The sequence below is a fragment of the Pseudomonas syringae genome, from assembly GCF_021605415.1.
Lineage (GTDB): Bacteria > Pseudomonadota > Gammaproteobacteria > Pseudomonadales > Pseudomonadaceae > Aquipseudomonas > Aquipseudomonas syringae_S.
In genome coordinates, this window is the sequence record NZ_WKEQ01000041.1 from 1 (window position 1) to 46,531 (window position 46,531).

At 58.8% G+C, this 46,531-nt stretch carries 51 protein-coding genes and 1 pseudogene; 14 read left to right on the forward strand and 38 right to left on the reverse strand.

Translation table 11 applies throughout. The annotated features are described in order from the left end of the window. Positions 1 to 217: 217 nt before the first annotated feature. Genes GIW69_RS22535 through GIW69_RS22555 form a run of 5 tightly spaced genes read right to left on the reverse strand, consistent with a single transcriptional unit; the run spans position 218 to position 4,126 of the window. Positions 218 to 853, reverse strand: a complete 636-nt coding sequence (locus tag GIW69_RS22535; protein WP_236484974.1) for an SCO family protein — start codon at positions 851 to 853, stop codon at positions 218 to 220. Further along, positions 850 to 1,749, reverse strand: a complete 900-nt coding sequence (cyoE, locus tag GIW69_RS22540; protein WP_236484975.1) for a heme o synthase — start codon at positions 1,747 to 1,749, stop codon at positions 850 to 852. The genes GIW69_RS22535 and cyoE overlap by 4 nt, the downstream gene beginning before the upstream one ends. Further along, positions 1,737 to 2,816: a COX15/CtaA family protein gene (locus GIW69_RS22545; RefSeq protein WP_236484976.1), complete on the reverse strand. Its 1,080-nt coding sequence runs from the start codon at positions 2,814 to 2,816 to the stop codon at positions 1,737 to 1,739. Before GIW69_RS22545 ends, cyoE begins: the two co-directional genes overlap by 13 nt. 10 nt (positions 2,817 to 2,826) lie before the next feature. Next, positions 2,827 to 3,420 (reverse strand): PA_0111/PP_0108 family redox-active disulfide protein, encoded by a 594-nt coding sequence (locus GIW69_RS22550; protein WP_236484977.1) that lies wholly within the window; start codon positions 3,418 to 3,420, stop codon positions 2,827 to 2,829. Then, positions 3,386 to 4,126: an SURF1 family protein gene (locus GIW69_RS22555; RefSeq protein WP_236484978.1), complete on the reverse strand. Its 741-nt coding sequence runs from the start codon at positions 4,124 to 4,126 to the stop codon at positions 3,386 to 3,388. The genes GIW69_RS22550 and GIW69_RS22555 overlap by 35 nt, the downstream gene beginning before the upstream one ends. Before the next feature lie 70 nt (positions 4,127 to 4,196). Between GIW69_RS22555 and GIW69_RS22560 the strand changes: the two genes are divergently transcribed. Next, positions 4,197 to 4,391, forward strand: coding sequence for a twin transmembrane helix small protein (locus GIW69_RS22560; RefSeq protein ID WP_236484979.1), 195 nt, complete (start codon positions 4,197 to 4,199; stop codon positions 4,389 to 4,391). 72 nt (positions 4,392 to 4,463) lie between these two features. Here the strand turns inward: GIW69_RS22560 and GIW69_RS22565 are convergent, their stop codons facing one another. From GIW69_RS22565 to coxB, 4 genes are all read right to left on the reverse strand, one after another. Then, positions 4,464 to 5,351 carry a cytochrome c oxidase subunit 3 gene (locus tag GIW69_RS22565; RefSeq protein ID WP_236484980.1) on the reverse strand — a complete coding sequence of 296 codons (888 nt, stop codon included), beginning with the start codon at positions 5,349 to 5,351 and terminating at the stop codon, positions 4,464 to 4,466. A gap of 25 nt (positions 5,352 to 5,376) precedes the next feature. Then, positions 5,377 to 5,928: a cytochrome c oxidase assembly protein gene (locus GIW69_RS22570; RefSeq protein ID WP_236484981.1), complete on the reverse strand. Its 552-nt coding sequence runs from the start codon at positions 5,926 to 5,928 to the stop codon at positions 5,377 to 5,379. Positions 5,929 to 6,057: 129 nt separating this feature from the next. Next, complete coding sequence (gene ctaD, locus GIW69_RS22575) at positions 6,058 to 7,644, reverse strand: cytochrome c oxidase subunit I (protein ID WP_236484982.1); 1,587 nt, start codon at positions 7,642 to 7,644, stop codon at positions 6,058 to 6,060. An 82-nt stretch (positions 7,645 to 7,726) separates the two neighbouring features. Beyond that, positions 7,727 to 8,854 carry a cytochrome c oxidase subunit II gene (coxB, locus tag GIW69_RS22580; RefSeq protein ID WP_236484983.1) on the reverse strand — a complete coding sequence of 376 codons (1,128 nt, stop codon included), beginning with the start codon at positions 8,852 to 8,854 and terminating at the stop codon, positions 7,727 to 7,729. A gap of 371 nt (positions 8,855 to 9,225) precedes the next feature. Between coxB and GIW69_RS22585 the strand changes: the two genes are divergently transcribed. Further along, positions 9,226 to 9,876, forward strand: a complete 651-nt coding sequence (locus GIW69_RS22585; protein WP_236484984.1) for a hypothetical protein — start codon at positions 9,226 to 9,228, stop codon at positions 9,874 to 9,876. Between the two features lie 72 nt (positions 9,877 to 9,948). Here the strand turns inward: GIW69_RS22585 and GIW69_RS22590 are convergent, their stop codons facing one another. The 11 genes and pseudogenes from GIW69_RS22590 to GIW69_RS22640 form a co-directional block, all read right to left on the reverse strand. Then, positions 9,949 to 11,475, reverse strand: a complete 1,527-nt coding sequence (locus GIW69_RS22590) for a SulP family inorganic anion transporter (protein ID WP_236484985.1) — start codon at positions 11,473 to 11,475, stop codon at positions 9,949 to 9,951. Between the two features lie 90 nt (positions 11,476 to 11,565). After that, on the reverse strand, positions 11,566 to 12,297 hold the full coding sequence (locus tag GIW69_RS22595; RefSeq protein WP_236484986.1) for a carbonic anhydrase: 732 nt from the start codon (positions 12,295 to 12,297) through the stop codon (positions 11,566 to 11,568). Between the two features lie 237 nt (positions 12,298 to 12,534). After that, positions 12,535 to 13,593 (reverse strand): PA0069 family radical SAM protein, encoded by a 1,059-nt coding sequence (locus GIW69_RS22600; protein WP_236484987.1) that lies wholly within the window; start codon positions 13,591 to 13,593, stop codon positions 12,535 to 12,537. 70 nt (positions 13,594 to 13,663) lie between these two features. Further along, positions 13,664 to 13,813, reverse strand: coding sequence for a pyocin S6 family toxin immunity protein (locus GIW69_RS22605; protein WP_236484988.1), 150 nt, complete (start codon positions 13,811 to 13,813; stop codon positions 13,664 to 13,666). A gap of 116 nt (positions 13,814 to 13,929) precedes the next feature. Further along, positions 13,930 to 14,229 (reverse strand): pyocin S6 family toxin immunity protein, encoded by a 300-nt coding sequence (locus GIW69_RS22610; protein ID WP_496570947.1) that lies wholly within the window; start codon positions 14,227 to 14,229, stop codon positions 13,930 to 13,932. Between the two features lie 71 nt (positions 14,230 to 14,300). Further along, positions 14,301 to 14,543 carry a pyocin S6 family toxin immunity protein gene (locus GIW69_RS22615; protein WP_236484989.1) on the reverse strand — a complete coding sequence of 81 codons (243 nt, stop codon included), beginning with the start codon at positions 14,541 to 14,543 and terminating at the stop codon, positions 14,301 to 14,303. A gap of 35 nt (positions 14,544 to 14,578) precedes the next feature. Then, complete coding sequence (locus tag GIW69_RS22620) at positions 14,579 to 14,767, reverse strand: pyocin S6 family toxin immunity protein (protein ID WP_236484990.1); 189 nt, start codon at positions 14,765 to 14,767, stop codon at positions 14,579 to 14,581. Positions 14,768 to 14,801: 34 nt separating this feature from the next. Next, positions 14,802 to 15,425 (reverse strand): annotated as a pseudogene (locus tag GIW69_RS22625) (colicin E3/pyocin S6 family cytotoxin); the annotation flags it as partial. A gap of 819 nt (positions 15,426 to 16,244) precedes the next feature. Next, positions 16,245 to 17,546 (reverse strand): cytochrome c, encoded by a 1,302-nt coding sequence (locus GIW69_RS22630; protein WP_236484991.1) that lies wholly within the window; start codon positions 17,544 to 17,546, stop codon positions 16,245 to 16,247. A 12-nt stretch (positions 17,547 to 17,558) separates the two neighbouring features. Beyond that, complete coding sequence (locus GIW69_RS22635; protein WP_236484992.1) at positions 17,559 to 19,343, reverse strand: GMC family oxidoreductase; 1,785 nt, start codon at positions 19,341 to 19,343, stop codon at positions 17,559 to 17,561. Between the two features lie 2 nt (positions 19,344 to 19,345). Further along, the gene (locus GIW69_RS22640) at positions 19,346 to 20,083 is read right to left on the reverse strand and encodes a gluconate 2-dehydrogenase subunit 3 family protein (RefSeq protein ID WP_236484993.1); all 738 of its coding nucleotides are present in this window, start codon (positions 20,081 to 20,083) and stop codon (positions 19,346 to 19,348) included. Between the two features lie 289 nt (positions 20,084 to 20,372). On the opposite strand from GIW69_RS22640, the gene GIW69_RS22645 reads away from it, so the two are divergent. Next, a complete protein-coding gene (locus tag GIW69_RS22645; RefSeq protein WP_496570948.1) occupies positions 20,373 to 21,017 on the forward strand; it encodes a dual specificity protein phosphatase family protein in 645 nt (214 codons plus the stop codon). A 138-nt stretch (positions 21,018 to 21,155) separates the two neighbouring features. Here GIW69_RS22645 and GIW69_RS22650 read toward each other — a convergent pair whose 3' ends face one another. Both GIW69_RS22650 and prlC read right to left on the reverse strand, forming a co-directional pair. After that, positions 21,156 to 21,446 carry a YheV family putative zinc ribbon protein gene (locus tag GIW69_RS22650; RefSeq protein ID WP_236484995.1) on the reverse strand — a complete coding sequence of 97 codons (291 nt, stop codon included), beginning with the start codon at positions 21,444 to 21,446 and terminating at the stop codon, positions 21,156 to 21,158. Beyond that, positions 21,443 to 23,494, reverse strand: a complete 2,052-nt coding sequence (prlC, locus tag GIW69_RS22655; RefSeq protein WP_236484996.1) for an oligopeptidase A — start codon at positions 23,492 to 23,494, stop codon at positions 21,443 to 21,445. Before prlC ends, GIW69_RS22650 begins: the two co-directional genes overlap by 4 nt. 89 nt (positions 23,495 to 23,583) lie before the next feature. Between prlC and GIW69_RS22660 the strand changes: the two genes are divergently transcribed. Together GIW69_RS22660 and GIW69_RS22665 are read left to right on the forward strand one after the other, a co-directional pair. Next, positions 23,584 to 24,129: a gamma carbonic anhydrase family protein gene (locus GIW69_RS22660; protein WP_236484997.1), complete on the forward strand. Its 546-nt coding sequence runs from the start codon at positions 23,584 to 23,586 to the stop codon at positions 24,127 to 24,129. A 28-nt stretch (positions 24,130 to 24,157) separates the two neighbouring features. Further along, positions 24,158 to 24,808, forward strand: a complete 651-nt coding sequence (locus GIW69_RS22665; protein ID WP_236484998.1) for an HAD family hydrolase — start codon at positions 24,158 to 24,160, stop codon at positions 24,806 to 24,808. Positions 24,809 to 24,906: 98 nt separating this feature from the next. Here the strand turns inward: GIW69_RS22665 and GIW69_RS22670 are convergent, their stop codons facing one another. Continuing rightward, positions 24,907 to 25,998 carry an aminopeptidase gene (locus GIW69_RS22670; protein WP_236484999.1) on the reverse strand — a complete coding sequence of 364 codons (1,092 nt, stop codon included), beginning with the start codon at positions 25,996 to 25,998 and terminating at the stop codon, positions 24,907 to 24,909. Positions 25,999 to 26,057: 59 nt separating this feature from the next. On the opposite strand from GIW69_RS22670, the gene GIW69_RS22675 reads away from it, so the two are divergent. Next, complete coding sequence (locus GIW69_RS22675; RefSeq protein ID WP_236485000.1) at positions 26,058 to 26,480, forward strand: PA0061/PA0062 family lipoprotein; 423 nt, start codon at positions 26,058 to 26,060, stop codon at positions 26,478 to 26,480. Between the two features lie 40 nt (positions 26,481 to 26,520). Continuing rightward, entirely contained in the window at positions 26,521 to 26,940 is a 420-nt protein-coding gene (locus GIW69_RS22680; protein ID WP_236485001.1) for a PA0061/PA0062 family lipoprotein, read from the forward strand. A 6-nt stretch (positions 26,941 to 26,946) separates the two neighbouring features. On the opposite strand, the gene GIW69_RS22685 is transcribed toward GIW69_RS22680, so the two are convergent. Both GIW69_RS22685 and GIW69_RS22690 read right to left on the reverse strand, forming a co-directional pair. Then, positions 26,947 to 27,186: a DUF1161 domain-containing protein gene (locus tag GIW69_RS22685; protein WP_236485002.1), complete on the reverse strand. Its 240-nt coding sequence runs from the start codon at positions 27,184 to 27,186 to the stop codon at positions 26,947 to 26,949. 58 nt (positions 27,187 to 27,244) lie between these two features. Then, complete coding sequence (locus GIW69_RS22690; protein ID WP_236485003.1) at positions 27,245 to 27,676, reverse strand: OsmC family protein; 432 nt, start codon at positions 27,674 to 27,676, stop codon at positions 27,245 to 27,247. 239 nt (positions 27,677 to 27,915) lie between these two features. Here GIW69_RS22690 and GIW69_RS22695 point away from each other — a divergent pair, with 239 nt between their 5' ends. Beyond that, positions 27,916 to 28,917, forward strand: coding sequence for an LLM class flavin-dependent oxidoreductase (locus tag GIW69_RS22695; protein ID WP_236485004.1), 1,002 nt, complete (start codon positions 27,916 to 27,918; stop codon positions 28,915 to 28,917). Between the two features lie 157 nt (positions 28,918 to 29,074). Here GIW69_RS22695 and GIW69_RS22700 read toward each other — a convergent pair whose 3' ends face one another. Together GIW69_RS22700 and GIW69_RS22705 are read right to left on the reverse strand one after the other, a co-directional pair. Further along, positions 29,075 to 29,299, reverse strand: a complete 225-nt coding sequence (locus tag GIW69_RS22700) for a DUF1161 domain-containing protein (protein ID WP_236485005.1) — start codon at positions 29,297 to 29,299, stop codon at positions 29,075 to 29,077. A gap of 127 nt (positions 29,300 to 29,426) precedes the next feature. Beyond that, complete coding sequence (locus GIW69_RS22705; RefSeq protein WP_236485006.1) at positions 29,427 to 29,642, reverse strand: dodecin; 216 nt, start codon at positions 29,640 to 29,642, stop codon at positions 29,427 to 29,429. A 158-nt stretch (positions 29,643 to 29,800) separates the two neighbouring features. Here GIW69_RS22705 and GIW69_RS22710 point away from each other — a divergent pair, with 158 nt between their 5' ends. Continuing rightward, positions 29,801 to 30,127 carry a DUF883 family protein gene (locus tag GIW69_RS22710; protein ID WP_236485007.1) on the forward strand — a complete coding sequence of 109 codons (327 nt, stop codon included), beginning with the start codon at positions 29,801 to 29,803 and terminating at the stop codon, positions 30,125 to 30,127. Here GIW69_RS22710 and GIW69_RS22715 read toward each other — a convergent pair. Continuing rightward, positions 30,100 to 31,017, reverse strand: coding sequence for a LysR family transcriptional regulator (locus tag GIW69_RS22715; RefSeq protein WP_236485008.1), 918 nt, complete (start codon positions 31,015 to 31,017; stop codon positions 30,100 to 30,102). The genes GIW69_RS22710 and GIW69_RS22715 overlap by 28 nt on opposite strands. Positions 31,018 to 31,130: 113 nt before the next feature. On the opposite strand from GIW69_RS22715, the gene trpB reads away from it, so the two are divergent. From trpB to GIW69_RS22730, 3 genes are all read left to right on the forward strand, one after another. Next, entirely contained in the window at positions 31,131 to 32,363 is a 1,233-nt protein-coding gene (gene trpB, locus GIW69_RS22720) for a tryptophan synthase subunit beta (RefSeq protein WP_236485009.1), read from the forward strand. Then, positions 32,363 to 33,175 carry a tryptophan synthase subunit alpha gene (gene trpA / locus GIW69_RS22725; RefSeq protein WP_236485010.1) on the forward strand — a complete coding sequence of 271 codons (813 nt, stop codon included), beginning with the start codon at positions 32,363 to 32,365 and terminating at the stop codon, positions 33,173 to 33,175. The genes trpB and trpA overlap by 1 nt, the downstream gene beginning before the upstream one ends. A gap of 122 nt (positions 33,176 to 33,297) precedes the next feature. After that, a complete protein-coding gene (locus GIW69_RS22730; protein WP_236485011.1) occupies positions 33,298 to 33,765 on the forward strand; it encodes an anti-virulence regulator CigR family protein in 468 nt (155 codons plus the stop codon). Positions 33,766 to 33,850: 85 nt separating this feature from the next. Here GIW69_RS22730 and GIW69_RS22735 read toward each other — a convergent pair whose 3' ends face one another. The 10 genes from GIW69_RS22735 to GIW69_RS22780 form a co-directional block, all read right to left on the reverse strand. Next, complete coding sequence (locus GIW69_RS22735; protein WP_236485012.1) at positions 33,851 to 35,812, reverse strand: DUF7844 domain-containing protein; 1,962 nt, start codon at positions 35,810 to 35,812, stop codon at positions 33,851 to 33,853. Further along, entirely contained in the window at positions 35,809 to 36,129 is a 321-nt protein-coding gene (locus GIW69_RS22740) for a DUF2388 domain-containing protein (RefSeq protein WP_236485013.1), read from the reverse strand. The genes GIW69_RS22735 and GIW69_RS22740 overlap by 4 nt, the downstream gene beginning before the upstream one ends. A 28-nt stretch (positions 36,130 to 36,157) precedes the next feature. Further along, entirely contained in the window at positions 36,158 to 36,466 is a 309-nt protein-coding gene (locus GIW69_RS22745; RefSeq protein ID WP_236485014.1) for a DUF2388 domain-containing protein, read from the reverse strand. Positions 36,467 to 36,574: 108 nt separating this feature from the next. Next, positions 36,575 to 36,892, reverse strand: a complete 318-nt coding sequence (locus GIW69_RS22750; RefSeq protein WP_236485015.1) for a DUF2388 domain-containing protein — start codon at positions 36,890 to 36,892, stop codon at positions 36,575 to 36,577. A 381-nt stretch (positions 36,893 to 37,273) separates the two neighbouring features. Continuing rightward, positions 37,274 to 37,489: a YjiS-like domain-containing protein gene (locus GIW69_RS22755; RefSeq protein WP_236485016.1), complete on the reverse strand. Its 216-nt coding sequence runs from the start codon at positions 37,487 to 37,489 to the stop codon at positions 37,274 to 37,276. A gap of 319 nt (positions 37,490 to 37,808) precedes the next feature. Continuing rightward, entirely contained in the window at positions 37,809 to 39,302 is a 1,494-nt protein-coding gene (gene scpC, locus GIW69_RS22760) for a succinyl-CoA:acetate CoA-transferase ScpC (protein ID WP_236485017.1), read from the reverse strand. A 215-nt stretch (positions 39,303 to 39,517) separates the two neighbouring features. Further along, a complete protein-coding gene (locus GIW69_RS22765) occupies positions 39,518 to 40,951 on the reverse strand; it encodes an NAD(P)(+) transhydrogenase (Re/Si-specific) subunit beta (protein WP_236485018.1) in 1,434 nt (477 codons plus the stop codon). Further along, the gene (locus GIW69_RS22770) at positions 40,951 to 41,271 is read right to left on the reverse strand and encodes an NAD(P) transhydrogenase subunit alpha part 2 (protein ID WP_003220416.1); all 321 of its coding nucleotides are present in this window, start codon (positions 41,269 to 41,271) and stop codon (positions 40,951 to 40,953) included. Before GIW69_RS22770 ends, GIW69_RS22765 begins: the two co-directional genes overlap by 1 nt. Before the next feature lie 15 nt (positions 41,272 to 41,286). Next, on the reverse strand, positions 41,287 to 42,408 hold the full coding sequence (locus tag GIW69_RS22775; RefSeq protein WP_236485019.1) for a Re/Si-specific NAD(P)(+) transhydrogenase subunit alpha: 1,122 nt from the start codon (positions 42,406 to 42,408) through the stop codon (positions 41,287 to 41,289). 433 nt (positions 42,409 to 42,841) lie between these two features. Beyond that, positions 42,842 to 43,741 (reverse strand): LysR family transcriptional regulator, encoded by a 900-nt coding sequence (locus GIW69_RS22780; RefSeq protein ID WP_236485020.1) that lies wholly within the window; start codon positions 43,739 to 43,741, stop codon positions 42,842 to 42,844. 158 nt (positions 43,742 to 43,899) lie between these two features. Between GIW69_RS22780 and GIW69_RS22785 the strand changes: the two genes are divergently transcribed. Together GIW69_RS22785 and GIW69_RS22790 are read left to right on the forward strand one after the other, a co-directional pair. Further along, on the forward strand, positions 43,900 to 45,081 hold the full coding sequence (locus GIW69_RS22785; protein ID WP_236485021.1) for an acyl-CoA dehydrogenase: 1,182 nt from the start codon (positions 43,900 to 43,902) through the stop codon (positions 45,079 to 45,081). 13 nt (positions 45,082 to 45,094) lie between these two features. Continuing rightward, a complete protein-coding gene (locus GIW69_RS22790; RefSeq protein WP_236485022.1) occupies positions 45,095 to 46,315 on the forward strand; it encodes a CaiB/BaiF CoA transferase family protein in 1,221 nt (406 codons plus the stop codon). Positions 46,316 to 46,531: the final 216 nt, after the last annotated feature.

The following is a 46,531-nucleotide window of genomic DNA, read 5'->3' on the forward strand; positions in this document are numbered from 1 at the left end:
GTCATCGGGAATGAGTTCGTCTAGCGAGAGTGGAAACAGCGCGCTCTGGGAGCGGTTTTCACCTTGGATATAGCGCATAAGAAAAATGCCCGTATCTTGCGATACGGGCATTTTCTTCAACCGGCCAACAGATTGCTAGGTTTTCACACAGTCTGATTCAATGCGCCCCTTTTTTTGCCTGAAATACAGTCACTCCTACAAGGGATCTGCAGTGGTTTTACTTTCGGTTCAACATCACCGGTAACTGCGCCACCAACTTGGCATTGTTCAACGGCGCCCGAATAAACCCGCGCTGCGTCCCGTCCGGTCCGATCACCGCGAGGTTGCCGCTGTGATCCACCGTGTAGTTCGGCTTGCTGGTGTCTGCCGGAATGAACGGAATGCTCACCGCATTGGCGACCTTTTGCAGTGCTTCAATCGATGGCGGCGTCAGGCCGATGAATTGCGGATCGAAATAGCCCAGGTACTGCTTGAGCTGCTTGGGGTTGTCGCGATTCGGGTCAACGCTGACGAGCACGATCTGCAACTTATCCACAGCCTCCTTCGGCAACTCGCTCTTGATCTGCCGCAGTTGGGCGAGGGTGGTCGGGCAGATGTCCGGGCAAAAGGTGTAGCCAAAAAACAGCAGGCTCCATTTGCCCTTGAGTTCGTTGATCGTGACCGGTTGGCCTTCCTGATTGGTCATCGTCACGTCCGGCAGATTGCGGCTCTGCGGCAGCAGGATGATGCCGGCATCGATCAACGCGGTCGGGTCGCCCTGGCCTTTGCCGGTCAGCACTTTGTTGACGGTCAGGCCGAGGATCAGCGCGACCACGGCGACGAGAATGAAGACGGTTTTCTGGGTTCGAGTCATAGGTTCAACAGTAAGTAGTGGTCTACGAGCAGGGCGATGAACAACAGGAACAAGTAAAAAATAGAGTACTTGAAGGTGTTGATCGCCGCGTGCGGCCGAGTGCCACGGTACAGCACGACGGCCCATTGCAGAAACCGCGCGCCCAGGCCGAGGGCGCAGATCAGGTAAAGCATGCCGCTCATGTGGATCACGTAGGGCAAAAGGCTCACCGCCAGAAGGACGAAGGTGTACAGCAGAATATGCACTTTGGTGTAGTGCTCGCCGTGGGTGACCGGCAGCATCGGAATGTCGGCCTTGGCGTATTCCTCTTTGCGATGGATCGCCAGCGCCCAGAAGTGTGGCGGCGTCCAGGCGAAAATAATCAGCACCAGCAACAGCGGTTCCGCGGTGACGTGCCCGGTCACCGCGACCCAACCGAGCAACGGCGGCGCGGCACCGGCCAGACCGCCAATGACGATGTTCTGCGGCGTCGCGCGCTTGAGGAAACCGGTGTAGATCACTGCATAACCGAGCAGCGACGCCAGGGTCAGCCACGCCGTCAGCGCATTAGTGAACGCCAGCAACATCGCCTGCCCAAGCAGCGCCAGCATCAAGGCAAAGGTCAGCGCGGCGGCGGGCGATACCCGGCCTTCCGCCAACGGCCGTTTATGCGTGCGCGCCATCACCGCATCGATGCGCCGATCCACCACATGATTGACCGCCGCCGCGCCGCCGGCACACAAGGCAATGCCCAGATTGCCGAACACCAGCACTGTCCACGGCACCCCGGCGCGGGTCGCCAGAAACATGCCGACCAATGAAGTGATGAGCATCAGCACCACGACTTTGGGCTTGGTCAGCTCAAGATAATCGCGCCAAAGCGCCTGTGCCGGACGCTCGCCGATCAGAATCGCCATGGCGTGTCTCCTTTTATTGTGATGGGCGCGGTGGTGTGTTTACGCGGGCTCAGGCGCCAACGCGCAATCATCGGTTGTTTGACCCGGACGAGGCGGGTGCGCGCGTGATAGTTGACCAGCACCATCGTCAGCAACAGCGCCGCGCCGCCGGCGTTATGTGCAACGGCCACCGGCAGCGGCAGGTGAAACAGCACGTTGCTGATGCCGAGGGCGATTTGCGCGGCGAGGGCAATCAGCACCAGACCGGCCAGCCGCGTCATGCCGACGACCTTCAGTTGCCAGGCCAAACCGAGCAGTACGACGGTGACCAGCAACGCGCCGATGCGATGGGTCAGGTGAATCGCCGTGCGCGCATCGCTGTCCAGTTGCCCGCCGAGGTAATTCGGGCCGATGTGTTGGGTCAGATGGAAGCCGTTGGCGAAATCGGCGGCGGGCAGCCATTCACCGTGGCAGGTCGGAAAATCGACGCAGGCCACCGCCGCGTAGTTGGAACTGACCCAGCCGCCCAAGGCGATCTGCCCGATCACCAGCAACAGGCCGGCGGTCGCCCAATACTGCAAACGGCGCGGGACGGTCAGCGCCGGCAGCACGCCGGACAAGCGCAGCGTCAGCAAAAACAACAGGCTCAGCGTGGCGAAACCGCCGAGTAGATGCCCGGTAACCACTTGCGGCCAGAGCTTGAGCGTCACCGTCCACATGCCAAACGCCGCTTGAGCGATCACCACCGCGAGCAGAAACAGCGGCAGTTTCAGCGGCTGATCGGGGTTACGGCGATTGACCCACGCCCGCCCGGCCAGCACCGAAATCAGCAAGCCCAGGGTGCCGGCAAAATAACGGTGGATCATCTCGTTCCAGCCCTTATGCGCCTCGACCGGCGTATCAGGAAAGTGCAGCTCGGCATGGGCCAGCTGGGCTTCGCTTTTCGGCACGCTGATAAACCCGTAGCAGCCTGGCCAGTCCGGGCAGCCGAGGCCGGCGTGGGTCAGGCGGGTGTAGGCGCCGAGCAGCACCACAATCAGTGCCAGCAGCGTGGCAAACAGCGCGAGGCGAAATCCAGGTTTGGCCATGACGATGCCCTTATCCGATGTTCGACAGTTTCAGCAGATGACGCAGGTCGTTGAGCAGATCCTTGCCTTTGACGTTCGGCTCGTAACGCAGCACCAGATTGCCGTGGGGATCAATGATCCACAGCTGCGGCGTGGTTTTCTCGCCGGCCACTTTGCCGAACGCGCCAACGTCCAGCGGATAGCGTTTGAGCTGCGGATACTCGCGGGTGAGCTTGGCTTGATAGTCGTCGTTCAGCGGTTGCGCGGCGGCGAGGGCGTGGCTGGCGCGAGACGCATCGCGGCCGAGGCCGATCTGGATCTGCCGCGCCAGGTACACCAGTTGCTGGCAGTCAACGGCGCAATCTTTCGGTGCGGTCACCAGCATTTGCCAGCGGTCTTCCTCGGTCGCGACGCCGAGATCGGCGCGGGTCTGACCGTTGCCGATCAGTTCGCCGTGGTAGCTGCGACCATCGGGCACCCAGAACTGCAACTTATACATGCCGGTGGCGAGGATCATCGGTCCGATCACGCCGAGCAGGATCAACAACAGTTGAATGCGCCCGCGACGGCGACTCGCCAGCGGTTTCGCTTCAGACATGCTGGGTGGATTCATGGCCGCTCCCATGGTGGTTCTCCTTTGCGTTGTGCCAACCGAGATAGAGGTAAAGACTGAAGAGGGCGAAGGCCATGGCAAACCACTGCACGGCATAGCCGAGGTGTTTTTCCGGCCCCATTGCGACCACCGGCCAATCGGCCTGGTAGCTGGCGGGGCCGGGTTCAGTGCGCACTTCATAAGCGAAGCCGTCACGGTCGAGGGTTTTCCACAGCTTCGCCGGTTCGACGGCGGTGATGGTTTGCGGCCAGGTGTTGCTGGCGGGGTCGGCATGCAACTGGAACGTTGCGCCGGGCGCGACATAAACCCACGCGTCGACATTCAGCGCCTCGGCCGGTGTGGTGAAGTGCGGCGGCACGCGCCGATCCGGCCACGGCAGCCAGCCGCGATTGACCAGCAGCCACAGCCCGGTGGCGCGATCCTGAAACGGTTGCAGCAACTCGACGCCGACCTTGCCGTCGCGCTGACGGTTATCGAGCAGCAGGCTGTGGGCGCCATCGAACTGGCCATGTAGATGCACACGGCGAAAGGCCGGATCCTCGCTGTGAACCAGCTCGGTGCTGGTCATCGGCTCGGCGGCGCGGCGTTCGGCGTAACTGGCGAGCAGCGCGGTTTTTTCCGCGCCCCGGCCCAGTTGCCAGAAACCCAGCGAAATCAGCAGGGGCAACAGCAGCGCAACCACTACCGTCGGCACCACGCCCGGACGAAAGCGCTTCATGGCCGCGCCGTAAGGTCAGTCATCGCAATCGCTATACTCACGTGCATCGCCCTTCCCCCGGAGTCTTCCCATGCTCAAAGCAGCCATCGTCCTGATGCTGATTGCCACGGTGGTCAGCCTGTTCAGCGGCCTGTTTTTTCTGGTCAAGGACGAAAGCCAATCGAATCGTCTGCTCATCGCCTTGAGTGTTCGAGTAGCACTGGCCGCTGCAACCGTCGGCTTGATAGTTTGGGGCTTTGTCAGCGGACAGCTAGGAAACGGATAGCTGCGAGCTTCAAGCTGCAAGCTCAAGGCACACCGTGCTCCCCTTGCCGCTTCTAGCTCACAGCTCACAGCTCTAAAGCACATACACGAAAACGAATAGCCCGATCCAAACCACATCGACGAAGTGCCAATACCAGCTCGCGGCTTCGAAGCCGAACTGGTGCTCGTGGTCAAAGTGTCCGCGCATGATCCGCATCAACATCACAAACAGAATGATCGTGCCGATGGTGACGTGTGCACCGTGGAAACCGGTGAGCATGAAGAACGTCGCGCCATAGATGCCCGAGCCGAGGGTCAGGCCCAGTTCTTGATACGCGTGGATGTATTCTTCGGCCTGGAAACCGAGAAAAGCGCAGCCCAGCAGCACGGTGATCGCCAGCCAGATTTTCAACGCGCCGCGATGACCTTTCTTCAGGGCATGGTGGGCGATGGTGATGGTCACGCTGGAACTCACCAGCAGAATCGTGTTGATCAGCGGCAGGCCCCATGGACTGATGACGTCCTTGGCCGGCGGGAACAGTTTTGGGTCCGGCGTTTGCAACAGCGGCCAGGTGAACTGGAAGTTCGGCCACAACATGTGCGCGAGGCCTTTCGGGCCTTCGCCACCGAGCGCCGGGCCGGTCACATGGCGGATGTAAAACAGTGCGCCGAAGAACGCCGCGAAGAACATGACCTCCGAGAAGATGAACCAGCTCATGCCCCAGCGGAACGAGCGATCCAGCTGCGCGCTATACAACCCCGCGCGGCTTTCCTTGATCACTGCGCCGAACCAGCCGAACAACATGTACGCCAGCAACAGGCCGCCGACGAAAAAGATCAGCGGGCCGTGTGAATCCGGCCGCGCCGCTTTCAGATCGTTGAACCAAGTCGCCAGTCCGTACACGGTGACCAACATGCCAACCGTGGCGACGATTGGCCATTTGCTCTGGGCCGGAACGTAATAGTGCTCATGAGTTGCCATTTATTGTTCTCCTTATCGGGCACGCTCAACCGCCGGTATTTACAGCCACCGGTGGATGTCGGGCGGTGATATCGAACAGCGTGTAGGACAGCGTCAGGTGCTTCACATCCTTGGGCATGTCGCGGTCAACGATGAACCGCACGGGCATTTCGATGCGCTGGCCCGGTTGCAACACTTGCTGGGTGAAGCAGAAACATTCGGTCTTGTGGAAATACGCCGCCGCCGCGCTCGGCGCAATGCTCGGCACAGCCTGGGCGCTCATCGGTTTGTCGGTGGGGTTGTGGGCGATGAAGATCATCTCGTTCACCGCGCCGGGGTTGGCCGTCAGTTCGTCATGCTTGGGGTAGAAATCCCACGGCATGTCGGCGGTGTTGGTCGACAAAAATTGCACGCGCACTTGCCGCGAAGCGTCGACCGTCTGTTGGCCTTCGTACTGCCCGGCGGTCTTGCCGTTGATGCCGAAGGCTTTACACATCACGTCATAGATCGGCACCAGCGCAAAACCGAAGACAAACATCGCCACCACCACGGCCAAGAGTCGGGTGACCAGTTTCTTCATCGAAATCGAGTCAGCCATGATTTTCAGCCTCCACATGAATCCTTGTGGGAGCTGGCTTGCCAACGATGGCTGCCTGCCTGACACACTGCGCTGGCCCCATCGCTGGCAAGCCAGCTCCCGCAGGGTTTGTTACAGGACTGAGGGTGTTCATTTCACTTCCGGCGGTGTGGTGAAGGTGTGATACGGCGCCGGTGACGGGATGCTCCACTCCAGGCCTTCCGCGCCATCCCACGGTTTGGCCGGTGCTGGCGGGCCGCCGCGAATGGTCTTGATGACAATAAACAGGAAGAAAATCTGCGTGGCGCCGAACATGAACGCGCCGATCGACGAGACCATGTTGAAGTCGGCGAATTGCAGGTTGTAGTCCGGAATCCGTCGCGGCATGCCCGCCAGGCCGACAAAGTGCATCGGGAAGAACGCCATGTTCATGCCGATGAAGGACAGCCAGAAATGCAGCTTGCCGAGGGTTTCGTCGTACATGTGGCCGGTCCACTTCGGCAGCCAGTAATAGGCCGACGCGAAGATCCCGAAGATCGCTCCGGGCACCAGCACGTAGTGGAAATGCGCAACCACGAAGTAGGTGTCCTGATACTGGAAGTCCGCCGGGGCAATCGCCAGCATCAGCCCGGAAAAACCACCGATGGAAAACAGGATCACGAACGCCACCGCGAACAGCATCGGCGTCTCGAAGGTCAGCGAGCCTTGCCACATGGTGCTCGCCCAGTTGAACACCTTCACCCCCGTCGGCACGGCGATCAGCAGCGTGGCGTACATGAAGAACAACTCGCCCACCAGCGGAATGCCGACCACGAACATGTGGTGCGCCCAGACGATGAATGACAGGAACGCGATGCTCGCCGTGGCATAGACCATCGACGTGTAGCCGAACAGCGGCTTGCGCGAGAAGGTCGGAATGATCGAGCTGACGGCGCCGAACGCCGGCAGGATCATGATGTACACCTCGGGGTGGCCGAAGAACCAGAACACGTGCTGGAACAACACCGGATCACCGCCACCGGCGGCACTGAAGAAACTGGTGCCGAAGTGAATGTCCATCAGCATCATCGTCACGCAGCCGGCCAGCACCGGCATCACCGCGATCAGCAGAAACGCGGTGATCAGCCAGGTCCAGACGAACAGCGGCATTTTCATCAACGTCATGCCGGGGGCGCGCAGGTTGAGAATGGTCGCGACCACATTGATCGCGCCCATGATCGAACTGATACCCATCAAGTGAATGGCGAAGATGAAGAACGTCACGCTCTCCGGCGCGTAGGTCGTGGACAGCGGCGCGTAGAACGTCCAGCCGAAATTCGGCCCGCCACCGGGGCTGAACAGGGTCGAGACCAGCAGCAGGAACGCCGCCGGCAACAGCCAGAAACTGAAATTGTTCATGCGCGGCAGGGCCATGTCCGGCGCGCCGATCATCAACGGGATCATCCAGTTGGCGAGGCCGACGAACGCCGGCATCACCGCCCCGAACACCATCACCAGACCGTGCATGGTGGTCATCTGGTTGAAGAACGCCGGCTCGACGATCTGCAACCCGGGCTGGAACAGCTCGGCGCGAATCACCATGGCAAACGAGCCGCCGAGCAGGAACATCATGAAAGCGAACCACAGGTACAGCGTGCCGATGTCCTTGTGGTTGGTCGTCAGCACCCAGCGCATCAGGCCTTTGGCGGGGCCGTGGGCGTGGTCGGCATGACCGTGGTCATCGATTACAGCGCTCATGGCCGCTCTCCTTCAAGCCGGTGGGTTGGGCGGGCCGGGGCGCAACGCCCCGGCCGGTTGCGTGTGTGGGCAATTGATCGGCTCATTGGCTTTCCGCCTGTTTCAGCTCCAGCACTTCTTTCGGAGTGACCATGTCGCCCTTGTTGTTGCCCCAGGCGTTTCGTTCGTAGGTCACGACAGCCGCGATATCGACTTCCGACAGTTGTTTGCCGAACGCGGCCATGGCGGTGCCGGGTTTGCCGTGGAAGACAATGCCCAGATGACCTTCTTTCGGCCCGGTGGCGATTTTCGAACCCTTGAGGGCCGGGAACATCGGTGGCAGACCCTGACCTTCGGCCTGGTGACAGGCGACGCAGGCGGTGTGATAAACCTTATCGCCGCGCTCCTTGAGTTCTTCGAGCGTCCATTCCTTGCTGGTCAGCTCTTTCATTTGCGCGGCTTCGGCTTTGCGTTCGTCCAGCCATTTTTCGTAGTCAGCCTTTTCCTTGACCTCGACCACGATCGGCATGAAGCCATGATCCTTGCCGCACAGTTCGGCGCACTGGCCACGGTAAAGGCCGGGCTTGTCGATACGCGTCCAGGCCTCGTTCACAAACCCGGGAATCGCATCGCGTTTGACCGCGAAGGCCGGCACCCACCAGGAGTGGATCACGTCGGCGGAGGTCACAAGGAAGCGCACTTTGGCGCCGGTCGGCAGCACCAATGGCTTGTCGACTTCCAGCAAGTAATGCTCGCCCTTGGCTTCCTTGTTGTGGATCTGGTCGGCGGGGGTGGCCAGGTTGCTGAAGAACTCGACGTCCTGGCCCAGGTATTTGTAATGCCATTTCCATTGATAGCCGGTGACCTGTATATCGATCTCCGGTTCGCTGGTGTCGTACATCTTGATCAGCGTGGCCGTCGCCGGAATCGCCATCGCCACCAGAATCAGAAGCGGCACGATGGTCCAGAGGATTTCGACGGTGGTGCTTTCATGGAATTTTGCGGCGACCTGACCGGTCGAGCGGCGATGCACCATCATCGACCAGAACATGGCGCCGAAGACGATGATGCCGATCACCACACAGATCCAGAAAATGGTCATGTGCAGGTCGAATACTGCGTGACTGATTTCAGTCGCTCCAGGCGCCATATTCACAGTCCAGGCCGCATTGGCCTGGCTGAAAATCGACCACAACAGGAGGCCCATCCAGACGTGTGGATGTCGCATCATTGCGGGTTCCCCTTATCGTTCTTGTTATCCCGCCGGCTTTCGCCTGCGGCAAGGGAGCGGCTGCATCAGACTACGAACTTGAGGCGCCGAGCCTTGCTGCGGGTGCAGTCGGGCGTCATCAGCTAACTCCATTCACTGGCGAGTATAGACAGCGGCTGAGAATTGCAATGTCGGGACGTAAATCATCTGAAACAGCGAGTACTTGCGTTCCAGGGCACGAATGGAGAAGGATGCAGACGAGTGGTGGCGAACCGATATAACGGACGCGTCTCAGGGATGAAATAATTATGACGAAAGTGTCTTAGCATTTTTCGTAAGCCAGCTAACTTAATGTCCTTCCCTATTTCCTTGCCTTGTTCCCTGGAGTTTTCATGAACACCGCCGCATTGCGCGAGCAGATCCAAAAAGCCCAACAGCACGAGAAAGATACTGGCCTGCTGACCCGTCAGCTGGAATCCAAACTGCCTCACCTGCATCCCTCGATCCAGTTGCCTGAAGCGGACGCCAACGGCGTGCTGACGCGTTTTGTCGCCGCCTACATCGATGAAGTACCTGACCTGCTGGACGCAGCCAATGAAGTCGCCAGGGAAGCGGGCATCGAATCACAGATCAAACCGGTGCTGAAAATCGCCGAGCAGTATTTCCTTCAGCCGCCGGCCATCATGGCCGGGCACGTTGGCCTGGACAGTCTGCTGGACGAAGCCTATCTGGCGCACCGTTTCGTCGAAGAGGTCAACGACCTGTACATCAAGCATTTCGGCCAGCCACTGATCCCCTTGGACATGACGGTCGCCAATCTGATTGCTCACCAATTGATCGGTGAGGAATTTGCCAACCAACTGGACGAAGCAGTGCATCACGCCATCGATGAGATGCTCGACGACGACAGTTTTGCGCTGGAGTCGGTGGAAGCCTACCGCGACAAACTCAGCAGCCCGGACACCGGCGCAGCGTGGAAACGCTGGCCGTGCATGAGTCGCCGTTTGGGCCTAGGCCTGGAGCTGGATCAACCAACGGCATAACCCGGGGTCACGCAAATACCTGTGGGAGCTGGCAAGCCAGCTCCCACAGGGTTCGATTCCAAATGGCGTTATCTAGCCAGCGGCGCCGATGCCGGTGGTGGTGCGCAACCGTCCTTCAAGCCTGCGTTTCAACCCGCGCGACTCGATCAACAGCTTCGACCCCTTCGCCGCATTCGCCCGTCCCCACTCTTCGAGCAACTCCAGACATGAATGGTCGATGTAGCTCAGATTATTGAGCGGCACATGCACCGTCGTGCCCGGCGCAATATTGCCCAGCACTTGCGTCAGTGCCGGCACCTTGAGAAACGTTGCTGCACCGACCAGACGCAGCTCCATCTCGCGATCCTGCGGCAGGTCGACCAGGCTGATCTTCAGGCGTGAAGCTTTGAACGCCAATTTCACCAGAGTCAGACCGAAACCGACCAACACGCCGGTCAACAAGTCGGTAAAGATGATCGCCAAGGCCGTGGCGGCGTAAGTGAACATCGGCATCCGACCGTAACGTCCCAGGCCACGAAAGGCTTTCAAGTCGACCAGTTTGAAACCGGTGTAAACCAGCACACCTGCCAGACTTGCCACCGGAATGCTTTGCAGCACGCTCGACAGCAATAGCACGAACGCCAGCAACCACAGGCCATGGAAGATCGTGGAGTAACGGGTGGTCGCGCCGGCCTGTACGTTGGCCGAACTGCGCACGATCACGCCTGTCATCGGCAGCGCACCGAGCAAACCGCAGAGCATGTTACCGACACCTTGCGCCGACAATTCACGGTCGAAATCCGAACGCTCGCCACTGTGCATGCGATCCACGGCAGCGGCAGACAGCAGGGTTTCGGCGCTGGCGATGAAGGCCACGGCAAATGCGGCAATCAGCAAGGTCGGATCGGCGAGGTTGAGCAGATCCGCCGGTTTCAGCCAGTCGATGGCTTCCGCCAGATTCGCCGGTACTTCGACGCGTTTGACCTGCAACGCCAGCATCAGGCTGGCGATGGTCGCCAGGCCGACCCCGAGCAATGCGCCGGGAATGAACCGCAATGAATGCGGGCGAAATTTTTCCCACAACCACATCACCGCAATCGTCGACAGCCCTAGCAAACCAGCCTGCCAGCCGAACGACGGCAACGCCTGTGCGAGCGCACCGGGAAATGCGGTGAGGTTATCCAGTCCGGACGGTTTCGGCGCCGCATCGAGCATCACATGCACCTGGGATAACACGATCAGCACGCCGATCCCGGCGAGCATGCCGTAGACCACGGCGGGCGCGGTGACCCGGAACCAGCATCCGAGCTTCAATCGCCCGGCCACCAGTTGCAGCAAACCGGCGAGCAGCAGGATCGGCCCGAGCATTTCGATACCGTGCTGGCGCACCAGTTCGAACACCAACACCGCCAGGCCCGCCGCCGGCCCACTGACTTGCAGTGGTGAACCGGCGAGCCAGCCGACGACAAGACCACCGATGATGCCGGTGATCAGACCTTTGGCCGGCGGCAGACCGGAGGCGATCGCGATACCCATGCACAGCGGCAGGGCGACGAGGAACACCACCACGGAAGCCAATAGCTCCCGTGGCAATACAGCTTTGAGTTGAGCAGCACGCATGGGGATTCTCCCGAAGCTTTCTTCAGGCATGGCGAGGCCGGGTCGCTGAAACAGCGACCGGCGTCAAACCACACAGATTGTTAGGAAGAGTTAGAAGCGCGCTTTCGGCGTCGCCACGGGGATCGGATGGCTGCCGTCGAGTGGCAGGAACCGGCCCTGATCTGCGTCGTAAGCTTTGATTTCGCTGGTTTCGATGTCGTAGACCCAGCCATGGATGAACAGATGACCGTTCGCCATGCGCGAAGCTACCGAAGGATGGGTACGCAAGTGCTGCAATTGGGCGATGACATTTTCCTCGGTGAGGACATGCATGCTCTCGTTTTCGTCGGTGCAGTTGCAGTTGTCGTGCACCATGGTTTTCGCCACTTCGGCGTGCCGCAGCCAGGCTTTGACCGTGGGCATTTTTTCCAGGCTGTCGGGATTGAGCACCGCACGCATGGCGCCGCAGTCGGAGTGACCACAAATGATGATGTGTTGGACACCGAGAGCCAGCACCGCGTACTCGATGGCGGTGGACACGCCGCCGTTCATTTGCCCGTAGGGCGGAACGACGTTGCCAACGTTACGGGTCACGAACAGATCGCCGGGAGAGCTATGGGTGATCAGTTCGGGCACGATGCGCGAGTCGGCGCAGGTGATGAACATCGCGCGCGGCTGCTGGGCCGTAGCGAGCTTCTTGAAGAGTTCTTCCTGTTGGGGGAAAACCTCACGATGGAAATGCAGAAAGCCATCAACAATATGCCGCAGCGCTGCATCGGCGGATTCCGTCACGGGGAGGGCTTGCGCCGACGCAGCCAGCGGCTGTTTATCCTTGTCACTCATGATTCATCCTCTTGGGCGGAGACCGGGAATCTTCCCGCGTTATCCGATGTGAAGCCAGTGGCTGTGCAAACATCCGGGTCATCCGGGACCCATCAGTCACTCGATGAACACGGTATCCGTCGAAACTTAACTCAACCTGAATCGGACGCTCTAGAACGGGTGTTCCGGGTTCAAAAAGGCTGACGAATCCTAACGTGGCCGGCCGTTTATCTCCCCTCAACGATAAGCCAATTGTCCTTAAATCAAAGACATCTGGCGACCCGGCGGACAGAAGGCACTGCAATCGAGGTTGTACCCGGCGCGTCGATCCATGCCCAGGCGTTTCAGGGCCTTGGCAAAACGTTGCGCGAGTAGATCGGCGAACGGCCCTTCACCGCGCATCCGCGCCCCGAAACGACTGTCGTACAGCTCGCCGCCACGGCTCTGGCGGATCAGGCTCAACACATGCGCCGCACGCTGCGGATAGTGCGCCTCCAGCCATTCCTCGAACAGCGGCGCCACCTCCAGCGGCAGGCGCAGCATCATGTAAGCGGCGCTCTGGGCGCCGGCGGCATGGGCTTCGGTGAGCAGGTTCTCGATTTCGCTGTCGTTGATCATCGGAATCATTGGCGAACACAGCACGCCGACCGGAATACCCGCTTCGCGCATCACTCGAATCGCCCGCAAACGCGCCTTGGGCGCAGCGGCGCGTGGTTCGAGGATGCGTTTGAGTTCGTCGTCCAGCGTCGTGAGGCTGATCATCACGGCAACAAGGCGTTGCTCGGCGAGTTCGGTCAGCAGATCGAGATCACGCAGAATCAGCGAGCCTTTGGTCACGATCGTCACCGGATGCCGGTAACGCAGCAGCACTTCGAGGGTCTGCCGGGTCAGCCGCTGCTCGCGTTCTATCGGCTGATATGGATCGGTGTTGGAGCCCAGGTTGATCGGCGCGCACTGATAACCACGCTTGCTCAGTTGCTCTTCCAGCATCGACGCGGTGTTGGTCTTGGCGATCAGCCGGGTTTCAAAATCCAGCCCCGGCGACATGTCCCAATACGCGTGGCTGGGCCGCGCGTAGCAGTAGATGCAACCATGCTCGCAGCCGCGATAGGGATTGATCGAACGATCAAAGGGCAGATCCGGCGAGGTGTTGCGGGTGATGATGGACTTCGCTGTCTCGAACATCACCTCGGTGCCCTGGGTCATCGGCACTTCCTGATGCCAGCCATCGTCCTCGGCCACCGAACGGCTCGGCGCGAAGCGATTGTGCGGATTGCTCGCGGTACCGCGACCGCGCGGGGGGAGAGGGGTAGACATGGCTGCGTCTCGATACTGTGTGCATGTACAGTACATTGCGATCGATGCTCATTCCACTACCGCTCGGCAGCTATGCGACAACACCAATAAACAAACCGAGATCAACGGGCAGCGGCTCGTTAATGACGCAAGCAATCTGGCTCGCTTGCCCAGGCGTCAGCGGCAGCTCGCCATCGGCTTCAGTGGCAAGACTGTTCCATCCCAATACACCCGTTACCACTTTTTCAAATTTGGGCTTTATGTCCCGCTCATATTTAATTAAGTGTCTTCGAAGTTGGCGGGTAGGAATTCGGTGATGTATAGGTATGACATCTCAACCTCTTTAGGCAAACAGCGCTACGTTTCAACACCAATGAACACGTCAAGATCAAGCGGGACAGGTTTACCGATCACCGCGGAAATCTGCGCAGCTTGATACTTTGTTAATAACCATTCACCGCTTGCCATCGTGTTAAGGCTTTTATGCCCCAGTAGTGAAACAACTGACTGTTCAAATACTGGTGACACTTTCAGCTCGTATTTCAATGAGGTATCTTCATTGTCGCCAGGTAAAAAGCCCGTGATACACAGGTGTGCAACCATTTGCGTCAAACTCAAACTCAAACTCAAACTAAAACAATTTATTTTTGGGTCCATCAGAAAAGGCCTTCCATGCTATGTTGTGATCTGCTTAGGTGCTCCGTCGAATTACTTACAGTTGCTCATGTTTATTTATAGACGCTGATACAGATATCGAGTTCGGTTGGGATAGGAGTTCCAAGCACATCTTCAACCTGCCTGGCCTGCTTTGCAGTTAATTCCATAACCCCATACTCCACGCCTTCTTGAAGGGACTTCCAGCCAACCAAATCAAGAATTGCTTGATTTAATTCAGGTGCTATATCCAAGTAAAATTGCAAAAATTCGTTTTCGTGACCGTCAGGGAAAAAACTTTCGATGCATAAAAACATAAATACACGCTCAAACTTTTAGCGGAGAAACAGCACTAAGCTTCAACTCCAATGAATAGCTTCAGGTCATCTGGGATTTCCCGGTTGATCAGTGAAGCGATCTGTTGAGCCTGCTCTTTCGTTAATAGCCATTCTCCGCGGGCCATTTCGTTCAAGCTTTGATGTTCAAGAAGCTTTACCACTTGATCATTAAAAGACGAGTCCAAATCAAGTTCAAATTGCAAGGAGTCATCTTTGCTACTGTCAAGTAGAAATCCACTAATACAAAGGTGCATAACACTCCTGTTTTTCTACTTTTCGACCAGGTTTGGCTGGCTTAGTTTGCTCCCCCGTGATGGGATCAAACTCTCCTAAATGCTTGCCTTGCTTATCATACATTTCGACAGCCCCGTGCTGACAATCCCATTCATATATCCGACCCTTGCCATCCTTCCAGCGTCTGCGAGCCCCGCCGCCTTGAACCCGTGTTTTGAAATCAACTTTTACCGCGTCAGGAAATGCCGACAACCCTTTCGGCGCCGGGTGATAACCATGATCACCCGATACACTCAGCGAAATGTAAATCGGCTGAATGCCAGTCCCAGGAAACGAAATAATTGCATCTTGGTAATCAGGCGGATACTGCGGGTTGACCAGTATCCTGTTGGCCTGCTCGGTCGGCGGGTACACCCACACCGGCGATAGTTGTGGGGCACCTTCCAGCGCCGGAATACCCAGTACACCGTCAGGGTTCGCCGCTGGCGTCCAGATGAGCCCGATGCCATTGCCGAGATCGGCAACGTATGTCTCGCCGTCCTTTTTGCCCTTGATGACAGGGGTACTTTCCCAGTCCTTTTTGCCTCCCGTGTAAAACCCGTAAGTGTTGATCGAGCCATCCGGCAGGGTTGTTGTGATTGATTACGCCGTTGGGGAGATTGCAACTCTTGGCGAACACACATCCAAGAACCGGAATATCTGGCGCCCGTTTCGTTGATATTTCATTGCGTCTGGCCTCATCGCGAGCCAATCCTCTTTCATACCGCAGGATGTCTTCCTGCTGCCGACGCCTCTCATCCAGAGTAGGTTTGCGAAGCCGACAAACGGGACAATCACACATGGCAAAGCTTCCGTACTTCGATGAAGTCGCCAGCCTAGCGAGAGGGGAAAGCGCTGAATGTAGGAGAGTCCCTAAAAGCTGATCAGAATTTTCCTTGATTGATGTTGGTTATCCGGCGGCGCGAGAAGGAACGGTTGCAGATGACCATTAAGCAGATCGCTCGGCCAAGAACCACTGGATGCTTGAACACCCTGTCAGGTCTGACAGTAGATCCGCCAGCAGGAACAAAGGTAACGTCCATCGGCAAGGCAAAACGCTGAGGGCGCCGCCATGAAGACCCGGACAATGCTGGAAATCGAAGACATGGATCGGGATGCGAGCCCGGAGGTTGCCATGTATCTCTACGATGAGCACGCAACCGAACTCGCGGATTTCGAGTATGCGATGTACGCCTCGTCCTCAGAGAAAAACGGTCGCTACGACATGCTTTCGGAGGATGTCACTGAAGTGACGGCGATGGAGACGTCGATAAGTACGACCGCAAACTGTATTTGCAACTGGCAGATGCATTCGCTCAGTTCACCGGGTTTCAAAGAAACCGATGACTGGGCTGCGACCACCGCCACACGACCCGGATCGTGTGGCGGCATTTCGCTTGAACGGCCTCAGTTGTGTTTCGTGACCTGCCCCAAGTCGTCGCCGGACGTCGTTTGCATATCCTCCTTACGCAACCCGGCCACGTCAGACGCCGTCACCGGCGCACCCTTGTTGCCCCAACTGCCGCGAATGAAGCTCACCACATCCGCCACTTCCTGATCCGACAGCCGCCAGGCGAAGGCCGGCATGGTGAAGGTCGATGGCGCGGTGTGCGTTGCCGGCAGTGTGCCGCCCTTGAGCACGATGTGAATCAGCGAAGTCGGGTCATCCGATTGCAGCACCGGATTGCCCGCCAACGCCGGGAACACCCGGGTGTAACCGTGGCCGTCGGTGCGGTGGCAGGCGGCGCAATTGTCGATGTAGACCGAAGCCCCGCGCTGGCTGTCGTCGCCGTCCCACAGGGCTTTGGCGGCTTTTTCGTCGTATTGGTGCGGCTGATCGGCAGGGTCAGCGGCCGGCAGGGATTTTAGATAGCGGGCAATCGCCGTCAGGTCGGCGTCGGTCATGTACTGCATGCTGTGGGTGATCACATCGCTCATGCCGCCGAATACTGCGCTGCGGTCGCTGCGGCCAGTCTTGAGGAATTGCACCAGTTGTTCTTCGCTCCAGCTGCCGAGGCCATCCTTGTGATCGCCGCGCAGATTTTTGGCGATCCAGCCTTCCAGCGGCGCACTGCCTGACAGAAAACTGCTGCCATCCGCCGCGCTCAAGGATTTTTCCTGCATGGTCAGGGCGCGAGGCGTATGGCACGCGCCGCAATGTCCGAGGCCTTCGACCAGATAAGCCCCACGGCTGATGACCGGGTCTTCACTCGTCGCTGTGTAGTCCTCGACTTTGGGCGCGAACATCCACCGCCAGCCCATCAGCGGCCAGCGCATGCTCAAGGGCCACGGGATGTCGCTGGCCTTGTTCTCTTGCGCCACCGGCGCCACGCCGTGCATGAAATACGCGTACAGCGCTTGCATGTCGTCCTGTCTGACACGGGCGTAAGACGGATACGGCATCGCCGGGTACAACGTATTACCGTTTTTGGCGACGCCGTGTCGCACGGCTTGATCGAAATCCTCAAAGCTGTAATCACCGACGCCGGTTTTGTCCGGGGTGATGTTGGTCGAGTAGATCGTGCCGATCGGGGTTTCCATCGGCAGGCCACCGGCGAACGGCTTGCCGTCCTTGGCGGTGTGGCAGGCTACGCAGTCGCCCGCACGGGCCAGGTATTCGCCTTTTTTGATCAGGGATTGATCGATTTCTGCAGCGTACACAGACGCACTGCCGAGCAGCGCGAGGGTTGCGATAACGAAATTTTTCATGGTCATCGCTCCTTATGCCTGAACCAGCGGGCCGGGGTTTTTCAGGTATTGCTCGCGAATCGCCCGGGCCGACCAATAGGTCAACGCCGCGACCAGCCCCGTCGGGTTGTAACCCAGACCTTGCGGGAATGCCGAAGCACCGGGCACGAAGACGTTATGCACGTCCCAGCACTGTAAATAGCGGTTGAGGGCGCTGGTTTTCGGATCGGTGCCCATGATCGCCCCACCGTTGAGGTGAGTGGTCTGATAGGACGCGGTGTTGAAGTGGTCGCCGACTTTCTTGCCGATCACCGCAATAGCTTTCGGGCCCATGGCCTCGGCGATCTTGCCCATTTTCTCGACCATGAAGCGGTTCATCTTGATGTCGTTTTCCTGCCAGTCGAACGTCATCCGCAAGAGCGGCATGCCGTAGGCATCGCGGTAAACCGGGTCGAGATCGAGGTAGTTGCCCCGGTAGGATTGATGCGCGCCGTGGGCGTCCATCGACACTTGATGGGTGTAGTAATCAGCGGTCGCGCGTTTCCACGCACTGCCCCAGGCCGGTGTGCCCGGCGGATTGGACGTGCCGGCAATCGGCCGGCTGCCGGCCTGATTGACCCACATCGGCGAGCCGCCGACAAAGCCATGCGGGCCATGGTCGAAGTTGTCGGCGTTGAAGTCATCCACCGCCACGCCGTTACCGCCAGCGCCGATGAAATTATTGGTGTGGGTATCCTTGTCGAAGAACGCCTTGATGGTTGCCATGTTCTGGTAGGCGAAGTTACGCCCGACCACACCTTCGCCACTGATCGGATCGTAGGGTTTGCCGATGCCCGAAAGCAGCATCAACCGCACGTTGTGCAACTGGAAGGCGCCGAGGATCACCAGATCCGCCGGCTGCTCGATTTCACGGCCCTGACCGTCGACATAGGTCACGCCCGTGGCTTTGGTTTTAGTGCTGTCGAGATTGACCCGCAGCACGTGGGCGTTGGCGCGTAGTTCGAAATTCGGCAAAGGCTTCAGCGCCGGCAGAATGTTCACGTTCGGCGACGCCTTGGAATACATGTAGCAGACATAACCGCTGCAAAATCCGCAGAAGTTGCACGGGCCCATCTGTGCGCCGTAGGGATTGGTGTAAGGCCCCGAGGTATTGGCGGATGGCAGGTTGTAGGGTTTATAGCCGACTTCCGTGGCCGCTTTGCCGAACAGTTGTGCGGAAACAGTGTTCTTTTGTGCTTCAAGCGGAAACGGGTTCGAGCGATCAGCGGCATATGGATTGCCGCCCTTGCCCTGACCGACCAACTGGCCTTTCACAGTCCAGGCCTGGCCGGAGGTGCCGAAGACTTTTTCCGCATAATCGAAGAACGGCTCCAGCTCTTCATAGCTGACGCCGAAGTCCTGGATGGTCATGTCTTTGGGGATGAAGCTTTTGCCGTAACGTTCCTCGTAGTGACTGCGCATGCGCAGCTCGATCGGATCGACGCGAAAATGCACGCCCGACCAATGCAAACCCGCGCCGCCCACGCCATTGCCCGGCAGGAACGCGCCCAACTGACGGTTTGGCAGGGCGATGTCGTTGACGCTGTGACGGATGGTGACGGTCTCTTTGGAAATGTCCTGGAAGAGTTTTTTCCGCACGCTGTAGGTGAGTTCGTCGATTACCTGGGGATAGTTGCCGTCGGGGTAAGTGTCCTGCATCGGCCCGCGCTCCAGCGCCAACACGTTGAGCCCGGCTTCGGTCAGCTCCTTGGCCATGATCGCGCCCGTCCAGCCGAAACCGACGATCACCGCGTCGACCTTTTTCATTACCGTTGCCATGCTCACGCCCTCTCGCCGCGAATCGAAACTGCCGGGAAGGGGTATTGCTCGTTGCGCTCCACCCAATCCATGAAATCGGCGCGGGCGCCGGGGAAACCGATCATCGTCCAGCCGACCATGCCTTTATTGCCGCCGTGGATCGGATCGCAGAAGAACCCTTCCTTGGTGTTTTGCAGCAGCAGATTGAAGAAAATCTTCGCCGGTACGGCGTCGAATTGCGGTTTTCCGGCTTCAAGTTGCTTGAGCAAATCGTCTCGGGTAGCGCTGTCTTGCTCAGCAAATACTTTACCGTTGAGGTTTTTCGACCAGGCATCCGTCGCCGCGATGCCGAGGCGATAGATGTCTTTGGGCACAAGTTTGCTTTGCCAGCCCATTTCCGGCGCTGCCTCGGCATTGAACGGGCCTTGCATGTACCAAAGAGCTCCGGCGGCATACGGCGTGTTCATCTGGCGGTCGATGTACTCAGGAACCCCGGCTTCGAGTGCGCCCGGGCCTTGCGCGTCGCTGGGAATCAGCTGCGCGACGGCGGCGTTGATAAAGGCCCATTCTTCGGCGGTGAAATACGTCGGCTGATAAGCGCCGGTGTCGGCAGGTGCAGGCTTTACGGCAGGCGCGGCTTCAGGCGCCGCCTGCAATACCGAACTGCCCAACCCGCTGCCAGCCAGGGTGACCACCGGAATCAGGGTCAGGGATTTGCGCAAAAAATCACGCCGCGGGTTGTCTCGATTTTCATCTGACATGGGAGATGTACCTCATCAGGCATTGAGGATGGAGCCGTTTCAGGGCGACGGCTTTATGATTTTTGATGCGACGTGGCCGTGAAGAACCCAGAAGACGGGAAGCCGCGCCTGCAACATGATGTGACAAATGGTAGCAGGCTAAGCACTACGATGAATCGTTTCAGCGGAAAAAATCCCGAATTCGAAGCAGGTTCGGACGGTTCACGATTATTTGACGATCGGCTCACACGCCTTTGACCGCCAATTGTTGAAGCTGCGGGCTTGTTCACTTATGAATTCTTTGCCCAGCATGTCTTTCTCGCGTTTATTTCCCGCCCTGTGTTTATCGCTGCTCGCGTTGTTGAACGGCTTGCCTGCTCAAGCGGATGACGCAGCGGCGACTCGCCCCAACGAATGGGCGCAACCGATCGAAGTGCAATACAACCTGTTCCAGATGTCGCCGACCCTCTACCGCAGTGCGTTGCCTGACGGCAGCGCGGTGCCGCTGCTGAAAAACCTCAAGGTCGCCACGGTCATTAATTTCCTGCCGGAGAACGATTCAACCTGGCTGAAAGCCGCCGGCATCACTCTTGTCCAATTGCCCTATCGCACCAATCACGTGGATGACAGCGATGTGCTCACAACTTTGCGAGCGATTCAGGCGGCCGAAGCCAATGGCCCGGTGTTGATGCACTGCAAACACGGTTCCGACCGCACGGGCCTGATGGCGGCGATGTATCGAGTGGTCATTCAGGGCTGGAGCAAGGAAGACGCGCTGAACGAGATGACACAGGGCGGCTTTGGTGAAAGTGGTCACTTCCGCGACGGCGTTCGCTATGTGATGCAGGCCGATGTTGAAAAACTGCGCACCGCGCTGGCCAATGGCGATTGCAGCACCAGTGCCTTCGCCACGTGTTCGATGAAGAGCTGGTTTCAATCGGCCCACGTCGAATAGTCAACCGACCGGAGGATTGAAAAACGCTCTCAAGGACACCGCAAGGGCGCGATTCACCCGGCGAAAAAATTGCTTCACGCAAATCCCGACTTGCATAGATACCACCTTCCACCGGATCAGGTGGAAGGCGGCATTTGTTCAGACTGACTCGTCAGGCTTCTTTTTCAATTTTGGATTGGGAAAGAATTGCACCGCTTGGACTTTCTTGTCCGGCGCAGGCTTGAGTGCGCTGGTGTTGACCCGGGTGCCGAGTTCCTTGGGCACCGACAGGCCCTGCTCATTGAGGGTGTCCGAGTAACCGCACGCCACGCATTCGCGGTGCGGCACGCCGTCCTCGTTCCACATCATCAATTTGTCCGGCTCGCTGCACGCCGGGCAAACCGCCCCGGCGATAAAGCGTCGTTTGGTGATTACAGGCCCGTCGCTCATGCTGCCGCGTCCTCACTGAGGCCGCTGTGGCGCAACAGCGCGTCAATCGACGGCTCGCGGCCACGGAAGTCGACGAACAGCACCATCGGCGCCTGAGAACCGCCGCGCGCCAGGATCGCTTCGCGGAAAGCTCGACCGGTGTCGGCGTTGAGCACGCCGTCTTCTTCGAACTTCGAGAACGCGTCGGCCGAGAGCACTTCCGCCCATTTATAGCTGTAATAACCCGCCGCATAACCGCCGGCGAAGATATGCGCGAAGCTGTTGGGGAAGCGGTTGTAGGCGGGCGGACGCATCACAGAAACCTCGTCGCGCACGCCTTCAAGGACTTGCAGGACGCTGCGGCCGTCGCCGTGGGTGGCGTGCAGTTCGAAGTCGAACAGCGAAAATTCGAGCTGGCGCACCATCATCAGGCCGGACTGGAAATTCTTCGCCGCGAGCATTTTTTCCAGCAGATCCTGGGGCAGCGGCTCGCCGGTTTCGTAATGACCGGAAATCAGCGCCAGACCTTCCGGCTCCCAGCACCAGTTTTCCATGAACTGGCTCGGCAGCTCGACCGCGTCCCAAGCCACGCCATTGATGCCGGAGACGCCGGCATGCTCGACGCGGGTCAGCAGGTGATGCAGGCCGTGGCCGAATTCGTGGAACAACGTGGTCACTTCATCATGGGTCAGCAGCGCAGGCTTGCCGCTGTCGGCCGGGGTGAAGTTGCACACCAGATTGGCGACAGGACTTTGCAGCACCCCGTCGACAGTGCGGCGACGGTCGCGGGCGCCGTCCATCCAGGCACCGCCGCGCTTGTTGGCGCGGGCGTACAGGTCGAAGAAGAAGCGGCCGACGTGCTGGCCGTTTTCCTTGATCTCGAACAGGCGAACGTCCGGGTGCCAGGTGTCGAAGCCTTTCTGCTCGGCGATTTCGATGCCGTACAGACGCTGGACGATGGCAAACAGGCCACCGAGGACTTTATCGATCGGGAAGTACGCACGCAGCGCTTCCTGCGCGACGCTATAGCGCTGTTCACGAAGTTTTTCGCCGTAGAAACCGCTGTCCCAGCTTTGCAGATCCGCGCAGCCCTGTTCAGCGGCGTAGGCCCGCAGCTGTTGCAGATCCTGTGCGGCGAACGGTTTGCTGCGCTTGGCCAGATCGCGCAGGAAGCTCAGCACCTGATCACTGGATTCGGCCATTTTGGTCGCCAGGCTCAGCTCGGAAAAACTGGCGAAACCCAAGAGTCTGGCCAGTTCCTGGCGCAGGTCGAGGATCTCTTCCATCACTGGGCCGTTGTCGTTCTGGCCGGCATTCGGGCCTTGATCCGACGCACGGGTGCAGTAGGCGGCGTAGACTTCTTCGCGCAGGGCCCGGTCTTCGGCGTAGGTCATCACCGCGTAGTAGCTCGGGAACTCCAGGGTAATCAGAAAACCGTCCAGACCTTTTGCCTGCGCTGCGGCGGCCATTTGCGCCTTGGACGATTCCGTCAGGCCGGCGAGGGCGGCTTCGTCGGTGACGTGTTTGGTCCACGCCTGAGTAGCGTCCAGCAACTGGTTGGAGAAGCGGCTGCCCAGTTCTGACAGTTTGCTCTGCACCTCGGCGTAACGTTTTTGCTCGGCTTCCGGCAGATCAATACCCGACAGGCGGAAATCGCGCAGGGCATGTTCCAGAATAGTTTTCTGCGCCACGTCGAAGCCGGCGGCTTCCGGGCTGTTGGCCAGGGCTTCGAAGGCCTGGAACAATTCACGGTTCTGGCCCATCTCGGTAGAGTAGGCGCTCAGGGCGGGCAGGCACGATTCGTAAGCTTCACGCAACTCGGCGCTGTTGCACACGGCGTTGAGGTGGCTGACCGGGCTCCACGCCGCGCCGAGGCGGTCATTGAGTTCGTCCATCGCCAGCACCAGGCCGGCCCATGTCGGGGTCTGGCCTTGGGTCTTGAGGATTTCGGCGATGGCGGCGCGGTTGTCTGCGAGGATGGTTTCGATGGCCGGTTGCACGTGTTCGGCACGGATCGTGGAGAACGGCGGCAGGTCGTAGGACTGCAAAAGAGGGTTGTTCACGCTCACGGTTGGCACCTTGGCTGGAAGAAACATGCGCCCATCTTAATTACAATCGACACCGACCGCAGCTATCGGCGACAGAGAGAGAAATTATCGTGTCCCTACGCAAGTACCAGAATCACACGCCACGCCTGAGCAAAGGCGCGTTCGTCGACAGCTCGTCGGTGGTGATCGGCGACGTTGAAATAGGTGAAGACAGCTCCGTCTGGCCGCTGACCGTCATTCGCGGCGATATGCACCGCATTCGCATCGGTGCGCGAACAAGCGTGCAGGACGGCTGCGTGCTGCACATTACCCACGCCGGCCCGTTCAACCCCGACGGTTTTCCGTTGCTGATCGGTGACGACGTGACCATCGCCCATAAAGTCATGCTCCATGGTTGTTCGGTCGGCAGCCGCGTTCTGATCGGCATGGGCAGCATCGTCATGGACGGCGCGGTGGTCGAAGACGACGTGATCATCGGCGCCGGCAGCCTGGTGCCGCCGGGCAAGCGCCTGGCGAGTGGTTTTCTCTATGTGGGCAGCCCGGTGAAACAGATCCGGCCGCTGACTGAAAAGGAAAATGCGTTTTTCACCTACAGCGCGGCGAACTACGTGAAGCTCAAGGATTTGCACCTGGCCGAAGGCTACGACCAGATCTGATCCGTCCTACTTTTGCTCAGGAATTTTCATGCATTACCAGACCGTACTGTTCGACCTCGATGGCACCCTGACCGACCCGCGCGAGGGCATCACCCGTTCCATTCAGTTTGCCTTGAGCAAACTGGGCATCGATGAGCCGGATCTGACCAAGCTCGAACACTTCATCGGCCCACCGCTGCTACAGGCGTTCATGCAGTTCTACGACTTTGACGAAGCGAAGGCCTGGGAGGCGGTGAATTTCTACCGCGAGCGGTTCAAGGTGACCGGCCTGTATGAAAACCTGGTGTTCGACGGCGTCACACCGTTGTTGGAAACCCTCGGTGGCCAAGGCCGGCAGCTGTATATCGCCACCTCCAAGCCGTGGGTGTTCGCTCGGGAAATCGCCCGCCACTTCGACTTCGCCAAGCACTTCAAAGTGATCTACGGCAGCGAACTGGACGGTACGCGCACCAATAAGGTCGAGCTGATCGCGCATCTGCTGGCGGAGGAAGGGCTGGACCCGGCCAACACCCTGATGATCGGCGACCGCAAACACGACTTGATTGGCGCACGCAGCAATGGGCTGGACGCGGTTGCCGTGGGGTATGGTTTTGGCAGCCATGCCGAGCTGAGCGCCGAGACTCCGGCGTATCACTTCGAGACGCTGGCGGAGTTGCATCAGGCGTTTTTGCAGCGCTGATTTAAAGCTATCGCTGGCAAGCCAGCTTCCACAGGTTCGTGATGTACTCAGGTTCACCTCAATCCCTGTGGGAGCTGGCTTGCCAGCGATGAGGCCATTCAGCCCCTAAAGGATTCTGAGTCTGCCAACGCCTTCAGCGCCAACTTGCGCTCATCGACCGGCGATCTACCCAACCGTTCGACCGCCGCATAGAACTTCAACCAATCCCCACCTTCCTGTTTGAACAACGCCGCGAACGCCGGCACCCACTGGTCATACAGGCCGAACGGCAGCAACCGCGCATTGTTCAGCGGCGCGTTGACCCAGGCGTCATAGCGCTTGTCACCGGCCCATTTAGCGTCGCGCATTGCCCGATAGTCGCGGCGAAACCGTTCGAACTCGGCGACTTTGCGCTCGCGCATCTGTTCGACAGGCAACGTTTGGTTATACAGCTGCTCAAGGCGTGTGCGGGTATCGAGCACCAACCCGATGAATTCATCGCGCCGCTTCAGGCGGGAATCGTTGTCTGGTGGCAGATTGCGGAACGCGCGCCATTGGCGTGTGCCTTCCTGCTCGACGAAGGTCGCGAAAGACTCGTTGAATTCGGTGTCGTCCTTCACATAAAAGCGTTGATGCGCCAGCTCATGAAAGATCAGCGTCGCCAACCGTTCATCGCCCCAACCGGTCATCGAGTTGAGAATCGGATCGTTAAACCAGCCCAGTGTCGAATACGCCTCGACGCCGCCGATCGATACGTCCATGCCTTGCAGCTGCTGCAACGCTGCTTCACCCCGCGCCGCGCTCTGGCTGTAGTAACCGCGATACGCCACGCACCCGGCAACCGGGAAGCAGTGGTTCTGCGGTTTCAGGGAAAACTCTGGCGTGGCGAATACGTTCCAAACGACATACGGGCGACCGATGTCGGCATAGAGTCGATAACTCAGATTATCGGGCAGGTGCAACTGTTCGCTGGCGAAGGCGCGGGCCTTTTGCGATTGCGCCAGATGCCCACGCAAGGTTGGGTCGCGGCTCGGGTCGTCGATGACCTTGGCCACAGGCACCCGCGCCCGCAATAGCTGCAACTGTCCACCGGCCAGTTGGCTGTAGTAACTGACGCTGGCACAACCGTTGAGCAGCAAAAACAACACACCCGGAAACAAAACCCGAAAAACGCGATCAAGTAACCGATGGCTTGGAAGCGGCCTGATCAAAATAAAAAAATCCCTGGAAAGTCTGCCCGCAAGACTATCCTGCCCATTGGAGCTCCGCTATGCGCATGTTGATGCTAACGGGAAGCCTGCTGACGCTGGCCGGTTGTGCCGGATTCGGTATGCCCGACCCCGACCCTTCGCAAGCCTGGATCGATCTCGACGCCCGGCAGCAGGACACGGCGCTGCAAGCGCTGAACGTCGACACCAAGGCTGCCGTCGACAAACGTTATTTTGAAGTCGAACCCGGCAGCCATGAGCTGACGGTGCGTTATCAATTCCCGGTGCAAGCCACCAACATTGGCCCCGACGCCGAGACCTTATGGCGCGATTGCCAGTTAAGCGTGAAATTCAAAGACTTCAATGCCGGCCAGCGCTATCAGTTGCAGGCCGGGAGTATTGGCTTCCGTCCGTGGGCGAAGCTTTACGACCAACAGCGCAAGATGATTGGCCAAGGTACGCCGGCGGGCTGTCAGAGCACCTGATCGGCGTTATGCTGGACGTCCCGCTAGCAGGACTTCGATCATGCGCAAATTGACGCTGTTACTAGCCGCCACTGTTGTGGCAGGTTGCCAGAGCCCATTGCCGGCCGCTGACCCGCAAATGGCTTGGGTCGATTTCGCCATGCCGACTCCCGGCGGAAAAGTGTTGATGGCCGAACGATTGGACAACCAACGGATGCGGGACGGGCGTTTCTTTCAGGTCGCGCCCGGCAGTCACGAGCTGACGGTACGCTTCGATTTCGAAATCTTCGGCGGTGGCCAGGGCATGGACACCGATCCTCAGGAGCGGTTGTGTTACATGACCCTGCGCTATGACCATTTCGAAGCCGGCCAGCGTTATCGGCTGGAGGCTCGCTCGCTGGCCTTCACGCCCAGCGCCCGGTTGATTGACCGCAATGGTCAAGTCGTTGCCGAGGAGCGGCAAATCAACTGCGTGCCGTGAGAACGCTCAGCTGTCGTTCTTCTGATAGATGATCGCCTTCGTACCGTTGTCGCAAGTGCCGACAACCATCGCGACATCGTGTTTGTCGGCCTCTTCTTTCGTGACGATTTCCAGCGTGTAAGAGGGGACGGCGTTAGCCTGAATCTTTACTTCAATCTCATTCTTGAGCTCTTCACAGTCTTTGGGTGCGGCCAAAGCCTGTGTCGCCAACGCAGTGCAGATTACTGCCAAAACAAAACGTCTCATGCCTGAAGCTCCAATTACGGCCTGCGAAGGCGTCGGCCCGGCCGACGCCTGATCCGTATTAACTCACCAGCGATGCGTCCAGAGTGATGTTTGCGTTCAGCACCTTGGACACCGGGCAACCCTCCTTGGCCTTGTTGCTCAGTTCTTCAAACTGGGCCTGGCTGGCTCCCGGAATCTTCGCCTTGAGGATCAGCTTGATCGCCGTGATGGCAAAGCCGCCTTCGACCTGATCGAGTGTGACTTCAGCATTGGTGTCGATGCTTTCGGCGGTCAGTCCGGCATCGCCGAGAATCATCGAGAAAGCCATGGAGAAGCAGCCAGCATGGGCTGCGCCGATCAATTCTTCAGGGTTGGTGCCCTTGCCGCCCTCAAAACGTGCCTTGAAGCCGTAGGGGGCTTCGCGCAGCACGCCGGTTTCCGTGGAGATCGAACCAATGCCGGTTTTCAGGTCACCTGCCCAATGTGCGGATGCTTTCTTCACGATAGCCATGTCTGCCTCCTCAAGATTTGGCGCGGAACGCCGCGCCGTCGTGGTTTTTGGTGTGCAAGGCTTCTGAGGATAGACGCCAGAACAAAGTTCAGCTCATCTGAATGGCCGACTTTTTTAGTAGGAATTTTCGCTCGGCTATTGAATCTCGGGTATATGCCCTCATTGCACAGAACACGCTTATGAATTCGGCAGGTTTTCGTTCACAAGAAACCTGCGACCTCACTCGGAGAAGCAGGTTTATGAAGCAACTGTCCGACGTAAAATTTTCTGCCCTTGATCTCGTGCCGGTGCGCGAGAACGGCAGCCCCGCCCAGTCGCTGCACAACTCCCTCGACCTGGCCCGGCATGTCGAAAAATTCGGCTATACCCGGTTCTGGGTCGCTGAACACCACAACATGGATGGCATCGCCAGTTCCGCTACCTCGGTGTTGCTCGGCTATCTGGCCGGCGGTACGTCGACCATTCGCGTCGGCTCCGGCGGTGTGATGCTGCCCAACCATGCGCCGCTGGTGATTGCCGAGCAGTTCGGCACGCTGGAGAGTCTGTACCCGGGACGTATCGATCTGGGGCTGGGCCGCGCGCCGGGTTCCGACCAGATGACCGCCCGCGCCCTGCGCCGTGAGCGCTCCGGCAGCGCGGATGATTTCCCTGAAGACGTCGCGGAACTGGTGCGCTTCCTCGGCCCGCGCACCCCGGATCAACGGGTGATCGCCATGCCGGGCACCGGCACCAACGTGCCGATCTGGCTGCTGGGTTCCAGTCTGTTCAGTGCGCAACTGGCCGGTGAACGCGGTTTGCCCTACGCATTCGCCTCACATTTCGCACCGCGTTTCATGCACGAGGCGATCCGGGTTTATCGCAATCACTTCAAACCTTCAGCGGTGCTGGACAAGCCTTACGTGATGCTGGGCGTGCCGCTGGTGGCGGCCGATACCGATGAGCAGGCCGATTACCTGGCGACGTCGGTGTACCAGCGGATTCTCGCGCTGATGCGTGGGCAGAGTCTGGTGCAGCGCCCACCCGTGCAAACCATGGACGGCTTGTGGCTGCCTCATGAACGTGAAGCGGTGGGGGATTTCCTCGGACTGGCAATGGTGGGCAGCCCGGCGAAAATCCGTGCGAAGCTGGAGGTATTGGTTGAGCAGACGCAGGCGGATGAGCTGATCTTTACCAGTGATTTGTATGAGCATGCGGATCGGGTGCATTCCTACGAGCTGTTGGCGCAAGTCATGAAGGGCTAAAAGCCTGTAGGAGCTGACGAGTGAAACGAGGCTGCGATCTTTCGATTTTATTGGCTCAAGATCAAAAGATCGTAGCGTGCCGCAGCTCCCACAGTCGTGGGAAATTTGCACAAAAAAGCCGACGCATTCACGTCGGCTTTTTGCATTTCAGGCGCGATCAACCGCGCTTGTAGACGATTTCCTTGGCGCCGCCTTCGCAGGTGCCAACTACCTTGCCGTCTGCCGAAGCACCTTTATCAACAATCTCCAGCGAATAACCTGAGACGCTCTTGGCATCCAGCTTCGCCGCAATTTCGGCCTTCAATTCTTCACACGGCTTGCCGGCAGCAAACGCACCACCCGCAAGGCTCAACAAACCTACTGCCAACATGAACTTCTTCATCGGTCGCACTCCCTGGTCGGATCAAAGGTGGTGAGCCTTGGCGACTGCCGACATGACTCACCTCATAGCGCATTGCCATTCCCTATGGCACTCGGCCAGTGCGCAAGTTCAGAAGACTAGACCAAACTCAGCTACTGGCAATTCTGAAGCCCACTTTTAGCGTGACCTGAAAATGCGCCGCCCTGCCGTTTTCGATGTGCCCTCGGGTTTCGGTCACTTCGAACCATTCCAGGTGCTTGATGCTTTTGTTGGCTTCGGTCAGCGCATTGTTGATGGCATCTTCAATACTGGTCGCGGACGAGCCAACCAGCTCGACTTTCTTGTACGTGTGATGGTCAGTCATAACGTTCTCCTTGAGTGGCTAAAATACAGCCTAGCAGTGAATTGCAGTGTTGATTTGGTCGGCCCGAAGCCAGGCAAAGTTCATATTTTCTGCACTTTCACGAAGCGGCGAAGTCCCAACCTTCACACGCCACTCATCACCATTGCAGGAGAGACACCATGGCCAACACCTCGTTACGCAAAGCCTCGTTGCAAAGCATGGAAGCCGAGATCGAGAGTCTGCTCAAGTCCCTGGAAAGCCTGAAGGACGATGCATCCGACGAGTCGCGCAAAACCCTCAAGGCGCTGAAAAGCAATGCCGAGACGGCGCTGAAACATTCGCGTCACCTGCTCAGCGACGCCTACGAAGAAGTCAAAGTCAAAACCCGCGAGACCGGCATCGCCACCCGCGATTACGCTCAGGAGCATCCGTGGACGACCGCTGGCGTGGCCGTCGGCGCGCTGGGTCTGCTGGCCGCTTACTTGCTCTGCAAACGCGGCGATTGATCCGCTTGGCGCAGCTCGTTTTTGAGCCATTGCGCCAATTGCCGGGCGCGGCCGTCAGCGGCGCGTTTCGGTAGCCACAACGCCAGTTGCGCCGGGGTTTCACAAAAACCCCACGGCGCAACCAGGCGACCGGCGCGCAAGTCCTCGGTCACCAGCGGCTCCGGTGCAATCGCTACACCCAGGCCTGCCACCGCCGCTTCCAGCAAATAATACAAATGCTCGAAACCCTGCCCGAATTTCAACGCCTCGGCGTCGAGATCGTTTTGCTGTGCCCAACTCGGCCAGGCCTGCGGACGAGACGTGGTGTGCAGCAACGGTTCGTTTAACAACGCTCCGGCGGGCGCGGTTTGCAGCCGTTGATAGCCGTTGAACAGCGGACTCATGACTGGGCCGATACGCTCGCTGGCCAGTTCGTAGACCTGCATGTCCGCCGGCCATGGCGGTTCGGCGAACACCAGCAGAGCGTCCAGCCCCGGGCGACGGGGGTCGAGATCGCCTTCTCCGGCCGACAGGTGCAGACGCAGATCCGGCAGATCCGCATTGAGGCGGCCCAGACGCGGAATGAACCAGCGCGCCAGCAGGCTGCCGGAGCAGCCGAGCACGAACGGCGCATCGGCGGTGCTTTGAGTCAGTTCGGCGCAGACGTTGCGCAAGCGCTCGAACGCTTCGCCGCTGACGTCACGCAAGCGGACTCCTGCATCTGTGAGTTTCAGGCCGCGTCCATCTTTGACAAAAAGACTGACGCCGAGGTGCTCTTCGAGCACCTTCAGTTGACGGCTGACTGCACCATGGGTCACGTGGAGCTGCTCGGCAGCCTGACTGACGCCGTTCAGCCGGGCAGTGGCTTCGAAGGCGCGCAGGGCGTTCAGCGGGGGAAGGTCGTGGCTCATTTATTTGTGAGTTTTCCTGACAGGTTGCGGCGATCTTATCGGTTTTCAGCGTAGACCGTCAGGGGTAGAGTGGACGTCATTGTCTTCTCAACCGAATTCACCTGGAGCGCACCATGACCCAGACTTCGAACACTTCCGATCTGCGTAACGGCCCTGACGCCAGCGGCCTGTTCGGCTCGTTCGGTGGCCGCTACGTCGCTGAAACCCTGATGCCATTGATCCTCGATCTGGCCCGCGAATACGAAGCAGCGAAGGAAGATCCTGCTTTCAAAGAAGAATTGGCCTACTTCCAGCGTGACTACGTCGGACGTCCGAGCCCACTGTATTTCGCCGAGCGTCTGACCGAATTCTGCGGCGGCGCCAAGATTTACCTCAAGCGCGAAGAGCTGAACCACACTGGCGCGCACAAGATCAACAACTGCATCGGCCAGATCCTGCTGGCGCGGCGCATGGGCAAAAAACGCATCATCGCCGAAACCGGCGCCGGCATGCACGGTGTAGCGACCGCTACCGTGGCTGCGCGTTTTGGTCTGGATTGTGTGATCTACATGGGCACTACCGACATCGAGCGTCAGCAGGCCAACGTGTTTCGCATGAAGCTGTTGGGCGCTGAAGTCATCCCGGTGGTCGCCGGCACCGGCACGCTGAAAGATGCGATGAACGAAGCCCTGCGAGACTGGGTGACCAACGTCGACAGCACCTTCTATCTGATTGGCACCGTGGCCGGGCCACATCCGTATCCGGCGATGGTTCGTGACTTCCAGGCTGTGATCGGCAAAGAAACCCGTGACCAGTTGCAAGCCCAGGAAGGTCGTCTGCCAGACAGCCTTGTCGCTTGCATCGGCGGCGGTTCCAACGCCATGGGCCTGTTCCATCCGTTCCTTGATGACAAGAGCGTCGAGATTATCGGCGTTGAAGCGGCGGGCTACGGCATCGAAACCGGCAAGCACGCGGCCAGCCTGAACGGCGGCGTCCCGGGTGTGCTGCACGGCAACCGTACCTTCTTGCTGCAAGACGACGATGGTCAGATCATCGACGCTCACTCGATCTCCGCCGGCCTCGACTACCCGGGTATTGGCCCGGAACACGCCTGGTTGCATGACATCGGTCGCGTTCAGTACACCTCGGTGACCGACGACGAAGCCCTCGATGCATTCCATAAATGCTGCCGTCTGGAAGGGATTATTCCTGCGCTGGAAAGCGCCCATGCCTTGGCCGAAGTGTTTAAACGCGCGCCGAACCTGCCGAAGGATCACCTGATGGTGGTCAACCTGTCCGGCCGTGGCGATAAAGACATGCAGACCGTGATGCACCATATGGAACAGTCCCAGCAGGAGAAACACTGATGAGCCGCCTGCAAACCCGTTTTGCTGATCTCAAGGAACAAAATCGCGCCGCACTGGTGACCTTCGTCACGGCGGGCGATCCGGATTACGACACTTCATTGGCGATCCTCAAAGGCTTGCCGGCCGCTGGTGCTGACGTCATCGAGCTGGGCATGCCGTTCACCGATCCGATGGCCGATGGCCCGGCGATTCAACTCGCCAACATCCGCGCCTTGGGTGCGAAGCAGAACCTGCTGAAAACCCTGCAAATGGTGCGCGAGTTCCGTCAGGACAACACCGACACGCCGCTGGTGCTGATGGGCTACTTCAACCCGATCCACATGTATGGCGTCGAACGTTTCATTGCCGATGCCAAAGAAGCCGGCGTTGATGGCCTGATCGTGGTCGACATGCCGCCGGAGCACAATTCCGAGCTGTGCGACCCGGCCCAGGCTGCCGGCATCGACTTCATTCGCCTGACCACGCCGACAACTGATGACGTGCGTCTGCCGAAGGTGTTGAACGGCAGTTCCGGTTTTGTTTACTACGTGTCAGTCGCGGGTGTGACCGGTGCCGGTGCGGCGACGCTGGAGCATGTCGAAGAAGCGGTGGCGCGTTTGCGTCGTCACACTGATCTGCCGATCAGCGTCGGCTTCGGCATTCGTACCCCGGAGCAAGCCGCCGCTATTGCGCGCCTGGCCGACGGCGTCGTGGTGGGTTCAGCACTGATCGATCACATTGCCAGTGCCGATACGCCACAGCAGGCCATCGATGGTGTGCTCACCCTTTGCTCGGCGCTGTCCGCAGGCGTGCGTAAAGCGCGAGTCAGCTAAGGGTAAAGTTCTTGATACAGAGGAATTAGCGCCTTTGGGCACTGACTAATTCAGCAAGATCGAGGGATTCAGGACTAGGTTCTGAATCCTTTTTTGCTGTCAGTGCAGTGAGGAAAGACCCGATGAAAGTGCCGAAACGTCTGATTGCCAGTCTGGGCATCCTGATGATCAGTGCCACGCCTTTGTTGGCCAGCGCCGATCAGCGCAATGATCAGCGCAATGATCAGCGCGACGATCACGATCGCGGCGGCCCGCAACAGAGCCAGCATGACAACCGCAGTAACGATAACCGCGGCGCGCAAAACAACCATCACGGTAGCCCGCCACCGCGCGATTTTGGCCCGGTGCGCCAGACCATCCAGAACAATCACGGCTACTTCGTCCGTGGCGCGCCACCTCCGCCGGGCATTCACCTGGAACGCGGCCGGCCGCTGCCACACGGGTATCACGGCGAACGTCTGGATAATCGCGCGCTGCGCCAATTGCCTTATTACCAAGGCTACGAATGGCGCCGGGCAGGTGGCGATGTCGTGCTGATTGCGGTGGGTACCGGGATCGTTTACGAGATTCTTCAGGGTGTTTTGTATTAACTATCAGTCAGTCACCGGATCGCAGCCTGCGGCGGCTCCTACCTGAGACCCTGTAGGAGTTGCCGCAGGCTGCGATCTTTTGTTTCTAGGGCAACTCCAATCCGCCCGAAGCCTTGTGCAGTTTGCGCAAGTGCTCGCCAATCTGCTTGAGATTCGCCTCGTTCGCCGCAATCTCGGCAGCCCGCTTGGGCTCCAGCAGTGCCCGTACTTCCTTGTCCAGATCCCCGGTCAACGCCTGCAGCTGCTTTTGGCGCAGGCTGCTTTCCGATTCCAGGCGATCAAACTCGCTCGGCTGCGGCAAGCCGTAGCCTTTGGAGTCGAGCAATTCCGCCGGGCGGCTGAGGAAGCCACTGTTGGCGAGAATCTGCTGCAAGGTCGCATTGGCCTTGCCCATGCCGCCGTTCTCCAGCTCGCGGGCGCCGAGGTAACGTTGCTTGACCTCGTCCTGGGCCAGCAGCAATTGCCGGCGGAAACTGGCTTGCTCCAGCAACAGCAACGCGGCGCTGGTACGCAGATCGGCGCGGGCAAACCATTGCCGGCGTTCTTCAGGCGTAAGCGAAAGCCACTCTTCGACGGTGTTTTCCTTGATCGGTAATTGCTTCTTCAGCACATCGAACATCGCCTGATAGCGATCGCGGAACGAATCGAAGCGGTAACCCAGGCGTAAGGCCTCTTTGGGATCGTCGAGTACGCTGGTATCGGCCAGTCCTCGGCCCTTGAGCACTTCCAGCAAGCCGTTGGGCATGATGCTGTCCAGGCCCGTGAGCTGTGCGTTGTTGCTGCCGCTGCGCAGCAGTTTCAGCCCCTCGACGGCGCAGTTGTTGGACAGGAAGAAGTAGTTGCCGTCGTAGCTCCAGTGCATCTCGGCGGCGTGTTCGACCACGCCTTCGATTTCGCTGCGCGACAGGTTCAGCGGCACCGAGGCGAGGCTGCGCAGTTCGGTCTTGGTGTACTCGTCGATCACTTGCGCCAGCGGCAGCACGAACAGGCGGGACGGGTATTTGCCGACCAGTCCGTCCCAACTCGACAACTGCACGTCGCCAACGAACGCGCGGTAGGACAGCACCAGGTGCTGATCCAGATCGAGACGGCAATCCGGGCCACGGGGTCGGCCGGGCGCACAGATCACCAGACGCAACATGCTGTGGCCCCAGCGGCTGACCCAATTCTGATTGGCCTCGGCGAGCAGGTAATCCACGGCGTACACGCGTTCCGGATCGACTTGGCCTAAAGGTTGTTTGGCGAAATCGTTGCCGGCATTCAGGAAGGCGAAGGACTTGCTGCACGTGTCCTTGGCGGGCGGTGCCCAGCCAAAGTGCTCCTTGTAATAGCGATACAGCGCCGGCCGACGACACGCGTAGCTCGGGTCGAGGAGGAAATACTCCATGTTGACCGCGACGAACTCTTTCGGGCTGGAGATCTCGTAAAGATCCGGGCTGCGTGCGATCTGGCGGTTGTGCTGTTCGCGTTCGCCACGGCGGCCGACATATTGCTGCCAACCGGCAAGGTCGAGCAGGCGCGGATCGTCGCTGAGGGTGAAGCGACGGCTGGTCTGGCCCCGGCATTCGTCGGGGATGCCGATCAGCCCGGCGCTATTGTTGCGCCGGGTGCAGCGCAGGATCAGCGAGCGCTCGGCGGCTTGCCACAGGCGCGCGCGGTCATAAATGTGGGTGAGTTCGTGCAACACCGTGGCAAGCAATTCGCGGCGCACGGTGCCGTGGGGGCGATTGGTTTTTTCCTTGGCGGCGCTGCCGTCGGTGAGGCCGGCAAGCAATCGGCGATTGAGGTCGAGTTCCGCGACCAGCGTCGCCTGACCGTAGGCGTTGCCAGGCATGTCATCCGTCCAGCCAACGTCGATGCGCCGATCCAGTTGCTCGATGAAACGCGGCGGCAATGCCTGCATCGCTTCATCAAGCAGCGCCTGGCTGGCGTGCTGCTGGGCGGGGCTCAAGCCTTCGGTCTTGAGCCGCAATTGCAGGCCGGCGTGGGCGCTGTTGCCAAGAAGCAACAGTGCCCCGGCCAGCAGCCAGGCGCCGAGCGGCCTCACAATGCGAGGATGGCTTCGGCGAGTACCTGATCACTGGCGTCTCGGGCTTCCGGCACGCGGGTGCGCAAGGTGTTGAGTGCGGCTTCGAGGTGGGCGCCACGGATATCGCCGTTGCTGGCGACGAAACTGGCGGCGTCGTCATGGGCTTCGCGAATGATCTTCGAGTCGCGGATCGACGTCGTGGTGTCAGACGTGAAATCGATGGTGCGCTGGGAGGCGCGGACAATGATGTTACTGGTGGCTACCAGGGTTTGGGCCTGGGCCATGTCGGCCAATAAAAACAGGCCAAGGGCGGCAGCAATCAGCGGGCTACGCATGGAACGACTCCGGAGGGACAAAGGATAGCTATTGGACGAGAATTGCTTCCGCCAGTTCAAGGTCACTTCCATGAAGTTTTGGCCGGGATTTACGCAGGTAATGCAGCGCAGACTCCAGTCGCGCACCTCGCCATTGACCGTCAGTGGCAACGAAGGCGGCCGCGTCGTCATGAGCAGCGATCAGCATTTTACGGTCGAAAGGCGCGGAAGACACCATGCTGGTGGCATAACCGCTGACCACGGTGTTTTGCGTAGACACATCGAAGGCATTAGCCGATGCGGCCCAGCCAACGGTCACCAGAACGGAAGAAGCAAAAAAGTATTTAGGTAAATGCATGAGACTCGGAAGCGGTTGGCGAAGCCAAAAGGCTAACGCAACGCCCGGCTTAGAGCCAGCGCCGAAACATCAGGGACACGGCAACGTGTCCCGAATGACTGTTTCGACTTAGATCGCGAGGATGGCTTGGGCCAGTTGTGCATCGGTCGCGGTCAATTGTGGTGCCTGGTGACGGATGTGATCGAGGGCGCTTTCCAGCTTCACGCCGCGAATGTCGCCTTGGCTGGCCACGAAACTGGCGGCGTCGTCGCGCGCGGCGAGGACGATTTTGTCGTCACGAAAGGAGGAGGACACGTCTGAGGTGGCATCGGAAGAGGATTTGAGTGCTCCGACGACCGCATCGGTGGTGACGATGAAGCTAGTGGCGCTGGCATTGGCAGCCACGGCCAGCAGGGCGGCGGCGCTGAGCAGACGAAGACGGGACATGGTGTAACTCCTGTGGGTAAACCGTGTTGGGAGGTGGCTCGGTGTGTGAGAAGTCAGACGCCGGTCGCACATCATTCGCCACGCTCTGTCTGGATATTAGGCGCGGCGGAGCGAACAAGGAAAGCGTCTTGAATACATGACCCCCTGTAGTAGCTGTCAGAGGCTGCGATCGTTTGACGCTGCTACTAAAACGTCAAACGACCGCAGCCTTCGGCAGCTGATACAAACTGTACCTGTATGAATTTGCGTTCCGTAAATTGTACTGCTTTGCACTTTTCATGCTCTCAAACGACAAAACCCGCCGTGGTTTCCCACGACGGGTCTTGTTTGTTCAATTCGGGTGCTGGCGGTGGGTCTAACGACCAAGGCCAGCGACGCTGATTAGCGCCAGAACGGCTTGCTCAGCTCTTCGTAGCGTTGTGCTTCGCTAATCCCGGCGTCAGCCAGCAGACGCGAATCCAGACGGGCCAATTGGTGGCGGCTGGAGATGCGGCGCTGCCACAACATCAGGTTGGCGATAACGCGCAAAGGCAGGGAAGCCTGGGTTTGTGCAGCGGTGTTTTCGAAGAACAGATCGGAACTGAGTGTACGTTCCATGGTTGACATCCTTCCGCTTGTGGCGGGATTAGGTAGTGGTTTAACTGGTGCCCATGATCCTCTCGTTTGCCTAGTCTCTCTAGATACAGTTCAACTGTAATGTGAGCGACCAGTTAACTGTTTATAGGGGGTGTACTGGTCGATATTGAGGCAACTGTACCTGTCTGCACTATTAATGTGCGTTTTTGTCGGACTATGGGCATTTAGTACGAAATTACTGTAGGAAAAGACAGGTACAGCAGTACAGTTATTGTCGAAACAAGGGATTGCAATCAGCCGCTGACGAAACTGTATTTGCGTCACCAGATAACTGTATGAATCAGATGGCGATCATCCGCCCGGTTTCTTCAAGGTTCATGTGCCAGCTGAGGGCATCGCGCAGAATGTGCGGGGTGTGTCCGCCGAGCGCACAAGCAGCGGTGAAGTAGTCGTTCAACGCCTGGCGATAGTCCGGGTGCACGCAGTTGTCGATGATCGCGCGCGCTCGTTCCCTTGGCGCCAGGCCCCGCAGGTCGGCCAGACCGACTTCGGTGACGAGGATGTCAACGTCATGCTCGGTGTGATCCACATGGCTGACCATCGGCACCACACTGGAAATCGCGCCACCCTTGGCAATCGACTTTGTGACGAAGATCGCGAGATGCGCGTTGCGCGCGAAGTCTCCCGAGCCGCCGATCCCGTTCATCATCCGCGTGCCGCAGACGTGGGTGGAATTGACGTTGCCGTAGATGTCGAATTCCAGCGCTGTGTTGATACCGATAATACCCAGGCGCCGCACCACTTCCGGGTGGTTGGAGATCTCTTGCGGGCGCAGCACAAGTTTGTCTTTGTACTTTTCCAGATTGCCGAACACATCACTGTTGCGGCGCTCGGACAAAGTGATCGAACTGCCAGAAGCAAAGCTCAGTTTGCCGGCATCGATCAGATCGAAGGTCGAATCCTGCAACACCTCGGAATACATCGTGAGTTCTTCGAACGGCGAGTCGATCAGGCCGCACATCACGGCGTTGGCAATGCTGCCGATCCCGGCCTGCAATGGGCCGAGCTTGTTGGTCATGCGTCCGCCCGCCACTTCTTGCTTGAAGAAGTCGATCAAATGATCGGCGATGGCTTTGGTGTCGACATCCGGCGGCAGCACAGTGGATGGTGAGTCAGGCTGTTGGGTGATGACGATCGCGACGATCTTCTCCGGCGGAATCGGAATTGCGGTGCTGCCGATCCGGTCATCGACCTTTACCAGCGGGATCGGCGTGCGCGTCGGGCGATAGGTCGGGATATAGATGTCGTGCAGGCCTTCGAGGTTGGCGTTGTGCGCCAGGTTGATCTCTACAATCACGTGTTTGGCGAAAATCGCGAAGCTCGCCGAGTTGCCCACGGAGGTGGTCGGCACGATGTGCCCTTGCTCGGTAATGGCCACGGCTTCGATTACCGCGATGTCCGGCAACTTCAATTGCTGGTTGCGCAACTGTTCAACGGTTTCCGAAAGGTGCTGATCGATGAACATCACTTCGCCGGCGTTGATCGCTTTGCGCAAGGTGCTGTCGACCTGGAAGGGCATGCGCCGCGACAGGACGCCTGCTTCAGTCAGTTGCTTGTCGAGGTCGTTGCCCAGGCTGGCGCCGGTCATCAGGCTGATCTTCAGCGGCGTGATCTTGGCGCGCTCGGCCAGGGCGTGCGGAACGGCTTTGGCTTCACCGGCACGGGTGAAACCGCTCATGCCGACGGTCATGCCGTCCTCAATCAAAGCGGCGGCCTCGGCGGCGCTCATCACTTTGTCCAACAACGAAGGCAGGCGAATACGGTCACGGTACATGGGATTATTATCTCGGGCAGCGGGTAGCAGGATGCGCAGTTTAGTGAATTTGGCAGGCAGTCGTCCCGCTACCAAGGTCGCAAAAGAGGCGTCTATTCCGGGCTTTTCGAGTAAAACACTGTTACCGGAACGGTAACAACGCGACAAATTGTCCGACGGATTTTTCAAACAAAAACGCCCCGACAAGTCGGGGCGTTTTCATAAAGCGGCGAACGTTATTCGACGGCTTTGACCATGTCTTCGATGACTTTCTTCGCGTCACCGAACACCATCATGGTCTTGTCCAGATAGAACAGCTCGTTATCCAGGCCGGCATAGCCGCTGGCCATCGAGCGCTTGTTGACGATGATGGTCTTGGCCTTGAACGCTTCGAGAATCGGCATGCCGGCAATCGGCGATTTCGGATCGTTCTTGGCGGCCGGGTTGACCACGTCGTTCGCGCCGAGCACCAGCACCACGTCGGCCTGACCGAACTCGGAGTTGATGTCTTCCATCTCAAACACTTGGTCGTAAGGCACTTCGGCCTCGGCCAGCAGTACGTTCATGTGCCCCGGCATCCGACCGGCCACCGGGTGGATCGCGTATTTAACGGTGACGCCGTGGTGGGTCAGCTTCTCGGTCAGTTCTTTCAGCGCGTGTTGTGCGCGGGCCACCGCCAGACCGTAGCCCGGCACGATGATAACGGTGTCGGCATTGGTCAGCAGGAAGGTTGCGTCGTCAGCCGAGCCGGATTTCACCGGACGTGCTTCTTTCTCGCCTGCCGGCCCGGCGTCTGCCGTGTTGCCGAAACCGCCGAGCAGGACATTAAAGAAGGAGCGGTTCATCGCCTTGCACATGATGTACGACAGAATTGCGCCGCTCGAACCCACCAGCGAACCGGCGATGATCAGCATCGAGTTGTTCAGCGAGAAACCGATGCCCGCCGCCGCCCAGCCCGAATAGCTGTTGAGCATCGACACCACGACCGGCATGTCGGCGCCGCCGATTGGAATGATGATCAGCACACCCATCACGAATGCCAGAACCAGCATCAGCGCAAACGCGGTGAGGTTGCCGGTGAACATGAAGGTCAAGCCGAGCACGAGCGTTGCCAGTCCCAATACTCCATTCAGTTTGTGCTGACCGGAAAACTGTACCGGTGCACCCTGGAACAGGCGGAACTTGTACTTACCCGACAGCTTGCCGAACGCGATGACCGAACCGGAGAAGGTAATCGCGCCGATGGCAGCGCCGAGGAACAGTTCCAGACGGTTGCCCGCCGGAATGGAGTCGCCCAATTGCTTGACGATGCCCAGCGACTGCGGCTCAACCACGGCCGCGATTGCAATGAACACCGCGGCCAGACCGATCATGCTGTGCATGAAGGCGACCAGTTCCGGCATTTTGGTCATTTCAACGCGCTTGGCCATGATCGAGCCGGCGGTACCGCCGATCAGCAGCCCGACGATGACGTAGCCGATGCCCGCAGTGGCAAGCTCAGCGCCCAACTTATAGATGAGGCCGACGGTAGTGAGGATCGCCAGCGCCATGCCGAGCATGCCGAACAGGTTGCCCTTGCGCGACGTGGTCGGATGCGACAGGCCTTTGAGGGCCTGGATGAAGCAGATCGATGCGATCAGATACAGCGTCGTGACGAGATTCATGCTCATTACTTCGGCGCCTCTTCTTTTGCTTTCGGGGCTTTCTTCTTGAACATCTCAAGCATTCGGCGTGTGACCAGGAAGCCACCGAACACGTTAACCGCCGCCAGTGCCACGGCAAGGGTGCCCATGGTTTTGCCCAGCGGGGTGACGGTCAATGCAGCGGCGAGCATGGCACCGACGATCACGATCGCGGAGATCGCGTTTGTCACCGCCATTAGCGGTGTGTGCAGCGCAGGCGTTACGTTCCAGACCACGTGATAACCGACATAAATCGCCAGCACGAAGATGATCAGGTTGTAGATACCGGGGGAGATAAGCTCTTCCATCGTCTGAATCCCTGCTTAGGCGTTTTTGCGGATGACTTGGCCGTCGCGGCACATCAGGCACGCGGCGACGATGTCGTCTTCGAGGTTGACGTCGAACTGGCCTTCTTTGGTGAAGACGAGCTTGAGGAAGTCCAACAGGTTGCGCGCATACAGTGCCGAAGCATCTGCAGCGACTTCACCGGCCAGATTGGTCGGACCGGCGATCGTCACGCCGTTCTCGATCACCACCTGATCGGCCACGGTCAGCGGGCAGTTGCCGCCCTGAGCGGCCGCGAGGTCGATGACCACCGAACCCGGCTTCATCTGTGCCACGGTTTCCGCGCTCAACAGTGTCGGCGCCTTGCGGCCGGGAATCAGCGCAGTTGTGATGACGATGTCAGCCTGTTTGGCGCGCTCATGCACCGCTTGAGCCTGACGCTGCATCCAGCTCGCCGGCATTGGCCGCGCGTAGCCGCCGACACCGACGGCGCATTCGCGCTCTTCATCGGTTTCGTAGGGCACGTCGACGAACTTGGCACCAAGGGATTCGATCTGCTCTTTCACCGCTGGACGCACGTCAGACGCTTCGATCACCGCACCCAGACGTTTCGCCGTGGCAATTGCCTGCAATCCAGCCACGCCTGCGCCGAGAATCAGCACGCGCGCCGCCTTGACCGTGCCCGCAGCGGTCATCAGCATCGGCATGAAGCGTGGGTAGTAGTGAGCCGCGAGCAACACGGCTTTATAGCCGGCAATGTTGGCCTGGGACGACAGCACGTCGAGGCTCTGCGCCCGGGAAGTGCGTGGCGCCGCTTCCAGGGCAAACGCGGTGATCCCGCACTCGGCCATTTTTGCGATGGTTTCATTGCTGAACGGGTTGAGCATGCCCACCAACACCGCACCGCGCTGAATCAGCGACAGCTCGGCATCGCTGGGTGCGACTACCTTAAGAATCAGCTGCGCGCCAAACGCATCGTTGGCACTGCCAATGGTTGCGCCTGCCGCTTCATAGGCACTGTCGACAACGCTGGCCTTGATGCCGGCGCCGCTTTGCACAGTGACCTGATGACCTTGGCCGATCAGCTTTTTGATGGTTTCCGGGGTTGTAGCAACCCGTGTTTCACCCGTCTGGGTTTCGAGAGGAACACCAATGTGCACGTCAAATCTCCTGCGTGATCTTATTGAGTAAACCCAGGCACTGCGGATGGTGCGACTGGGGCGGCCGATCAGCACGATCCCGCCGAATCAGGGCGGGGCGCGGCATTTTGCAGGCGAACTTTATGCCCTTCAAGGGATTATGACGGGTGACGGAAAATTAACTACAAGTCATCCCGTGACCGAATGTCGCACATGACCGGCCGAATCCCTTGCAGGCCGTGCCCTGCAAGGATTCTGGACAAATCTGCAAATTTTTCTCATCGGTGACGTGAATGAGCCGTAATGAGTCGTAAATGTGGCGCAAAGCCGCGTCGCAAGGGGCTTTTATAGAGTCTATAAGACCTTTCGGTACAGTCTGCTTAATAGCGACAAATACTTATATCTGTAGGGCTTAAATTTTCCTGACTACGGGGTTAACAATTGCTAAGAGCCTTTAGCCTTCGAGGTTGTAAGTGTTTGCCTGTTTCACCAGCCAGTCACGAAATGCCTTGAGGGACGCAGATTCGACTTTTCGCTCCGGAATCATCAGGTAATAGGCTTTGATGCTGGCGAGTGCCTGAGGGCACGCGATCACCAGTCGTTTCTCTGCCAGTTCGCGCTGAATGAGGAAGGGTGGAATCAATGCAATGCCCATGTCATGCATGGCTGCCTGGGCCAGCATGGAGAATAGCTCGTAACGCGGGCCTGTCATGTCACGGGGAATATTGAGGTGCTGGGCGTTGAACCACTGGCGCCAGGCATAAGGGCGTGTGGTTTGTTGCAGCAGGGGCAAGTCGGCGATTTCTTCCGGGGTGAGATGACGCTTCTTACCGAGCAGCGAGGGGCTGCACATGGGCATCGGATTTTCGCCCATCAATCTGTGGGATTCAGTACCCGACCAATCCGCATCGCCAAAGTAAATGGCGGCATCGAAATCAGTGTCGGCGAACAAGAATGGCCGGGTGCGGTTGGTCAGGTTGACGGTGACCTCTGGGTGCTTGAGTTGAAAATCCTTAAGTCTGGGCAGCAGCCATTGGGTGCCGAACGTCGGCACTACGGCCAGCTCAATCACGTTCGCACCTTGGTGGCCCATCACCGACAACGTGTCGCGTTCGACCGCATCGAGCTGGGTGGCGACCCGTCGGCTGTAGGAAAGGCCTGCTTCGGTCAGCTTTACTCCGCGCCGGGAGCGTCGAAACAGTTCGACGCTGAGGAAGTCCTCAAGGCTGGCGATCTGTCGGCAGATAGCGCCCTGCGTGAGGGAAAGTTCTTCAGCGGCCCGGGTAAAGCTCTCGTGCCTGGCGGCCGCTTCAAAACTGATCAGGGCGGTGGTGCTGGGAATCTTCCTGCGCATGTACGTCAACCTCACTAATACGTCGCATAAATGGCGTTAGGCGACTGCCTTGGAGTGAGAAATTAGCACAACAGAATGCGAAATCCTCGTTTGCCGGGATGACGAACCGGGCCTAGGATCAATGCCACGTTAATTCACCGATGTGCGAGGACTTACTCATGGCCGGTAAAGCAAGCTTCAACTGGATCGATCCACTGCTGCTGGATCAACAGCTCACCGAAGAGGAGCGCATGATCCGCGATACCGCCGAACAGTTCGCCCAGCAGAGCCTGGCGCCTCGCGTGCTTGAAGCGTTCCGTCACGAGAAAACCGACCCGGCGATCTTCCGGGAAATGGGTGAGGTTGGCCTGTTGGGCGCGACGATTCCCGAGCAGTACGGTGGCAGTGGCCTGAACTACGTCAGCTACGGTCTGATTGCTCGTGAAGTCGAGCGTGTGGATTCCGGCTATCGTTCGATGATGAGTGTGCAGTCTTCGTTGGTCATGGTGCCGATCAACGAATTCGGTACCGAAGCGCAAAAACAGAAATATCTGCCGAAACTGGCTTCCGGTGAATGGATCGGCTGCTTCGGCCTGACCGAGCCTAACCACGGTTCTGACCCTGGCGCGATGATTACTCGTGCACGCAAAGTCGAAGGCGGCTATAGCCTGACCGGCGCGAAGATGTGGATTACCAACAGCCCGATCGCCGACGTGTTCGTGGTCTGGGCCAAGGACGATGCCGGCGACATTCGTGGCTTCGTGCTGGAGAAAGGCTGGAAAGGCCTGAGCGCCCCCGCGATCCACGGCAAGGTTGGCCTGCGTGCGTCGATCACCGGTGAGATCGTCATGGACAACGTGTTTGTCCCTGAAGAGAACATCTTCCCGGATGTCCGTGGCCTGAAAGGCCCGTTCACCTGCCTCAATTCCGCACGTTTTGGCATCTCCTGGGGTGCGTTGGGTGCTGCCGAGTTCTGCTGGCACACCGCTCGTCAGTACACGATGGATCGCCAGCAATTCGGCCGTCCTTTGGCTGCGACGCAATTAGTGCAGAAAAAGCTTGCTGACATGCAGACTGAGATCACGCTGGCGCTTCAAGGCTGCCTGCGTTTGGGTCGTATGAAAGATGAAGGCATCGCCGCCGTTGAAATCACCTCGATCATGAAGCGCAACTCCTGCGGCAAGTCCTTGGACATCGCGCGCATGGCTCGCGACATGCTGGGCGGTAACGGCATCTCCGATGAGTTCGGCGTGGCGCGTCACTTGGTTAACCTGGAAGTCGTGAATACCTATGAGGGAACGCACGACGTTCACGCGCTGATCCTGGGGCGTGCGCAAACCGGCCTGCAGGCTTTCTATTAATAGGAGAGCGACCATGGGCGCGTTGTCGCATCTGCGGGTGCTGGATTTATCGCGAGTGCTGGCCGGGCCTTGGGCCGGGCAGATTCTGGCCGACCTTGGTGCCGAGGTGATCAAGGTCGAGCGCCCGGGCAATGGTGACGACACTCGCGCCTGGGGGCCGCCCTTCCTTAAAGATGCGTATGGCGAGAACACCAGTGAAGCGGCTTACTACCTGTCGGCCAACCGTAACAAGCAATCGGTGACCATAGATTTCACTCGCCCTGAGGGGCAGAAGCTGGTGCGGGAACTGGCGGCGAAGTCAGACATCCTCATTGAAAACTTCAAGGTCGGTGGTCTGGCGGCGTATGGGCTGGACTATGGCTCGCTGAAGGCGATCAATCCGGATTTGATCTATTGCTCGATCACCGGGTTTGGCCAGACCGGGCCTTATGCCAAACGTGCCGGTTATGACTTCATGATTCAGGGATTGGGCGGGCTGATGAGCCTGACCGGTCGTCCTGAGGGCGATGAAGGGGCGGGGCCGGTAAAGGTCGGCGTTGCGCTGACCGATATCCTTACGGGACTGTATTCAACGGTGGCGATCCTGGCAGCGTTGGCTCATCGCGATCACGATGGCGGCGGCCAGCATATCGACATGGCACTGCTGGATGTTCAAGTGGCGTGTCTGGCGAACCAGGCAATGAATTACCTGACGACGGGCAACGCTCCAAAGCGTCTGGGTAATGCGCACCCGAATATCGTGCCGTATCAGGACTTTCCTACGGCGGATGGCGACTTCATTCTTACCGTGGGCAATGACAGTCAGTTCCGCAAGTTTGCCGAAGTGGCGGGGCAACCGCAGTGGGCTGATGACCCTCGGTTTGCGACTAATAAGCTGCGGGTGGCTAACCGAGGGGTGCTGATCCCGTTGATCCGCCAGGCGACTGTATTCAAGACGACGGCGCAATGGGTGCAGCAACTGGAGCAGGCGGGCGTTCCGTGTGGGCCGATCAATGATCTGTCGCAGGTGTTCGCTGATCCTCAGGTGCAGTCGCGTGAGTTGGCGATTGAGTTGCCCCATCCGTTGGCGGGAATGGTTCCGCAAGTGGCCAGTCCGATCCGGTTGTCGCGGACGCCGGTCGAGTATCGGTGTGCGCCTCCGCTTCTTGGAGAACATACGTTGGAGGTTTTACAGCGGGTGCTGGGGTTGGATGCAGGGGCCGTGTCCAGCTTGAAAGAGGCGGGCGTGCTTTAGCTTGTCCTCTATATATAGGGTTAGGGTTCACCTTCTATATATAGAGGCCGGTTTGTTGGGTGTTTTTTAGCCAATCTGCAAGTAGTTGATAGAAAAGCGAAATTAAGTGTTGACGGCAAAATCTGAGTGTCTATAATTCGCCCCACTTCCGGCGCAGTCGAAACGGAAAACTCCTTGGTAAACAATGAGTTAAGCAGTTTTCGACAGCGACTGGCT

What these genes read in the sequence shown, in the direction of transcription:
- GIW69_RS22595 (WP_236484986.1), bottom strand. Translation starts at nt 12,297, where the DNA reads ATGAGTGACAAGGATAAACAGCCGCTGGCTGCGTCGGCGCAAGCCCTC.
- GIW69_RS22675 (WP_236485000.1), top strand. Translation starts at nt 26,058, where the DNA reads ATGCGCATGTTGATGCTAACGGGAAGCCTGCTGACGCTGGCCGGTTGT.
- GIW69_RS22700 (WP_236485005.1), bottom strand. Translation starts at nt 29,299, where the DNA reads ATGAAGAAGTTCATGTTGGCAGTAGGTTTGTTGAGCCTTGCGGGTGGT.
- GIW69_RS22640 (WP_236484993.1), bottom strand. Translation starts at nt 20,083, where the DNA reads ATGTCAGATGAAAATCGAGACAACCCGCGGCGTGATTTTTTGCGCAAA.
- GIW69_RS22740 (WP_236485013.1), bottom strand. Translation starts at nt 36,129, where the DNA reads ATGCGTAGCCCGCTGATTGCTGCCGCCCTTGGCCTGTTTTTATTGGCC.
- GIW69_RS22780 (WP_236485020.1), bottom strand. Translation starts at nt 43,741, where the DNA reads ATGCGCAGGAAGATTCCCAGCACCACCGCCCTGATCAGTTTTGAAGCG.
- GIW69_RS22535 (WP_236484974.1), bottom strand. Translation starts at nt 853, where the DNA reads ATGACTCGAACCCAGAAAACCGTCTTCATTCTCGTCGCCGTGGTCGCG.
- GIW69_RS22630 (WP_236484991.1), bottom strand. Translation starts at nt 17,546, where the DNA reads ATGAAAAATTTCGTTATCGCAACCCTCGCGCTGCTCGGCAGTGCGTCT.
- GIW69_RS22665 (WP_236484998.1), top strand. Translation starts at nt 24,158, where the DNA reads ATGCATTACCAGACCGTACTGTTCGACCTCGATGGCACCCTGACCGAC.
- GIW69_RS22710 (WP_236485007.1), top strand. Translation starts at nt 29,801, where the DNA reads ATGGCCAACACCTCGTTACGCAAAGCCTCGTTGCAAAGCATGGAAGCC.
- GIW69_RS22770 (WP_003220416.1), bottom strand. Translation starts at nt 41,271, where the DNA reads ATGGAAGAGCTTATCTCCCCCGGTATCTACAACCTGATCATCTTCGTG.
- GIW69_RS22645 (WP_496570948.1), top strand. Translation starts at nt 20,373, where the DNA reads ATGTCTTTCTCGCGTTTATTTCCCGCCCTGTGTTTATCGCTGCTCGCG.
- GIW69_RS22650 (WP_236484995.1), bottom strand. Translation starts at nt 21,446, where the DNA reads ATGAGCGACGGGCCTGTAATCACCAAACGACGCTTTATCGCCGGGGCG.
- GIW69_RS22585 (WP_236484984.1), top strand. Translation starts at nt 9,226, where the DNA reads ATGAACACCGCCGCATTGCGCGAGCAGATCCAAAAAGCCCAACAGCAC.
- GIW69_RS22635 (WP_236484992.1), bottom strand. Translation starts at nt 19,343, where the DNA reads ATGGCAACGGTAATGAAAAAGGTCGACGCGGTGATCGTCGGTTTCGGC.
- GIW69_RS22590 (WP_236484985.1), bottom strand. Translation starts at nt 11,475, where the DNA reads ATGCGTGCTGCTCAACTCAAAGCTGTATTGCCACGGGAGCTATTGGCT.
- GIW69_RS22550 (WP_236484977.1), bottom strand. Translation starts at nt 3,420, where the DNA reads ATGGGAGCGGCCATGAATCCACCCAGCATGTCTGAAGCGAAACCGCTG.
- GIW69_RS22695 (WP_236485004.1), top strand. Translation starts at nt 27,916, where the DNA reads ATGAAGCAACTGTCCGACGTAAAATTTTCTGCCCTTGATCTCGTGCCG.
- GIW69_RS22755 (WP_236485016.1), bottom strand. Translation starts at nt 37,489, where the DNA reads ATGGAACGTACACTCAGTTCCGATCTGTTCTTCGAAAACACCGCTGCA.
- GIW69_RS22730 (WP_236485011.1), top strand. Translation starts at nt 33,298, where the DNA reads ATGAAAGTGCCGAAACGTCTGATTGCCAGTCTGGGCATCCTGATGATC.
- GIW69_RS22555 (WP_236484978.1), bottom strand. Translation starts at nt 4,126, where the DNA reads ATGAAGCGCTTTCGTCCGGGCGTGGTGCCGACGGTAGTGGTTGCGCTG.
- scpC (WP_236485017.1), bottom strand. Translation starts at nt 39,302, where the DNA reads ATGTACCGTGACCGTATTCGCCTGCCTTCGTTGTTGGACAAAGTGATG.
- GIW69_RS22680 (WP_236485001.1), top strand. Translation starts at nt 26,521, where the DNA reads ATGCGCAAATTGACGCTGTTACTAGCCGCCACTGTTGTGGCAGGTTGC.
- coxB (WP_236484983.1), bottom strand. Translation starts at nt 8,854, where the DNA reads ATGATGCGACATCCACACGTCTGGATGGGCCTCCTGTTGTGGTCGATT.
- cyoE (WP_236484975.1), bottom strand. Translation starts at nt 1,749, where the DNA reads ATGGCGATTCTGATCGGCGAGCGTCCGGCACAGGCGCTTTGGCGCGAT.
- GIW69_RS22765 (WP_236485018.1), bottom strand. Translation starts at nt 40,951, where the DNA reads ATGAGCATGAATCTCGTCACGACGCTGTATCTGATCGCATCGATCTGC.
- GIW69_RS22560 (WP_236484979.1), top strand. Translation starts at nt 4,197, where the DNA reads ATGCTCAAAGCAGCCATCGTCCTGATGCTGATTGCCACGGTGGTCAGC.
- GIW69_RS22785 (WP_236485021.1), top strand. Translation starts at nt 43,900, where the DNA reads ATGGCCGGTAAAGCAAGCTTCAACTGGATCGATCCACTGCTGCTGGAT.
- GIW69_RS22570 (WP_236484981.1), bottom strand. Translation starts at nt 5,928, where the DNA reads ATGGCTGACTCGATTTCGATGAAGAAACTGGTCACCCGACTCTTGGCC.
- GIW69_RS22690 (WP_236485003.1), bottom strand. Translation starts at nt 27,676, where the DNA reads ATGGCTATCGTGAAGAAAGCATCCGCACATTGGGCAGGTGACCTGAAA.
- GIW69_RS22600 (WP_236484987.1), bottom strand. Translation starts at nt 13,593, where the DNA reads ATGTCTACCCCTCTCCCCCCGCGCGGTCGCGGTACCGCGAGCAATCCG.
- GIW69_RS22705 (WP_236485006.1), bottom strand. Translation starts at nt 29,642, where the DNA reads ATGACTGACCATCACACGTACAAGAAAGTCGAGCTGGTTGGCTCGTCC.
- GIW69_RS22565 (WP_236484980.1), bottom strand. Translation starts at nt 5,351, where the DNA reads ATGGCAACTCATGAGCACTATTACGTTCCGGCCCAGAGCAAATGGCCA.
- ctaD (WP_236484982.1), bottom strand. Translation starts at nt 7,644, where the DNA reads ATGAGCGCTGTAATCGATGACCACGGTCATGCCGACCACGCCCACGGC.
- GIW69_RS22745 (WP_236485014.1), bottom strand. Translation starts at nt 36,466, where the DNA reads ATGCATTTACCTAAATACTTTTTTGCTTCTTCCGTTCTGGTGACCGTT.
- GIW69_RS22610 (WP_496570947.1), bottom strand. Translation starts at nt 14,229, where the DNA reads ATGGACCCAAAAATAAATTGTTTTAGTTTGAGTTTGAGTTTGAGTTTG.
- trpB (WP_236485009.1), top strand. Translation starts at nt 31,131, where the DNA reads ATGACCCAGACTTCGAACACTTCCGATCTGCGTAACGGCCCTGACGCC.
- trpA (WP_236485010.1), top strand. Translation starts at nt 32,363, where the DNA reads ATGAGCCGCCTGCAAACCCGTTTTGCTGATCTCAAGGAACAAAATCGC.
- GIW69_RS22790 (WP_236485022.1), top strand. Translation starts at nt 45,095, where the DNA reads ATGGGCGCGTTGTCGCATCTGCGGGTGCTGGATTTATCGCGAGTGCTG.
- GIW69_RS22685 (WP_236485002.1), bottom strand. Translation starts at nt 27,186, where the DNA reads ATGAGACGTTTTGTTTTGGCAGTAATCTGCACTGCGTTGGCGACACAG.
- GIW69_RS22715 (WP_236485008.1), bottom strand. Translation starts at nt 31,017, where the DNA reads ATGAGCCACGACCTTCCCCCGCTGAACGCCCTGCGCGCCTTCGAAGCC.
- GIW69_RS22545 (WP_236484976.1), bottom strand. Translation starts at nt 2,816, where the DNA reads ATGGCCAAACCTGGATTTCGCCTCGCGCTGTTTGCCACGCTGCTGGCA.
- GIW69_RS22750 (WP_236485015.1), bottom strand. Translation starts at nt 36,892, where the DNA reads ATGTCCCGTCTTCGTCTGCTCAGCGCCGCCGCCCTGCTGGCCGTGGCT.
- GIW69_RS22615 (WP_236484989.1), bottom strand. Translation starts at nt 14,543, where the DNA reads ATGTTTTTATGCATCGAAAGTTTTTTCCCTGACGGTCACGAAAACGAA.